Here is a 54,414-nt window from a genome sequence, read left to right as displayed (position 1 = left end):
GAGAACTACCTGGCCATGCCGGTGATCCGGGGGCGCAAGACCGATAGGGAGAAGTTCAACGGCGCTGAGGAGACCTACACCGTGGAGTGCATGATGCACGACCACAAGGCCCTCCAGGCCGGCACCAGCCACTACTTCGGCGACGGCTTCGCCAAGGCCTTCGACATCACCTTCACCGGAAAGGACAACCAGCTCCACCATCCCCACCAGACCAGCTGGGGCGTCTCCACCCGGATGATCGGCGGTATCATCATGACCCATGGCGACGACAACGGCCTGGTCCTGCCGCCTCGGGTGGCCCCCATTCAGGCGGTGGTGATCCCCGTGGCCCAGCATAAGCCCGGTGTGCTGGAGGCCGCCGACGCCCTGCGGGACCGGCTCAAGGCCGCGGGCGTGCGGACCAAGATGGACGACTCCGACAACTCCCCCGGCTGGAAGTACGCCGAGTATGAGATGAAGGGCGTGCCCCTGCGGGTGGAGATCGGCCCCAAGGACATGGAGAAGGAGCAGTGCGTCATCGCCCGCCGGGATACCGGCGAGAAGGTCTTCGTGCCCCTGAGCGAGCTGGAGGAGACCGTCAAGCGCCTGCTGGACGCCGTCCACGACAATATGTTCGCCATGGCGCTGAAAAACCGGGAGGAGAACACCTTCGACATCTCCACCCCTGAGGAGGCCAAGGCCATCGCCGAGGGCAAAGGCGGGTTCCTCCGGTCCAAGTGGTGCGGCTCTCTGGAGTGCGAGCTGGCCATGAAGGAGCGGGCGGGCGTCAGCTCCCGCTGCATGCCCCTGGCCCAGTCCGGCACCGAGGGCGTGTGCCCCGTGTGCGGCAAGAAGTGTACCACCGACATCTGCTGGGGCGTGGCCTACTGATCGATCCGAAATACCGCAAGCCGGCGCGGGGACTCTCTCCCGCGCCGGTTTTTTCCCTCTCCGGCTTCCGAAAAACGGAAAAAATGGGGGGAAGTTCCGCTCCGGCAGACCTGCCGAAAAAAACTTGAAAATTTCATGAAAAACAGAGAAAATCCTCTTGACATCGCGGACCGTTTCTTATATTATAAGTAAGTCCGCGACGGGAGGGTCATGCCCTGCGCCGCGCACCTGCGATGAACCGGGAGATTGCTCCGCAAGGAGGTAACTTCCGGGGAGTATGTCCGATAATCGGGCGGCTGAGAAGGAATCTGTACGTCGCGTAGATCGCTGCGCCATGTCTGGATACCGGCCGTTTCTTGCGCCGGTATTTTTCATGAGCCGGAATGATACGCACGGTTAAGCGTATAGAAAAATTCTCTCGCCGTAGGTCGTCGAGACTTCGTGAAACAACCTACGAAATCAGGAGGAAACAACCATGGCACAGAAAGAAATGATCCGCATTCGTCTGAAGGCCTATGACCATCAGGTCATCGACCAGAGCGCAGAGAAGATCGTCGAGACCGCCAAGCGCACCGGCGCCGAGGTCTCCGGCCCCATTCCTCTGCCCACCAAGAAGGAAGTCGTCACCATCCTGCGCGCGACTCACAAGTACAAGGACAGCCGCGAGCAGTTCGAGCGCCGCACCCACAAGCGCCTGATCGACATCACCAAGTCCTCCCCCAAGACCGTGGAGGCCCTGATGGCTCTGGAGCTGCCCGCCGGTGTGGAGATCGAGATCAAGCTGTAAAGCTGCGACACCTTATTTTATTAAATTGTTTGCTGTCCCAAGTCCATCGTCTTGCGAGATGGACGGGTCATGTCGGCAGAGCAATGCCTCCGGGACCCAACCCGGACGTATCTAAGCCGACCAATAACCTTTAAGGAGGAATATACATGAAAGCGATCATCGGCAAAAAAGTGGGCATGTCCCAGATTTTTGACGAGAACGGCCATGTGATCCCCGTCACCGTGATCGAGGCGGGTCCCTGCGTGGTCGTGCAGAAGAAGACTTCCGAAAAGGAAGGCTATGAGGCTGTCCAGCTGGGCTTCGAGGATGTCCCCGAGCGCAAGCTGAGCAAGCCCGAGATGGGCCACCTGAACAAGGCCGGCGCTGCCCCCAAGAAGCACCTGCGTGAGTTCAACCTGGACAACGCCGCCGAGCTGAACGTCGGCGACATCGTCAAGGCCGACACCTTCAAGGCCGGCGACTTCGTGGATATCACCGGCATCTCCAAGGGCCACGGCTACGCCGGCGTCATCAAGCGCCACGGCGCCCACCGCCTGAAGGAGACCCACGGCAGCGGCCCCGTCGGCCGTCACTCCGGCTCCATGGGCGCCAACAGCGACCCCTCCAAGGTCTTCAAGGGCAAGATCGGCGCCGGCCAGATGGGCGTTGACCAGGTCACCGTCCAGAACCTGAGCGTCGTGAAGGTCGACCCCGAGCTGAACATGCTGGTTGTCTGTGGCGCGGTCCCCGGCCCCAAGGGCGGCCTGGTGACCATCAAGTCCACTGTCAAGGTCCACAAGGTCAAGCAGGCTGGCGCCGACATCAGCAAGAACCCGCAGAAGGCTTCCGGCCGCAACCCGCAGAAGGCTTCCGCCAGAAACAAGTAAGAAAGGGGTGCTAGATAATGTCTTCCGTGAAAGTTATGAACATGGCCGGCGCTGAGGTCGGCATGGTTGAGCTCAGCGACGCCATCTTCGGCATCGAGCCCAACGAAGCGGTGGTCCACGAGGTCGTCAAGAACCACCTGGCCAACTGCCGGCAGGGCACCCAGAGCGCCCTCACCCGCGCTGAGGTTTCCGGCGGCGGCCGCAAGCCCTGGCGTCAGAAGGGCACCGGCCACGCCCGTCAGGGCTCTACCCGGGCTCCCCAGTGGACCCACGGCGGCGTGGTGTTCGCTCCCAAGCCCCGCGATTACAGCTACGTGCTGAACAAGAAGGTCAAGCGCCTGGCCCTGAAGTCTGTCCTCTCCGCCAAGGTGGCCGAGGGCAAGCTGGTGGTCATCGACGCCATCAAGATGGACGCCATCAAGACTGCCGATTTCCGTAAGTTCCTGGACGCCGTGAAGGTGGACGGCAAGGCCGTGGTGGTCACTCCCGCCGTGGACCAGACCGTCGTCAAGAGCGCCCGGAACATCCCCGGCGTGCTGACCACTCCCGCTGTGCAGCTGAATGTCTACGACATCATCAACGCCCAGTACCTGGTCGTGGATCAGGCCGCCCTCGCAAAAATCGAGGAGGTGTACGCGTAATGGCTACCGCTTATGATATCATCATCCGGCCCATCATCACCGAGCGCGCCATGTCCGGTGCCGCCGACAAGAAGTACGTCTTCGAGGTGGCCAAGGACGCCGGCAAGATCGAGATCAAGAAGGCCGTCGAGGAGATCTTCGGCGTGAAGGTCGCCTCCGTCAATACCCTGACGGTGCCCGGCAAGGAAAAGCGCATGGGCGCCGGCCGTCCCGGCATGACCAAGACCTGGAAGAAGGCCTATGTCCAGCTGGCGGCTGATTCCAAGACCATCGAGTTCTTCGAAGGCATGGTCTGATCAACGGAAGGAGAGTAAAGCGATATGTCTATCAAAACTTTTAAGCCGACGACTCCCTCCAGACGTCAGATGACGGTCTCTGGTTTCGACGGCATCGACAAGAAGGCCAAGCCCGAGCCCAGCCTGACCACTTCCCTGAAGAAGTCCTCCGGCCGCAACAGCTATGGCCGCATCACCGTCCGCCATCGCGGCGGCGGCAACAAGCGCAAGTACCGCATCATCGACTTCAAGCGCGACAAGGTCGGCACCGCCACCGTGCTGCGTCTGGAGTACGATCCCAACCGCTCCGCCAATATCGCCCTCGTGGAGTATGAGGACGGCGAGCGCCGCTACATTCTGGCTCCCGTGGGCCTGAACGCCGGCGACAAGGTGGAGTCCGGTCCCCAGGCCGATATCAAGGTCGGCAACGCTCTGCCCATCGCCAACATCCCCGTTGGTACCGTGATCCACAACGTGGAGCTGCATCCCGGCAACGGCGCCCAGCTGGTGCGCTCCGCCGGCACCGCCGCTCAGCTGATGGCCAAGGAGGGCGGCGACGCCCAGATCCGGATGCCCTCCGGTGAGGTCCGCATCGTGCGCACCAACTGCATGGCCACCATCGGCCAGGTGGGCAACATCGAGCACGAGAACATCAACATCGGCAAGGCCGGCCGCAAGCGCCACATGGGTTGGCGTCCCACGGTCCGCGGCTCTGTCATGAACCCCAACGACCACCCCCACGGCGGCGGCGAGGGCCGCGCTCCTGTCGGCCGTCCCGGCCCTGTGACTCCTTGGGGCAAGCCGGCCCTGGGCTACAAGACCCGCAAGGGCAAGAACCCCACCAATAAGTTCATCGTCAAGCGCCGCAACGAGAAGTAAGGAGGCAAGTCAATATGAGCAGATCCATCAAAAAAGGCCCGTATGTTGCCCCTGAGCTTCTGAAGCGGGTCGAGGAAATGAACGCGAAGAACGAGAAGAAGGTCCTGAAGACCTGGAGCCGCAGCTCCACCATCTTCCCCGCCTTCGTCGGCCACACCATCGCCGTCCACGACGGCCGCAAGCACGTGCCCGTCTATGTCCAGGAGGACATGGTCGGCCACAAGCTGGGTGAGTTCGCGCCCACCCGCACCTTCCGCGGTCACGCGAAGGATAAATAAGTAAAGGAGGATGCAGAACATGGAAGAGAAAAAGATTGCTAAAGCGTATCTGCGCTATGTCCGCATCGCTCCCCGCAAGGTCCAGATCGTCTGCGATCTGATCCGCGGCAAGGACGCCGGCACCGCCATGGCGATCCTGATGCAGACCCCCAAGGCCGCCTCTGAGCCTCTGATGAAGCTCCTCAAGAGCGCCTGCGCCAACGCCGAGAACAATTTCCAGATGGACCCCAGCAAGCTGGTGGTCTCTGAGGTGTTCGCCACTCCCGGCCCCATCCTCAAACGGATGATGCCCCGGGCTCAGGGCCGCGCCTATCGTATCAACAAGCGCACTTCTCACGTCACCCTGGCCGTGACGGAAAAGGCATAAGAGGGAGGAGAACAGTTTATGGGACAGAAAGTGAATCCCCACGGCCTGCGCGTGGGCGTCATCAAAGACTGGGATTCCCGTTGGTATGCCAGTGATGAGAAGGTCGGCGATCTGATCGTCGAGGATCAGAAGATCCGCAAGTACCTGAAGAAGACCCTGTACGGCGCCGGCGTTCCCAAGATCGAGATCGAGCGCAGCAGCGACGTGGTCACCATTTTCCTGCACTGCGCCCGGCCCGGCATGGTCATCGGCAAGGGCGGCGAGCAGATCGAGCAGTATCGCCTGGCCGTTGAGAAGCTCATCGGCAAGAAGGTGAAGCTGAACATCGTCGAGGTCAAGAACCCCGACATGAACGCCCAGCTGGTGGCTGAGAACATCGCCCAGCAGCTGGAGAAGCGCATCTCCCACCGCCGCGCCATGAAGAACGCCATGGCCCGCGCCATGCGCGCCGGCGCCAAGGGCATCAAGACCTGCTGCTCCGGCCGTCTCGGCGGCCGCGAGATCGCCGGCGTGGAGCACTATCACGAGGGCACCATCCCCCTGCAGACCATCCGCGCCGACATCGAGTACGGCTTCGCGGAGGCTGCCACCACCTTCGGCCGCATCGGCGTGAAGGTGTGGATCTACAAGGGCGAGGTCCTCTCTCAGACCCTGCGCACTACTCCCCGCACCATGGACACCTCCAAGCCCTATCAGGAGCGCCGTGAGCGCCGGCCCCGTCGTGACGGCGACCGCCGCGGCGGCTTCAACCGGGATCGCCAGGGCGGCGGCTTCAACCGCGGCCAGGGTGGTTTCAACCGGGCTGGCCAGGGCCGTCCCCAGGGCGGGTTCAACCGCACCAACAACACCAGCCGCCCCGCTGCTCCCGCGGCCCCCGCGGCACCTAAGGAAGGAGGAGCCCAGTAATGCTTCTGCCGAAGAGAGTCAAGTATCGCCGCGTGCACCGCGGCCGTATGACCGGCAAGGCCACCCGCGGCAGCACCATCGCCTACGGTGAGTATGGCCTGCAGGCCACCGAGCCCGGCTGGATCACCAGCAATCAGATCGAGGCTGCCCGTATCGCCATGACCCGCTACACCAAGCGTGGCGGCCAGGTCTGGATCAAGATTTTCCCCGATAAGCCCGTGACCAAGAAGCCCGCTGAGACCCGCATGGGTTCCGGTAAGGGTTCTCCCGAGTTCTGGGTCGCCGTTGTGAAGCCCGGCCGTATCATGTTCGAGATCGCCGGCGTGTCCGAAGAAGTTGCCCGCGAGGCGCTGCGTCTGGCCAGCCACAAGCTGCCCATCAAGACGAAGATCGTCGCCCGCACCGAGGAAGCAGGTGAGTGAAGATGAAGGCAAGTGAAATCCGTAAGATGACCCCCGAGCAGCTCAACGAGAAGCTGGCGGGCCTGAAGAAGGATCTGTTCTATCTGCGCATGCAGCACGCCACCAACCAGCTGGACAATCCCGTCAAGATCCGGGAGACCAAGCACGACATTGCCCGAGTCAAGACCGTGCTGGCGGAGCTCGCCGCCGCTGACCAGAAGCAGTGAGAAGGAGGTAAGGTAAGATGAACGAAGAGAAGAGAACTTCCTCCCGTAAGACCCGGGTCGGCAAGGTGGTCTCCGACAAGATGGACAAGACCGTCGTGGTCGCTATCGAGGACCGCGTGGCCCATCCCCTGTACAAGAAGATCGTCGGCCGCACTTACAAGCTGAAGGCTCATGATGAGCAGAACGCCTGCGGTGTCGGCGACAAGGTCAAGGTCATGGAGACCCGCCCCCTGTCCAAGGACAAGCGCTGGCGCGTGGTCGAGATCATTGAGAAAGCGAAGTAAGGAGGTGCCGCAGTATGATTCAGCAGGAAACGTTTCTGAAGGTTGCCGATAATACCGGCGCCAAGGAGATCAAGTGCATCCGTGTCCTGGGCGGCTCCAAGCGGAAGTTCGGCAACATCGGCGATGTGATCGTTGCCTCCGTCCGCAAGTCCACCCCCGGCGGCACTGTGAAGAAGGGCGAGGTCGTCAAGGCCGTCATCGTCCGCAGCGCCAAGGGCGTCCGTCGTGCCGACGGCACCTACGTCCGCTTCGATGACAATGCCGCCGTCCTGATCAAGGACGACAAGAACCCCAGAGGTACCCGTATCTTTGGGCCGGTGGCTCGCGAGCTGCGTGACAAGGATTACATGAAGATCCTGTCCCTCGCCCCCGAAGTGATTTGAGGAGGGCAGCGAAATGGCTATGAATATCAAGAAGGGCGATACCGTTGTCGTCCTGTCCGGCAAGGACAAGGGTAAGAAGGGCAAGGTGCTGGGCACCGTTCCCGGCTCCCTGAAGGTGGTTGTGGAGGGCATCAACATGGTGACCTGCCACGTCAAGCCCCGCAAGCAGGGCGAAGAGGGCGGCATCGTCAAGCGCGAGGCTGCCATCGCCTCCTGCAAGGTGCAGGTCGTCTGCCCCAAGTGCGGCAAGGCCACCCGCGTCGCTCACAAGATCGAGGGCGACAAGAAGGCCCGCGTGTGCAAGCACTGCGGCGCTGAGCTGTAAGAAAGGAGCGAATGACTACCATGGCTAGACTGAAAGAAAAGTACAACGCCGAAGTGGCTCCCGCTCTGATGAAGCAGTTCGGCTACAAGAGCGTCATGCAGATCCCCAAGATCGACAAGGTCGTCGTGAACGTGGGCTGCGGTGAGGCTCGTGAGAATTCCAAGGTTCTGGAGAACGTGGTGGGCGACCTGGCCCAGATCACCGGCCAGAAGCCCATTATCACCCGCGCCCGCAAGTCCATCGCCAACTTCAAGCTGCGCGAGGATATGCCCATCGGCGCCAAGGTCACCCTGCGGGGTGAGAAGATGTGGGAGTTCCTGGACCGTCTGTTCAACGTGGCTCTGCCCCGCGTGCGTGACTTCCAGGGCATCAACCCCAACTCCTTCGATGGCCGCGGCAACTATGCCCTGGGCATCCGGGAGCAGCTGATCTTCCCCGAGATCGAGTACGACAAGATCGACAAGATCCGCGGCATGGATGTGGTCATCTGCACCACCGCGCACACCGATGAAGAGGCCCGTGCCCTGCTCCAGCAGGTCGGCGCTCCCTTCGCCCGCTAAGGAGGAAGAGGCAAATGGCTAAGAAATCTATGATTCTCAAGCAGCAGGCTCCCGCCAAGTTCTCCTCCCGGAGATACAATCGCTGCAAGCTCTGCGGCCGCCCCCACGCTTATCTGCGTGACTACGGCGTGTGCCGTATCTGCTTCCGGGAACTGGCCTACAAGGGCGAGATCCCCGGTGTGCGGAAGGCCTCTTTCTAAGACGGCCGCCGCACCGGAGGGCCCCGGACCGGGCGCCCTCCCCGGAGAGCTCCGGCTCTCCGCCCCAACTTTTGTAACCGTGAGTTTTTGATATGGAACTCTGGTGATTCGGATGGCGAAAGGTCATGACCAATTGGGCACCACGCGCGAGCGGACTGCTCCATTGGCCATGATACCTCGCTGCCGCAGCGGTCCCAAAGGGTCCGCAACTCTAAAATAGGAGGATTTATTATGCATATCACCGATCCGGTTGCGGATATGCTGACCCGCATCCGCAACGCCAACAGCGCCAAGCACGACACCGTTGATGTCCCCGCCTCCAACATGAAGAAGAGCATCGCTCAGATCCTGCTGGACGAAGGGTATATCAAGAACTTCCAGGTGGTGGACGACGGCCTCCAGGGCATGATCCACATTACCCTGAAGTACAACGCGGGCAAGGAGAAGGTCATCACCGGCCTGCGCCGCGTTTCCAAGCCGGGCCTCCGGGTCTATGTGGGTGCCGATGAGCTGCCCCGCGTGCTCCGCGGCCTGGGTATCGCTATCATCTCTACGTCCAAGGGCGTCATGACCGACAAGAAGGCCCGCGAGCTCCATGTCGGCGGCGAGGTCCTGGCATTCGTCTGGTAAGGAGGGTATTTGAACAATGTCTAGAATTGGCAGAATGCCCATTACCGTTCCCGCCGGCGTGACCGTCAGTGTCGCCGAGGGTAATGTGGTTACCGTCAAGGGACCCAAGGGTGAGCTCAGCCGTGCGCTGCGCCCCGAGATGATCATTAAGCAGGAAGGCAACACGATCACCGTGGAGCGTCCTTCCGACGACAAGCTGCACCGGAGCCTCCATGGCCTGACCCGCACCCTGCTGAACAACATGGTCGTCGGCGTGACCGACGGCTACAGCAAGGAGCTGGAGGTCAACGGCGTTGGCTACCGTGTGGCCAAGGAGGGCAAGAACCTGGTCATGAACCTGGGCTTCTCTCATCAGGTGATCGTTTCCGAGATCGAGGGCATCACCATCGATGTCCCCGCTCCCAATAAAATCATCATCCGCGGATGCGACAAGCAGGCCGTCGGTCAGTTCGCTGCCGAGGTCCGCGAGAAGCGTCCTCCCGAGCCTTATAAGGGCAAGGGCATCAAGTACGCCGATGAGGTCATCCGCCGCAAGGTCGGTAAGACCGGCGCCAAGAAGTAAGGAGGTGTGCCGATATGATTAAAAGACCGAATACCAATGCCCAGCGCATCAAGCGCCACAAGAGAGTGCGGGCCAAGATCTCCGGCACTCCCACTGCTCCCCGTCTGAACGTGTTCCGCAGCGAGGCCAACATCTACGCCCAGATCATCGACGATGTCAACGGCGTGACCCTGGCTTCCGCTTCTTCCCTGGACAAGGCCATCGAAGGTTACGGCGGCAACGTGGCCGCTGCCACCGCCGTTGGCAAGCTGCTGGCCGAGCGCGCCAAGGCCAAGGGTATCGAGACCGTGGTGTTTGACCGCGGCGGCTACCTGTATCACGGCCGCGTGAAGGCTCTGGCCGAGGGTGCCCGCGAGGGCGGCCTGCAATTCTAAGGGAGGAGGAACGACAACAATGCCTAGATTTGAAAGAGAGCAGAGCGAGTATATCGAGAAGGTCGTTTCCCTGAACCGCGTCTCCAAGACCGTCAAGGGCGGCCGTGTCATGAAGTTCTCCGCCCTGGTCGTCGTGGGTGACGGCAAGGGCAAGGTCGGCTACGGCCTGGGCAAGGCCGCCGAGGTTCCCGAGGCCATCCGCAAGGGCATCGAGGCCGCCAAGAAGAACATGATCACCGTGACCCTCTCCGGGACCACCGTTCCCCACGAGACCATCGGTGAGGCCGGCGCCGGCCGCGTGCTGATGAAGCCCGCTGCCCCCGGTACCGGCGTGATCGCCGGCGGCGCCGTGCGTGCCGTCGTGGAAGCCGCGGGCATCAAGGACATCCGTACCAAGTGCCTGCGCTCCAACAATCCCAACAACGTGGTCGCCGCCGCCTTCCAGGGCCTGAAGAACATGCGTGGTCCTGAAGAGGTCGCCCGCATCCGCGGCAAGAGCGTCGAAGAGATCGTGGGTTAAGGAGGCGCTGAACATGGCAAACTTAAACATTAAGCTCGTCAAGAGCCTGAACGGCCGCCTGGAAAAGCAGGTCGCCACCGCGAATTCCCTGGGCCTGCGCAAGATTGGTGACGTCACCGTGCAGCCCGACAACGACCAGACCCGCGGCAAGATCGCCAAGATCGGCTACCTGCTGCAGGTCACCGAAGTGAAGTAAGGAGGCACGAAAGATGAAACTGAGCGAACTGTCTCCCGCCGAGGGTTCCGTCCGGTCCGCATACCGCAAGGGCCGGGGCGCCGGCAGCGGCAACGGCAAGACCGGCGGCCGCGGCCACAAGGGCCAGAAGGCCCGCAGCGGCGGCAAGATCCGCGTTGGCTTCGAAGGCGGTCAGATGCCTCTGGCCCGCCGCATCCCCAAGCGCGGCTTCAACAACATCTTCGCCAAGCCCCTGGAGATCATCAACCTCAGCGCCCTGAACGCTTTCGAGGACGGCGAGACCGTCACTGCCGAGGCTCTGCTGAGCAAGGGGATCCTCTCCAAGTGCGAGTACGGCTACAAAGTCCTGGGTAACGGCAAGGTTACCAAGAAAGTCACTGTCAAGGCTTCTGCTTTCTCCGCGTCTGCCAAGGAGGCCATCGAGGCAGCTGGCGGAAAGGCAGAGGTGATCTAACGTGATCCAAACGATTCGCAAGGCCTGGGGTATCTCCGAGCTGCGGAAGAAAATGGTGTTCACGCTGCTGATCCTGCTGATCTTCCGTATCGGCAACGCCATCACGGTCCCGTATGTGAATGTGGCGATGCTGGAGACCTATCTGGATCAGATGGGCGGCACCATCCTGGGCCTGTACAACGTCATGAGCGGCGGTGCCTTTGCCCAGGCAACGGTTTTCGCCCTGAGCATTCAGCCCTATATCAACAGCTCCATTATCATCCAGCTGCTGACCGTGGCCATTCCGGCCCTGGAGCGGCTGGCTAAGGACGGCGGTGAGGAAGGCCGGAAGAAGATCCAGTCCATCACCCGCTACACCACGGTGGCCATTGCCATTCTGCAGGCCTTCGGCTACTATATCATGATGAAGAACTACAACCTGCTGACCGCCAACGGCGAGGGCATCTGGCCCGCTCTGGTGATCATCGTCAGCTTCATTGCCGGCTCCTCCTTCGTTATGTGGATGGGCGAGCAGGTGACGGAGTTCGGCGTGGGCAACGGTATCTCCATCATCCTGTTCGCGGGCATCCTGTCCCGCGTGCCCACCATGGTGTCCTCCGGGATCGCCTTTGGCTCCCAGGCGGCCATCAACTGGCTGTGGGTGCTGCTGCTGATCGTGGGCATGCTGGCCCTGATCATCTTCATCGTGTTCATCAACGACGCCGAGCGCCGGATCCCCGTCCAGTACGCCAAGCGCCAGGTGGGCCGGAAGATGTATGGCGGTCAGTCCACCCATCTGCCCATGAAGGTGAATATGTCCGGCGTTCTGCCCATCATCTTCGCCCAGAGCATCGCGTCCCTGCCCGTCACCGTGTGGACCTTCATCGGCACTCCCGCCGAGGGCACCGTGTCCCGGGCCATCTACGACGCCATTGATACCAAGTCCGTGATCTATATGGTGGTCTACTTCATCATGATCATTGGCTTCAGCTATTTCTACTCCAGCATCCAGTTCAATCCGGTGGAGATCGCCAACAACCTGAAAAAGCAGGGCGGCTTCATTCCGGGCTTCCGTCCCGGCAAGCCCACGGTGGACTTCATCCGGAAGGTGCTGAACAAGATCACCCTGTTCGGCGCCATCTATCTGGGTATCGTAGCCATCTGCCCCCTGATCATCGGCAAGTTCGTCTCCAGCGCGTCTCTGGCCATCGGCGGCACCTCCGTCATCATCGTTGTGGGTGTTGCCCTTGAGACTGTCAAGGCCCTGGAGTCCCAGATGCTGATGCGTCAGTACAAGGGCTTCCTGGAATAAGAAAGAGGCGTTTCGCTTATGAAGCTGATTTTGTTGGGCGCCCCCGGCGCCGGCAAAGGCACCCAGGCCGAAAGGCTGTGCAAAGAGCTGAACATTCCCACCATCTCCACCGGCAACATCCTCCGTGCCGCCATCAAGAACGGCACCCCCACCGGCATGAAGGCCAAGTCCTTCATGGACGCGGGCCAGCTGGTCCCCGATGAGGTCATCATCGGCATCATCACTGAGCGGCTGGCGGAGAGTGACTGCGCGAATGGCTATATCCTGGACGGGGTGCCCCGCACCATCGCCCAGGCCGAGGCCATGGAGAAGGCCGGAATCGTCTTCGATGCCGTCATTTCCATCGAAATTTCTGACGAGACCATTATGGAACGCATGAGCGGACGCCGAGTCTGCGAATCCTGCGGGGCCAGCTACCACCTGGTGGCTGTGCCCCCCAAGCAGGAGGGCGTGTGCGACAGCTGCGGCGGCAAGCTGGTGCAGCGCAAAGATGATGCCCCCGAGACCGTGAAGGCGCGCCTCGAGGTCTATCATAGGGAGACCGAGCCTCTGAAGGACTTTTACGCCCAGCGCGGCCTCCTGAAGCCCGTGGAGAACCAGCCCTCTGTGGAAGAGACTTCCCGGGCCATCCTCCGCGCACTGGGGAGATGAAGCGATGATCACGCTGAAATCCCCCCATGAGATCGAACTGATGCGCCGGGCCGGAAAAATTACCGCGGCTGCCCGTGCTTTGGCAGGGGAAATGGTAAAGCCCGGCGTAACAACCCAGGAGATCGACCGCGCGGTGGAGCACTTTATCCGCAAGCAAGGCGCAGTTCCCTCGTTCCTGCACTACAACGGCTATCCGGCCAGCGCCTGCATCAGCGTCAACGACGAGGTCATCCACGGCATCCCCGGCAAGCGGGTGCTGCAGGAGGGCGACATCGTCAGCGTGGATGTGGGAGCGTACATTGGCGGGTTCCACGGCGACTGCGCGGCCACCTTCCCCTGCGGCGTGATCTCTCCCGAGGCCCAGGACCTGATCGATGTGACCAGGCAGAGCTTTTTCGAGGGGATCCGCTTCGCGAGAGAGGGGCAGCGGCTGTTCGATATCTCGGCAGCCATCCAGCAGTATGTGGAAAGCCACGGCTATTCCATCGTCCGGGAGTATGTTGGCCACGGCGTCGGCGCGCAGATGCACGAGTCGCCGGAGATCCCCAACTACGGACATCCCGGCCGGGGACCGCGGCTGCTCCGCGGCATGACCCTTGCGATCGAACCCATGGTGAACGCCGGTTCTCCTGCTATCCGTGTCCTCAGCGACGGTTGGACCGTCAGGACGCTGGACGGCAAGTGGGCGGCCCACTATGAGAATACGGTCCTGATCACTGACGGTGAGCCGGAGATTTTGACGGCGCCCGCCATCTGACGAGGAAGCGTATGGAAATTGCAAGATCAAATATCGTAAGATCCGCCGCCGGCAGGGATAAGGGCAAGCTTTTCGTGGTGTTGGCCACGGAGGGGGAGTACCTGCTGCTGGCCGACGGAAAGGGACGGAAGGTCGAGTCTCCCAAGCGCAAAAAGCGGCGGCATGTGCTGTTCGTGGCTGCGGATGACACCCGGCTTTCCGAAAAGATCAAACGCGAAGAGAAGATCAGCAACATCGAACTTCGCAGGACCCTCGCGGCCTATCGCGGGGAAGCTCATCCGGAGCAGGAGGGATAACGTTTGGCAAAATCCGACATGATTGAGGTGGAGGGCGTAGTGGTCGAGGCCCTGCCCAACACGACGTTCCAGGTGGACATTGGAAATGGACACACGATCCTGGCACATATTTCCGGAAAACTCAGAATGAATTTCATCAGGATTCTGCCCGGCGACAAGGTGACGGTGGAGATGTCCCCGTACGATCTGACCCGCGGCCGGATCACCTGGCGCAGCAAGTGAGCCGCCAGGCGAGCAGTCAATGACATGAAACCGCTGAAAGGAATGGTTTAGAGCTATGAAAGTAAGACCGTCCGTGAAGCCCATGTGTGAAAAGTGCAAGGTCATTCGCCGCAAAGGCCGTGTCATGGTCATTTGCGAGAACCCCAAGCATAAGCAGAGACAGGGCTAAGATTTAATTGGAGGTGCTTTAAGAGTATGGCACGTATTGCCGGTATTGACCTGCCGAAGGATAAGCGTATCGAAATCGGCCTCACCTATATCTACGGCATTGGCAGAAAGAGCGCCAAGGACATCCTGGCGCAGACGGGCATCAACCCCGACACCCGCGTGAAGGATCTGACCGACGCCGAGGAGCAGAAGCTCCGTGACGCCATCGACGCCTATACCGTCGAAGGCGACCTGCGCCGCCAGACCGCCCTGGACATCAAGCGCCTGAGCGAGATCGGCTGCTATCGCGGCATCCGGCACCGCAAGGGTCTGCCTGTCCGTGGCCAGCGCAGCAAGACCAACGCCCGGACCCGCAAAGGTCCCAAGAAGACCATCGCTAATAAGAAGAAGTAAGGAGGGAGATCAGAGATGGCAACTGCTAAGGCTTCCGGCGGCAAGAAGGTCATTCGCCGCCGCCGTGAAAAGAAGAATGTGGAGCGTGGTCAGGTCCACATCCGTTCTTCCTTCAATAACACCATGGTGACCGTTACCGATTCTCAGGGCAACGCCCTGTCCTGGGCTTCCTCCGGCGGACTGGGTTTCCGCGGCAGCAAGAAGTCCACTCCCTTCGCGGCCCAGACCGCGGCTGAGACCGCTGCCCGCGCCGCTATGGAGCATGGCCTGAAGACCGTCGAGGTCTTCGTCAAGGGCCCCGGCCAGGGCCGTGAGGCCGCGATCCGCGCTCTGCAGGCCGTTGGCCTGGAAGTGACCATGATCAAGGACGTCACTCCCATCCCCCACAACGGCTGCCGTCCGCCCAAGCGCCGCCGCGTGTAATCGAAAGAGGAGGTAACAAGCACTATGGCTAGAAATATGCAGCCGATCGCCAAGCGCTGCAAGGCTCTGGGGATCTCTCCCGCCGTCATGGGCTACGCCAAGAAAGAGACCAACCGGAATCCCGGCGGCCAGATGAGACGGAAGAAGAGCGAATACGGCATCCAGCTCAACGAGAAGCAGAAGGTCAAGTTCATCTACGGCATTCTGGAGAAGCAGTTCCACGACTACTATGAGGCTGCCGCCGCCGCCCCCGGCAAGACCGGCGACAACCTGCTGATCCTGGTGGAGCGCCGTCTGGACAATGTTGTGTACCGCATGGGCTTCGCCATGACCCGCCGTCAGGCCCGTCAGCTGGTGAGCCACGCCCACTTCACCGTCAACGGCAAGAAGGTCAACATCCCCTCTTATCTGGTCAAGGCCGGCGACGTGATCGAAGTGGCCGAGTCCAGCCGTTCTTCCGAGGTGTTCAAGCGCCTGGTGGGCCAGGACGCCCCCATGTTCCTGCTGCCTCCCTGGATGGAGCGGGAGAAGAACACGCTGAAGGGTACTGTGACCCGCCTGCCCGCCCGCGAGGACATCGACGTCCCCGTGGAGGAGCATCTGATCGTCGAGTTGTACTCCAAGTAATCGGAGGACACCCTTTAGGATGATATGGATGTTCGGCGGCCGGCGCCTGTGCGCCGCCGCTATGAGATGATGAAGGAGGGCAACTGCATGATCGAAATTGAAAAGCCCCAGATCGAGTGTATCGAGACCCCGGGCGACGCCACCTACGGCAAGTATGTGGTGGAGCCGCTGGAGCGCGGATACGGCACGACCCTGGGCAACGCGCTCCGTCGGATTATGCTTTCCTCTCTGCCTGGCACCGCGCCGACCACCATCAAGATCGCCGGCGTCCAGCATGAGTTCTCCACCATTCCCGGTGTGAAGGAAGACGTGACGGAGATCGTTCTGAATGTGAAAGGCCTCCTGACCAAGCTGCACAGCGAGACTGTGAAAACGGTCTATATCGAAGCGGTGGGCCCCTGCGAGGTCACTGCCGGCGACATCAAGGCCGACGGTGAGGTGGAGGTGCTGAACCCGGAGATGCACATTGCCACTCTGGACAACGGCGCCACGCTCAATATGGAGATCACCCTCTCCCACGGCCGGGGCTATGTGCCCGCCGACCGCAACAAGCCCCAGCAGAACATCATCGGCACCATCGCCGTGGACTCTATTTACACCCCTGTGTATAAGGTGAACTACACCGTGGAGCCCACCCGCGTGGGCGCTTCCAGCGACTTCGACAAGCTGACGCTGGAGGTCTGGACCGACGGCACCATCTCCGCCCGGGACGCCGTGTCCCTGGGCGCCAAGATCCTGTGCGACCACTTCACCCTCTTCACCGACCTCAGCGAGAACGTGGGCAGCAAGCCCACCGTGGTGGAGAAGGCCGAGGCCCAGCGGGACAAGGTGCTGGAGCTGACCATCGAGGAGCTGGACCTCTCCGTCCGCAGCTTCAACTGCCTCAAGCGCGCCAACATCAACACCGTCGAGGACTTGATCTCCAAGACCGAGGACGAGATGATGAAGGTCCGCAACCTGGGCCGCAAGTCCCTGGAAGAGGTCATCAACAAGCTGGCCATGATGGGGCTCCACCTGGCCGACGAAGAAAACAACTGATTTTAAACGCCGCGGGGCGGCAGCCCCCGGCTCACCAAAATCCCTTTGAAGGAGGAAGACCGAAATGCCCGGAACTCGTAAGCTCGGCAAGACCTCTGAGCAGCGCATGGCGATGCTGCGTCAGCAGGTCACGGATTTCCTGGACCACGGCAAGATGGAGACCACCGTCACCCGTGCCAAGGAGATCAAGCCCCTGGCTGAGAAGATGATCACCCTCGGCAAGAAGAGCGACCTGGCCGCCTATCGGCAGGCCATGAGCTTCATCACCCGTGAGGATGTCTGCAAGAAGCTGTTCAAGGAGATCGCTCCCAGCTATGCAGAGCGCAACGGCGGCTACACCCGCATCGTGCGCACCGGCATCCGCCGCGGCGACGCTGCTGAGACCGCCATCATCGAACTGGTGAAATAAATTTCATATTCAAGGCGAGAAAAGCCCTTTGCAATGCGGACCTAGGCGCATTGCAAAGGGCTTTTTGCCGTATTGCGGCAGGGGGGAAGAGGATTTGCTTTTCCTGGGCCCCTGTGATAAGATAAAGGCAAACAGAGGAGGTGCGGGAAATGCGGAGAGTGCGGTGCTATGACTGCGGAAAGTCCTACAACTATGACGAGGACTGCTTCTGTCCCAACTGCGGGGCCTTCAATCAGCCCCAGCGGAGCCTGCGGATCGGCGCGGACGGCTCCGTGGTCCGGGTGGACGGCATTAACGAGGCCAACCACGCGGGTTCCTTCGTCCACCAGGAGCTCCACGAGGAAAAGCGGGAGCGCCGCCGGATCGGCCTGGATAAGAGTGTCCAGCGCATCCAGCGCACCGTGTCCCGCCCCACGGCATCCAGACCGGCCCCGACGGCCGGCATCCAGAGCCGGGACCGTAGACAGAGCCGGCAGCAGGGAAAGAATCCCGTCGGAATCCTTGTGTGGATCCTCATTCTCATCATGCTCTTCAATCTGCTGCCTCGGATCCTGTTTTTCCTTTGAGCCCCCGGCTCGCATCTGTACTCGCTCAAAAGCGGCCCAAAGGGCCGCTTTTTTTGCGCAGTTTTTGACAGCAGTATTTTTCTTCCCTCTGCGCAAACTAACCGGGACAATGACGGAGGAATGGATGCGGATGGGAAAACAACGTTTTTTGTGCCTCCTGGCCGCGTTGGCCATGGCGGCGGCCCTGTGCGGGACTTGCCCGGGGGAGGATAGCGCACAGCCGGCAGCCGGCGGCGCTCAGCTTCCGGCAGGGGAGAAGTATGTGGCCTTGACCTTTGATGATGGTCCCAAGGCCGGCACGACTGACGTGCTGCTGGACGGTCTCCTGGAGCGGAGAGCCAGCGCCACCTTTTTTCTCATCGGCCGCCAGATTGAGGCCAACCAGGCTCTGGTGGAGAGAATGGCCGCAGAGGGACATCAGGTGGGCAATCACACCTGGAACCACACCCGGCTGGAAGGGGCTGACGCCGCCCTTATCAGCCAGGAGGTGGGGCAGACGGATCGGCTGCTGCGGGAGCTCCTGGGACCGGGGGAGTACTGGGTGCGCCCGCCCTACGGTGGTGTGGACGAGACGGTACGAGGAACGGTGACTGTACCCATGGTGAAGTGGTCCGTGGATCCCCGGGACTGGGAAAGCCTGAACGCGGATCAGGTGGTCCAGGCGGTGATGGAGGCGGTGGAGCCCAACTCCATCATCCTGCTCCACGACATCTATCCCTCCTCTGTGGAGGCGGCACTGCGGCTGGTGGACCGACTGCGCCAGGAGGGATATGAGCTGGTGACGGTCCGGGAGCTGTTGGCCCTCAACGGCATCGAACCGGAAAACGGGGTGCTGTATTGCTCCGGTGACCACTGAGAAACAAAAAAAGAACGCCCTCTGGGCGTTCTTTTTTGCTACTTACATCAAGATCAGCAGCGCCAGGGTCAGCACCAGGAACAGGGCGCCGACCCACTTGGTGGCCCGGGCCAGCTTGGCGTCCAGAGTGCGGGCCTTGTTCTTGGCCAGGAAGGAATCGGCTACGCCGCCGATGGCGCCGGACAGGCCGGCGCTCTTGCCGGACTGGAACAGCACAATCAGAATAATGGCCAGGCCGCAGAGCAGCTGCAGAATCGTGATAACGAGAACCAAAGCGTCCATAGGGGTCAACCTCCAGCATTTTCAGCCATGCAATGTGCATGAGCAGTGATTTCACAGATATATATGATAGCATAGTTTTTTCCCTATTTCAAGGGGATTTTTCAAAAAGCGATGCGGGAAGAGCAGCTGAGTTTCCCAAAAACAAAAAAAGTCGGAAGAAAATGGAACAAATGTTTGCATCTCGCCGAAGGATGTGTTACAATCAAGATGCAACAATGACGGACCCAGCGGGAACAGGAGGTCGCCATGGCGGAGCTATCCAAAATGCAGCAGCAGATCTATGATTTTTTGGTATCCTATATTCGGAGCCGGGGGTATCCGCCCTCCGTGCGGGAGATCGGGGAGGCGGTGGGGCTGAAGTCCCCCTCCACGGTCCACTTCCATCTGAAGCACCTGGAGGAGGCCGGCGTCATCGAAAAGGGCGCCGGGAAGGGCCGCACTATCACTCTGACGGCTCCGCCGCTGCCGGAGGACAAGGTGCCCATTGTGGGCAATGTAGCCGCCGGCAGCCCCATTCTGGCCCAGGAGTGCATCGAGGACTATCTGACCTTCGACACCGGCGGCCGCAGCGGGGAGTTCTTTGCCCTGCGTGTCCGGGGCGAGTCCATGCTGGGCGCCGGTATCCTGCCCGGGGATTTGGTGGTGGTGCGACGCCAGGAGACGGCCAACAACGGCGAGATCGTGGTGGCCATGATCGAGGACGAGGCCACGGTCAAGCGCCTGTCCCGGAAGAACGGCCGTACCTGGCTGATGCCGGAAAACGACGCCTACTCTCCCATTGACGGGACCTATGCCCAGATCTTGGGGAAGGTGGCGGCGGTGATCCGCCGATACTGAAATACGACAAAATCCGAATACAGAGGGGACAGCAGCGTCACTGCTGTCCCCTCTGTATTCTTAAACTGGTGGAAATCCTTAGGGCCGGTGGTGCCGGGGCGCCGGAGCTTCCTGCAGCTGCGCGCGCAGCTTCTCCAGCGCCCGCTTCTCGATGCGGGATACATAGCTGCGGCTGATGCCGAAGGAGGTGGCGATCTCCCGCTGGGTCAGGGGCACTGTGCCGCCCAGTCCGTAGCGCAGGCGGACGATCTCCGCCTCCCGGGGTGTCAGGTTCTCCCGGATCAGACGCCGCAGCTGCAGGGCGCTGTCCCGGTCGTGGATGTCGTCCAGCATGGTGTCGTCTACACCCACGATGTCCATCAGCTGCAGGGCGTTGCCCTCCTTGTCGGTCTCGATGGACTCTGACAGGGACACCTCACCCTGGAGCTTGCGCTGGCTGCGGAAATACATGAGGATCTCGTTTTCGATGCACCGGGCGGCGTAGGTGGCCAGCCTTGCCCCCTTGTCCGGGTTGAAGCTGGTGATGCCCTTGATCAATCCGATGGTTCCAATTGAGATCAGGTCCTCCTGGTCGGCGCTCTGGGTGTAGTATTTTTTGATGATATGGGCCACCAATCGCAGGTTTCGCTCAATCAGCACGTCCCGGGCGGCGCGGTCCCCCTTGGCGTATCTCTCCAGATACTCCCGTTCTTCCGCAGCGGACAGCGGCTTGGGGAACGAGCCGCTTCCGGACAGGCGCAGGGAGAACAGCAGTGTATTGGCAAACAGCAGCAGTGCAGCAGACAGCATAAAATCCCTCCCGCCCATTTCTATGCGGTCCGGGGCAGTCCCCATGCCCGCAAAAAGCCTTTGCCCGGCGGCAGCTGCGGTGGTATACTGGGGAAAACACCTGCGCCAGGGAAGGGAGGTGCGCCGTGGCCTGCTTTGTCTATATGCTCCGCTGCGCCGACGGCTCTTTATATACCGGCTCCACCACGGATCTGGACCGGAGGCTGGCTGCCCACCAGAGCGGCCGGGGCGCCAAATACACCCGCAGCCGCCTGCCGGTGGAGCTGGTCTACCGGGAGGAAGCGTCGGACTGGTCCGCCGCCCTGCGCCGGGAGGCGGCCATCAAGCATCTGTCCCGGGCGCAGAAGCTGGAGCTGATCGCCGCATCGTCCGGAGTGACGAACTGAGTCAAAAAGAGATCCCCCGGCACGGGTTTATCCGTGCTGGGGGACGTTTGTTTGGCACTCAGCCCTCCCGCAGGTGGATGACACAGGAGGACAGCTCGTAAAAGGGATTGGTCATGGTAGGTGTCAGCCCCTCCACCACGCCGGCCTGAACCAGCACGGAGGTAGACTTGAAGCACACGGGGATCAGGGGCGCCTGCTGCTGCAGATGGCGGCACAGGGCTTCCATGGCGGTGCTCCGGTCCGTGGCGGAGGCGTAGGCTGCCAGAAGGCTGTTGGTGGTTTCGCTGGCCCAGCCGCCGTAGTTCAGGGAGCCCCCGATGGCCAGCAGCGGGCGCAGATCCCAGTCAGCGGTGAGCTTGACCTCACCGTAGTACAGATCAAAATTCCCCGCGGTCAGGGCGGCGGTATACTCCGCCCAGGGCAGGGCCTTGACCTCGATAGTCACGCCGGAGGCGGAGAGGGTCTGGGCCAGGTATTTCGCGGCGGAGACCTTGAAGCTGTTTTCCTCATTTACCAGCAGAGTCAGGGTCCAGGTGCGGCTGTTCACCGCCTCGCCCAGCGCCTGGGCAAAATCGTCATAGACGTACGTCTGCTCCAGCTCCTCCGGATACAGGGGTGACACCGGGGAGACCGGGAACTGGGCCGGCAGGGCGTGGCCGGAGAGGAAGGCGCTGGTCAGGGCGGCACGGTTGACTCCCTGGCTGAACGCGCGCCGCACGGCGGCATTGTTGAAGGGCTCCCGGGTGGTGTTGAGCCCCAGATATTGGAAAATGGTGGTGTCGGCGTCCTGGAAGCTGACATTGCCGGTAGCGCTGATGGGGTCGCTGCCGGTGAGATCGGCTGTGAGCAGCTGGACGTCATGGGAGGTGAACTGATAGAGCATGGACTCCCGGTCCACTGCGGAGGACAGACCAATCCGTTCCACCGGCTGCTCGGTGCCCCGCCACCAGCTGCTGTTGGCCAGCAGGCAGGGACCGGCATCATCCTGAGCGTAATAATAGGCGCCGGTTCCCACCGGGACCAGTTCTCCCTCCGTGCCGGACTTGACGATAGGGATGTCCAGCAGGGAGGGGAAGCCGGTGTTGGCACCGGCCAGGATCACGGTGACCGTGCCTTCCCCGGCAGCGGCAGAGGTCATCTGAGCCAGACGGGCACCGTAGCGCTGGGAGCTTTTGGCTCGCCACAGGGCCTTCGTGACATCGGCGGCGGTCAGGGCGGAGCCGTCGGAGAACTGCACGCCGGAGCGAAGGGTAAAGACATAGGTAAAGGTCTCCGGATCATAGGTGTAGCGCTCGCACAGGCAGGGCTGTGGCTCCAGCTGGGTGTCCAGCTCAAAAAGCCCCTCGTACAGAAGGGAGCCGACCACCTGCTGCATCCCGTCGGCGCAGGTGATGGGGTCCAGGGTCTTGCCGGCGTCGTAGGGCAGGGAGAAGGACAGGGGAAGCAGGACTTCTGCCTCTTCTTCCTGGGCTGTCTCATCCTCCAGCTCTCCGGGGATCAGAGAGGTGCTCATATCCGCCGGGTCCTCCTCCCAGCAGCCTGTCAGAGACAGCAGGAGCAATCCGGCCAAAAGCAGGGATAGGATACGCATTTTCATCGGCTCTCCGCCTTTCCTGAACAGATTCGCTCCCTCACAGGATGATGACCGCCACCTGAGCGCCCCGGGCCTGGCCCATTTTCCGATGGGACCAGAACCAGTCCCGGCGGCAGGCGGTGCACAGGCCGCACAGGTCGATGTGCTCCGGCGCCAGGCCCGCCCGCAGCAGCCACAGGCGGTTGAGCCCCGTCAGATCCACGTGCCACTTGGGGCCCCGGCGCTCCAGATAAGGCGCCGCGGCGTCCCCCAGGGCCGCCGTCATGGCCTCCGGCACGTCGCCGTCCGTCTCGAAGCAGCACTGGCCGATGCAGGGGCCCACGGCGGCCAGCAGGTTTTCCGGTTTTGCGCCAAAGACCCGGCACAGTTCTCTTGCGGTTTTTTCCACGATCCCGGCGGCGCAGCCCCGCCACCCGGCATGGACTGCACCGGCGCAGCCGGTGACCGGGTCGTGAAGCAGCAAAATGCCGCAGTCGGCGGAAAAGACCACCAGAGGCAGATCCCGTTCATTGGTGATCAGGGCGTCGGCCTCGTAGTCCCGGGGCCGGACCAGACCCTTGCCGGCGTCGGCGGCGGTGACGGTGCGGACAGTGGCCTCGTGGACCTGCTTGCTCAGCACCGCCCGGTGCTCGTCCGCCCCCAGGCAGGCGAAGAAGCGGCGGTAGTTCTCCGCCACGTTCTCCGGCGCATCGCCTCGGCCGGGTCCCAGGTTCAGGGAGTCCCAGGGCGCGGGGGAGACGCCGCCCGGCCGGGTGGAGAAGGCGTGGCGCACGCCGCCCAGCAGGGAGGAGGTCAGAAGGACAAGACCGTTTTCTTCATGAGTGGAAAAAGGCATAGAAAGCTCCTTTGCGTCAGTGTGGAGAGCGGCCGGACCGGCCGTCAGGAGGGGGTCTGGGGATCGTTCACCGGATCGGCCAGCCGCCGGGAGCCGAACCACCAGATGGCACCGATCAGGAACACAACGGGTGCCGCGTACAGCAGCACCACGATCACGGCAGCAAGGCTGCCCTGCCCGGAAAAGACCCCGCCGAACAGGGCGGCGAAAAAGCACAGCCCCAGGGAAAACACCATGAGCCCGATGCCGAATACCATGTTCTGGATGCTGCGCAGCAGTTTGGCAGATTCGTTGTCTTTGTGCATTTGACGGCGCTCCTCTCATAGAAACCGCCCCCTGCCCTCCGGCAGTTGGAGAACAGGGGGCGCTGAAACGTACGCTGGCTTCTGCGTTCAGCGGAAGCAAAAAAACGGGACCATATTCGTCAGGGCACCCCTGCCGGACATTCCCCGACCCGCGCGGCCGGGGGACGCGCACACCGGCGACACGGCGCCGCCGGCGGCGGGGGAGGCGAGGGGAAAAGCAGCGGAGCCTGCCTGCGGCAAGGTTTTGCCGCCGTGCCTCAAAACGCTTGGACGCGCCTGACGGCGCGGTTCGCGTCCGCTCGCATCGGCCCCGGCACCGGGTCAATCAGGATGGTAGTCCTTGCAGGTGCACTTCTTCCACTTGAGACCGCTGCCGCAGGGGCAGGGGTCGTTGCGGCCGATCTTGGTGACCTTCACAGGCTGCTTCTTGGGCGCGGTACCGTCGCCGCCCACGTTTTCCACCATGCCCTTGGCCACCCGCTCCCGCTTGACCTCCTCGTTGGTCTTGAGACGGACGGAGAACATCCGGCGGACGGTCTCGGCCTGGATGGCCGCCACCATCTCCTCGAACATGGTGAGAGACTCCTGCTTGTAGGCGATGACGGGGTCGGTGTTGGCGTAGGCCCGCAGGCGGATGCCCTGTTTGAGGTCATCCATGGCGTCAATGTGGTCCATCCAGTACTCGTCCACGACCCGCAGCAGGATGACCCGCTCCAGCTCCCGCATGATGGGTGCGGTGATCTCCGTCTCCTTGGCCTCGTAGGTCTTTTCCGCGGCGGCGCAGAACAGGTCGGTGAAGTCCTGCTCGGTCTTATCCGCCAGGTCCGCCTCGGTGAAGTGGAAGGTGCCCTTGGGGAAATACAGGCCGTCCAGGCCCCGCAGCATCTCCCGGACGCCGGCGGCGTCCAGAGCCTGGTTTTCACCGAAGGCCATGGCCACGTGGTCGGAGATGGTGGAGCGCAGCATGGAGAGAATGGTCTCCTTGATGTCCTTGCCGTCCAGCACCTGGCGGCGCTGATCGTAGATGATCTCGCGCTGCTTGTTCATGACGTCGTCGTACTCCAGCACGGACTTACGGGACTGGAAGTTCCGGGACTCCACAGTGGTCTGGGCGTTTTCAATGGCCTTCGTCAGCATCTTGTTCTCGATGGGGGTGTCCTCATCCAGATCGAACCGCTCCATCATGTTCTGGATGCGGTCGCCGCCGAACAGGCGCATCAGGTCGTCCTCCAGGGACAGGTAGAACCGGGTCTCGCCGGGGTCGCCCTGACGGCCGGCGCGGCCGCGGAGCTGGTTGTCGATGCGGCGGGACTCGTGGCGCTCGGTGCCGATGATGAACAGGCCGCCGGCGGCACGGACCTTTTCCGCCTCGTCGGCGATGCGGGCCTTGTGCTGGGCCATCTTCTCGGCGAAGAGCTTCCGGGCGGCCAGGATCTCCTCGTTGTCGGTGTCGGCGAAGCCGGTGGCGTCGGTGATGACCTCCTCGGCATAGCCGGCCTTGCGCAGATCGGCGGTGGCCAGATACTCGGCGTTGCCGCCCAGCATGATGTCGGTGCCGCGGCCGGCCATGTTGGTGGCCACGGTGACGGCGCCCAGCTTGCCGGCCTGGGCCACGATCTCGGCTTCCTTCTCGTGGTTCTTGGCGTTGAGCAGGCTGTGGGCGATGCCCTCCCGGGCCAGGAGCTTGCTCAAAAGCTCGTTCTTCTCGATGGACACGGTGCCGACCAATACCGGCTGGCCCTTCTCGTGGCAGGCCTTGATCCGCTCTATCACCGCCCGGTACTTGCCCGCCTCGGTCTTGTAGACCACGTCGTGGTGGTCGTGGCGCTGGTTGGGGCGGTTGGTGGGGATCTCCACGATGTCCAGGTTGTAGATGGTGCCGAACTCCTCCGCCTCGGTCATGGCGGTACCGGTCATACCGGAGAGCTTGTCGTACAGGCGGAAGTAGTTCTGGAAGGTGATGGTGGCCAGGGTCTTGTTCTCGCTGGCCACGGTCACGTGCTCCTTGGCCTCGATGGCCTGGTGCAATCCGTTGGAGTACCGGCGGCCGAACATGAGGCGGCCGGTGTACTCGTCCACGATGATGACCTCGCCGTCCTTGACCACGTAGTCGATGTCCTTCTTCATGACGCCGTGGGCCTTGATGGCCTGGTTGATGTGGTGGGAGAGGGTGGTGTTCTCCGGGTCGGACAGGTTCTCCACGTGGAAGAACTCCTCCGCCTTGGCAATGCCCCGGGCGGTCAGCATGGCGGTCTTGGCCTTCTCGTCGACGATGTAGTCGGCGTCGGTATCGGTGTCCTCTTCCTCCTTGTTGTCCACCTGGACCACCACCTGCTTTTTCAGGCGGGAGACGAACATCTCCGCCATGTCGTACAGCTGGGTGGACTTGTCCCCCTGGCCGGAGATGATGAGGGGGGTCCGGGCCTCGTCGATCAGGATGGAGTCCACCTCGTCCACGATGGCGAAGGCGTGGCCCCGCTGGACCAGCTCGGTGGAGTAGATGCACATATTGTCGCGGAGATAGTCGAAGCCCATCTCGTTGTTGGTGCCGTAAGTGATGTCGGCGGCGTAGGCCTTCTGCCGTTCGGGGGTGGTGAGGCCGTGGACGATCAGACCCACCTTCAGCCCCAGGAAGCGGTGGACCTTGCCCATCCACTCGCTGTCGCGCTTGGCCAGATAGTCGTTGACGGTGACGATGTGGACGCCCCGGCCCGTCAGGGCGTTGAGGTAGGCGGGGAGGGTGGCCACCAGGGTCTTGCCCTCACCGGTCTTCATCTCGGCGATGCGGCCCTGGTGCAGCACGATGCCGCCCACCAGCTGGACCCGGTAGGGCCGCAGGCCCAGCACCCGGTCCGCGGCCTCCCGCACGGTGGCGAAGGCCTCCGGCAGGATATCGTCCAGCGTCTCGCCGTTTGCCAGGCGCTCCTTGAACTCGGCGGTCTTGGCCTGGAGCTGGGCGTCGGTCAAGGCCTTGTACTCGTCGGCCATGGACTCGATCTTGTCCACCACCGGATAAATGGATTTCAGCTCCCGGGAGCTGTAATCTCCGAAGAGAGTTTTCATCAGACCCATGTTTCTGACTTCCTTTCCGCTTTTGGGCGCCGCGGTCAGGCGGCGCCGGAATGAAACCGCCGGAGAGGCGGTAATGACAGAGAAAATGGGCGGGCAGACATAAATAGAATAAGTAAGTGCCCGCTCAAAAGCAAAAGTAGCATACCACACTTGCCCGAGGATTGCAAAGAAAAAACGGCTTTTCCGAAAAAAGTTCACAAATCCACCGGGAAAACCACCAAAACCGCCGACCCGGACCGGCCTTTTCCGCCGGTTTTCTATCAAAAAGGACAAAGGCCGGGCCGTTCCAAAGGAACGGCCCGGCGGGATCCGTCTCCGGAGCGGGCGGGGAAGCGCGCCTAGATCTCCGTGTCCAGCAGCATCCGCACCCGGCTGGCCACGGTGCCCTCGCCGGTGGAGGGGTCGAAATCCACGCCCACGATCAGGCTCCCCGGGAGCTTGCGCTGGAGGGCGGCGTACTGGCCCCGGGCGCAGATGTGGCCCGGCAGGCACCCGAAGGACTGGCAGCACAGCACTCTGCGGTATCCGCACCGGACCCATCCGGCCATCTCCGCCGCCATGAGCCATCCGGCCCCAAGCGCGCAGGACATGGGGGCCAGGCCCCTGGCCTGCTCCTTGAGCTGCCGGTAGGGCGGCAGGGCGGAAAAGCCCGCGTCCTGCAGGATCTCCAGCATCCGCCGCTGGGTGCGGCCCAGCCAGGCCCCCAGAGCCCGGCCTCCCAGCCGCACGGGCAGGGGCCACACGTCCAGGTGGGTGTCGAGGTAGTACAGGGCATACCAGCTGATGCCGTTCAGGCCCACCTCGCAGCCGTGGGCTTCCAGATAGGCCACCATGTCCCGGTTGCCCAGGCGGCAGTTTTTCGTGTAGATGTCTCCGGCCAGCCCCACCTTCCGGAGGGGCCGGTCCGTCACCGGCACCGCCCGGAAGTCGGCGGCCATCTCCCGGCACCGGCGCAGGATGCCGCCGTCCGACAGGTTCTGCCCCCGGCGCAGGTCCTCTCCCAGAACCGCCAGCCACCGCTGCCGCAGGTCCTCCGTCCGGCCCGGAACGGTCTCCCGGGGCCGCCGCTGGGCGGCCATGGCGGACAACGCGTCCCCCCAGAACAGCGCGGCCCTGGCCCGGAGCAGCATCCCCGGCCCCACCGGCAGGGCGGCGCTCCGCTCGAGCCTGCGGACATTGAGGCTCAGCAGGGCCACCTGGGAAAAGCCCGCCTTGTCCAGAATGGGCCGCAGCAGCCGGATCAGGCAGGAGCCCCGGCAGGCGTCCCCCGCCTGGGCCACCAGCACGCCGGTCCGCTCCGGGTCGTATTTCCCGGACCGCAGGGCGTGGAGGACCTGCCCGGTGATGAGGACGAAGGGCGTGCACAGGTCGTTGTGGACGTACCGCCGGCCCAGGTGCTCCAGCTCCCGCCAGTCCCCCTCCAGCAGAACCACGTCCCACTGCCGGGAGGCAAAGGCCCACCGCAGCAGGGGGTAGTGGGCATCCAGCAGGGAGGGGATCAGCAGCGTCCGCTCAGCCATGGGGATCCTCCAGCCGCTCATCCAGCAGCATCCGGATCCGGCTCTGGACCGTGCCGGGGCCGGTGCTGGCGTCGTAGTCCACGCTCACCAGCCGGGCTTGGGGCAGCTTGCGCTGGAGTGCGGCGTACTGACCCTTGCCGAAGATGTGGCCGGGAAGGCAGGCGAAGGGCTGGATGCACAGCACTTTCCGGTAGCCCAGCCGGGCCCAGCCGTTGATCTCCGCGGCGATCAGCCACCCGTCCGCCACGGCGACCCGCAGGGGGGCGTAGCCCTCCGCCTGGCGCTTGAGCTCCGGCAGGGGCGGCAGGGCGGTGTAGCCCGCCTCACGCAAAATGGCGATCATCTCCCGCTGGATGCCGGACAGGTACCGGAACAGCAGCCGGTAGACCCGCCGCAGCGGCGCGGAGCCCTTGAGCATATGGGTGTCCATGTAGTACAGGGCGTACCAGGTGATGCCGCCCACGGCGATCTCGCAGGGCTCCGCCGCCAGATACCGCTCCAGATTCCAGTTGCCCAGGCGGCAGTACTTCGTATAGATCTCACCCACGACGGCCACCTTCTGCGCCGGCCGCGGGACCGTCTCTACTGCCCGGAAGGACGCCGCCATCTCCCGGCAGCGGACCAGGAGCTCCCGGCGGAACAGGTTCCGGTCCTGGGCCAGATCCTGCCCCAGGGTGTCCATCCACTGACGCCACAGGGCCTCCGCAGTGCCGGGCACGGCCTCGTAGGGCCGGGTCTGGTTGCGCAGCAGGGCCAGCGTGTCTCCCCACACGGCGGCGGCCAGGGCCCGCCGGACCATGGAGGGGGTGATGGGCAGGCCGGTGTCCCGGTCGATGCCCCGGACGTTGAGGCTCAGCAGAGCCACCTGCTCATAGCCCAGGCCGTCCAGCACCCTGCGCATCAGCCGGATGCCGCAGGAGCCCCGGCACTCGTCCCCGGCCTGGCCGAAGAGGACGCCGGTGCGGGCGGGATCGTAGTTCCCGGACCGCAGGGCGGAGAGCACCTGCCCCGCCACCAGGAACACCGGGTAGCAAAGCTCGTTGTGGAAGTGCCGCAGGCCCAGCTCCGCCAGCTGCGGGTCGTCCTCCGTCAGCAGCACCGGCTCCCACTGCTCCGACGCGAAGGCGTATTGCAGCAGGGGGAACCAGTCGTCCAGCAGGGACGGGATCAGCAGTGTCCGTTTTTCCGCCATGGGCCCACCTCCTTTTTCCCCAGCATACCGGAAACGGAGCGGCGATACAAGGCGGAAACGGTTACAAATTACCCGCCTGTGGCCCTTGCTAGCGGCGCGGGTTTGTGCTAAACTGACAAAAAGACCCGGGCCCGGTTGGCCGGGACGGAAATTTGAAGGAGGACCTCCCATGAAGCTGAGCTTTTTCGGCGCCGATCAGTGCGTGACCGGCAGCTGTCACTGTCTGGAAGTCAATGGCAAGCGGATCCTGGTGGACTGCGGACTGCAGCAGGGCCGGGACGAGGTCTCCAACGAGGAGTTCCCCTTCGCGGCCAATACCATCGACGCCGTGCTGGTGACCCACGCCCACATCGACCACTCCGGCCGCATCCCCATGCTCATCAAGCAGGGGTTCCAGGGCCGCATCCTCACCACCCGGCTCACCGCCGACCTGCTGGAGATCATGCTGCTGGACTCCGCCCACATCCAGGAGTCCGACGCCGAGTGGAAAAACCGCAAGGGCGAGCGCTCCGGCGCGCCCCACGTGGACCCCCTGTACACCATTGAGGACGCCCAGCGGGTGAACGAGTTCATGACCACCTGCGAGTACGGCGAGACGGTGGATCTCTGCGAGGGCGTGAAGGTGGAGTTCGTGGACGCCGGCCACCTGCTGGGCTCCGCCTCCATCATCGTGGACGCCACGGAGGGCGGCGTCACCAAGCGGCTGGTGTTCTCCGGCGACATCGGCAACGTCAACCAGCCCATCATCCGGGACCCCACCCTCCTGACCGGGGCGGACTATGTGGTCATGGAGTCCACCTACGGCGACCGCAACCACACGGAGGTGTGGAGCTATACCGACGATCTGGCGAAAATTATCGACGAGACCATCGCCAGAGGCGGCAACGTCATCATCCCCTCCTTCGCCGTGGGCCGCACCCAGGAGCTTTTGTACTTCATCCGGGAGATCAAGGACGCCAGAATGGTCAAGAGCAACCCGGACTTCCCGGTGTACATCGACTCGCCGCTTGCCAAGAAGGCCACCACCATTTTCACCGGCGACCTCCACGGCTACCTGGACGAGGAGGCCCTGGAGCTGGTGCAGGACGGCACCCATATGTTCAACTTCACCAACCTGCGCATGACGGAGACCAGCGAGGAGTCCAAGGCATTGAACATGGACCCCACCCCCAAGGTCATCATCTCCGCCTCCGGCATGTGCGACGCGGGCCGCATCCGCCACCACCTCAAGCACAACCTCTGGCGTGAGGAGTGCACCGTGGTGTTCGTGGGCTTCCAAGGGGAGGGCACCCTGGGGCGGAGCCTCCTGGAGGGCACCAAGAGCGTCCGGCTCTTCGGCGAGGAGATCGCCGTCCACGCTCAGATCGTCAACTTCCAGGGCCTCTCCTCCCACGCCGACCGGGACCATCTGCTCTCCTGGATCCAGTCCTTCCGTTCCCCCAAGCCCCAGCACGTGTTCGTGGTCCACGGCGACCGGGAGGTGGCACCCTACTTTGCCAAGAGCGTGGAGGCCCTGGGCTTCACCACCCACGCCCCCCAGTACACGGAGGTCTACGACCTGATCGCCGACGCCGTCGTGGACCGGGGCTACCTGCCCGAGCGCAAGGCCAAGACCGCGGCGGGCACCCGTGCCAGCGCCGCCTACGAGCGGCTGGTGGCCGTGGGCAACCTGCTCATGGAATCCATCAAGCGCTCCAAGGGACGGGACAACAAGTCCCTGGCCCGCTTTGCCGACCAGCTGCGCCAGCTGCTGGAGAAGTGGGAGGCGTAAGCAGAGAAAGGAGCCGTTATGGACAGCAACAGGAGGCAACGCACACTTGTTATTTTGCTGGCGGTTCTGCTGCTGGCCGCCGGCGCGGTGTATACCGCTCCCCGCATGAAACTCTCCGGCCCCGCCGGGTATACGGCGGAAGGCGCGGCGAACTTCAATGCGGACTGTCAGGCGGGGGAGCCCTGCCTGCTGGGATCGGTCAACATCCGGTGGCATAACCGGGGCCCCCTGGACTGGACGCTGCCCTATACCATTGAGAACATCACGCTCTGCGACGGGGACGGCCATCCTCTGGCAGAGCAGCCGGAGAGCCTGGCGTACGATCTGGCGACCACAAATGTTTGGCCCGGCGCCGGGATCTACGAGGACCGGCAGGCGCTGCTGGCGGAGTATGCCCAGGCGGACCTGAAAGAGCTGCCGGCGTCGTTTGCGGCGGGCAGCCGGGAGCTTGGCGCCCTGGTGCTGGTGGAGCAGCCTTTGACGGAGGACGCCGGGGCATGGCGGGTGAAGGTGGAGTACCGCCTGCTGGGTCTGATCCCCCAGTCGGCGGAGACTGCGCTCTTTGCCGGCATCGGAGGGGAAGCGTGACAGGCGGCCCCAATAGCGTTGATCGCGGCCCGGCCCAGCGCCGGGCCGCAGCAGTCAGTGGAGGAGAGTGTCCTATGGAACTGCGGATCCTCAGCAGGGAAAAAAGCCGGAAGCCATGGCCCTTTGCTGGCGGGTGTTCCTGCAATTCGAGGCGCCGGACTACCCGCCGGAGGGCGTGGCGGCCTTCCGGTCCTATATCGAAGATGCGCAGACAGTGGACGCCCTGACGGTGCTGGGCGCCTTTGACAACGGAGTGCTGACGGGCGTCCTCGGTGCGGAGGGGAACCATGTGGCGCTGTTTTTCGTGGATCCGGCCTATCACCGCCGGGGGGTGGGCCGGGCCCTGATGGCGCGGCTTCTGGAGGACCGCCGAACGGAGGCGCTGACGGTCAATGCCGCCCCCTACGCCGTGGAGATCTACCGCCGTCTGGGATTTCGCCCCACGGACCGGGAGCGGCTGGCTCCCGACGGCATCCGCTACCGCCCCATGGAGCGGCTCCCGGAATCAGACTGTTCAACATCAACGCGCCCGTAAAGGCGGACGAAGGATCTGCCTGTGAGCGGTACGCGGCCCCGGCAGCTGATACAGGTTCCCCATCGAGGGGAACAGGAGCGGATGACCGCGGGCTTCCCGCAGCCCCGCCGCTCCCGCCGGACAGCGAAAAGAATCCCCGCCCCTCCGGGGCGAGAAACAAGAGGTTTCCCAATGGAAAAACTGCAAGAAAATCACATTTATACCGGCACCGTGGAGGGCTACTCCAGCGACGGCTACGGCATCGTCCGCCTGGACGGGGCCGTGGTGTTCGTCCCCGGCGCCGTCCGGGGCGAGACGGTGGATCTGAGGATCACCAAGGTCATGAAGACTGCCGCCGCCGGGAAGATCGTGAAGATCCACGCCCCCTCCCCGGAGCGGGCGGAGCCGGAGTGCCCCTATTACGGCCGCTGCGGCGGCTGCGACTTCCAGCACCTGACTTATCCGGAGGAGCTGCGGGCCAAGCGCCAGCGGGTCCAGGACGCCGTCACCCGCCTGGGCGGGTCCGCCGTGGAGGTGGAGGAGATCCTGGGGGCCAAGGACCCCACCCACTACCGCAATAAGAGCCAGTACCCGGTGGGCGCCGACGGCGCCATCGGCTTTTTCCGGGAGCGGAGCCACCAAGTGGTGGCGGTGGAGCGGTGTCTGATCCAGCGGCCGGAGGCGGACCGGACCGCAGAGGCGGTCCGCGCCTGGATGCGCCGCTACAAAATCTCCGCTTACGACGAGACAACCGGCAAGGGCCTGGTGCGCCACGTCTACGTCCGGGTCAACCGGGCGGGGGAGAGCCTTTGCTGCCTGGTGGTCAACGGCCGGGGCGTGCCCCGGGAGCCGGAGCTGGCGGCCCTGGTCCGGGCGGCGGCGCCGGGTACCGTGGGCGTGCTCATCAACTCCAACACCCGCAAGGGCAACGTGGTCCTGGGGGAGCGGTACCGCACCGTCTGGGGCCAGGACTATTTGATGGACACCCTGCGGGGACTGACCTTCAAGCTGTCGGTGCCGTCGTTCTATCAGGTGAACCCGGCCCAGACGGAGGTCCTCTACGGCAAGGCCCTGGAATTTGCCGCCCTGACGGGAACGGAGACGGTGCTGGACCTGTACTGCGGCATCGGCACCATCACATTGTGCATGGCGGGCTCCGCCAGGCGGGTCATCGGCGCGGAGATCGTGCCGGAGGCCATTCAGGACGCGGAGGAGAACGCGGCGCGCAACGGCATTGAAAACGCGGACTTCTTCTGCGGCGACGCCGCCGATGTGGCAGCCCGGCTGGAGGGGGAGGGCCTGCGGCCGGACGTGGTCACTGTGGACCCGCCCCGGAAGGGCCTGGCGCCGCAGGTCATCGCCTCCATCGCGGCCATGGGGCCGGACCGGGTGGTGTACGTCTCCTGCGACCCGGCCACCCTGGGCCGGGACGTGAAGCTGTTTGCCCAGGCCGGATATGCGCTCACCCGGGCCTGCGCTGTGGACATGTTCCCTGGCACCCGCCATGTGGAGACCGTGGCGCTGCTGGCGCGGCAGGCCGCTGCGGGCGCCGCCCGGAGCTGAGGGGGCGGAGAGCTCCCGGCATCTCATTCCTTTTGGGAAAGGCGACAGAAGTGTCTCTACCAATCTCCCGCAGATCCGTGTATCATACGGAGCATAAGGAGGGAGAACCTATGGATTCGTTCGGTAAGAAAGTGAGAGAACTGCGCACGGCGGCCGGATTGAGCCAGGAGAAGCTGGCGGAGCAGCTGGAGGTCGCCGAAAAGACGGTGCAGCGGTATGAGAAGGGCCTGCGGCCGGACACCTATGGTCTGGCAAAATTGGCCTCCTTTTTCAACGTCTCCGCAGATTACCTGCTGGGCTTGAAAGGGTATGAGCAGCAGCTGCTGGAGCGGGAGAGCAGACTCAAAGGCGCGAAGGGATACAACAGGCTGTACGCCCATTACCTCAAATGCCTGAACGATTACGAGATCTCGGAGGACAAAGACTATTACTGGATCGAGCTGGGGGATGACTTCATGGGCGGGCAGACCCAGTGGGTCGGCTGGGCGGATAAGGAACACCGCCTGGAGCTTCGGGCACTGCGGCCGGTGAAGCCCAGAGAGGCCGTGGCCCTGTGCACAAAGGTGTCGGGTAAGCCTATGGTCCTCAACAGCCAGCTGGACGCAGAGGTCTTTCGCATTTACGGCGGACAGGCCATCGTGCGGGAGGATATCTGCAAGGCCTGGCTGCCGGAGTTTCTGGAGGTGACTGCTGCGGAAAATCCGGAGCTGGCCGCCCTGCGCAGATATGACAGACTGCTTGGGCGGACCTGAGGCTCAGGAGTCCCGGAGGAGCGGAGAAACTGCAGTTCCGGGGCAAAACCCGCGGAAAAATCCTTTCCGGCGGCTTTTCTTTTCCGGCGGGCTGTGGTACAATGACCTCAACTTGGACCGGCCCGGGGCGATGCCCGGCGGGACCGGATACGGAACGGGAGGCGGAGACGATGATGAACGGCTTATTCACCGCGGCGGAGCGGTATCTGCGGCGCTGCAAGTGGTGGGATATCGCGCTGTTGAAGATGTGCCTTTGCGCCATGGGCGTGCTGATCGGCCTGGCGGTGCCGGCACGGCGGAAACGGACGGCGGCCTGGACAGCCTCGGCAGTGTTCGTGGTCACCTATATCCCCCTGATGGCCCGCTTTTTGCAGGATCTCCTGGGTCTGCGGACCCCTATCGAGGACATCTACCCCCCGGATGTGGACCTGACGGAGGATATTCCCACCGCCGCGCCCTGAGGGGAGTTGTAAAACGCCGGAAAACGGTGTATGATAAAGGCACCATCGAAATTTGAAGGAGAACATCCGGAACAGGAGGAGCCCCCCTATGAGCAAAACTGCACGCATGGTCATGAAGATCATCGGCGCCAGCCTGGCCCTGGCGGCTTTCGTCTGCCTGCTGATCGGCGGGTGGCATGACCTGACCGTCGGCTGCTGCGGCATGAGGAAACGGCTGAGCCAGAAATTCAGCTCGGAGTACGACGACTACGCCGACGAGGATCTGTACGACTGAGAAAACAGGTGAAAAACCGCCGGGTCCGCTTTTGCGGACCCGGCGGTTTTTTGCGGATGCGGAGTCTCTCCGGCGGCGCGGCGGAAACCGGCCGGTTTTGCATGCTTGCGGCAGTTTTATACAAAAAACAGCCGGGAAAAACATCCCGGCTGTGCATGCTGCCTCCTTGACAGGAGAGAAATTCCATGGTAAAATAAATCGCTTATGTAGTGATGGCGGCTAGTACGCCATTCTTCATTACCTGCGTTTACCATAGCACATTTCCCACTCCATTGCAAGAGCAGGTAACAATATTTTTAACAACAGCACCGTGCGTATCAAATGCGCCGCGGGGCCTGCGCCCCTCCGAAAAAACCATGCGTCTCCGCCGGACAGGGCGGCGGCGCGGCAGAAAGGTGAATGAGAAGATGGCCAAAGACAAGCTTTACGGAAAGACCCTTCGTAAGAACTTTGCCCGGCACGAGGAAGCCATGCCCATGCCGAACCTTCTGGAGATCCAGAAGACGTCTTACCAGTGGTTTTTGGACACCGGCCTGCGGGAGGTGTTCGCCGACGTTGCGGCGATTACCGACTACCAGGGCAATCTGGAGCTGACCTTCATCGACTACAAGATGGACGAGGCCCCCAAGTACGACGTGGAGGAGTGCAAGGCCCGGGACGCCACGTATGCCGCCCCCCTGAAGGTGAAGGTCCGCCTGCGCAACAAGGAGACCGAGGAGATCAAGGAGCAGGAGATCTTCATGGGCGATTTCCCGCTCATGACCCACTCCGGCACCTTCGTCATCAACGGCGCCGAGCGCGTGGTGGTCTCCCAGATCGTCCGCTCCCCCGGCGTGTACTACGGCAAGGAAGTGGACCTCAAGACCGACCTGCCCATTCTGACCTCCACCGTGATCCCCTACCGGGGCGCCTGGCTGGAGTATGAGACCGACGCCAACGAGGTCTTCTGGGTCCGCATCGACAAAAACCGCAAGATCCCCATTACCTGCCTGATCCGGGCCCTGGGCCTCAAGACCGATCAGGAGATCCTGGATACCTTCGGCGACGATCCCCGGATCGTGGTGACGCTGGAGAAGGATCCCTGCAAGAACTACGAGGACGCCATGCTGGAGATCTACCGCAAGCTGCGTCCCGGCGAGCCCCCCACGGTGGAGGCTGCCGAAACCCTGATCCACAATCTGTTCTTCGATCCCCGGCGGTACGATCTGTCCATCGTGGGCCGGTACAAGTTCAACAAGAAGCTGTCCCTGTGGCACCGTGCCGCCGGCTACAAGCTGGTCTATCCCGTGGCCGACCCCGCCACCGGCGAGATCCTCTTTGACGAGGGCCACCTCCTCAGCAAGGAGGACGCCCGGGAGCTGGACGCCGTGGGCGTGGGCGAGGTCACCATCGACGTGGAGGGCCAGAGCCTGCGGGTCATGTCCAACAAGATGTGCGATATGAGCCGGTACGTGGACTTCGACCCCCTGGCCGAGTGCGGCATCAAGGAGCGGGTCCGCTTCGCCGTGCTCCAGGAGCTGCTGAGCCAGTACAGCGGCGAGGAGCTCAAGGACCAGATCCGCCTGCACAAGGACGATCTGGTGCCCAAGCACATCATCGTGGATGACATCCTCACCTCCATCAACTATATGAACGGCCTGGCCCGGGGCATCTCCGTCAAGGACGACATCGACCACCTGGGCAACCGCCGCCTGCGCTGCGTGGGCGAGCTGCTGCAGAACCAGTTCCGCATCGGCTTTTCCCGGATGGAGCGGGTCATCCGCGAGCGCATGACCATCCAGGATCTGGATGTGGTCACCCCCCAGAGCCTCATCAACATCCGCCCCGTCACCGCCGCCATCAAGGAGTTCTTCGGCTCCAGCCCCCTGAGCCAGTTCATGGACCAGACCAACCCCCTGGCCGAACTGACCCACAAGCGGCGCCTTTCCGCCCTGGGCCCCGGCGGCCTGAGCCGTGAGCGCGCCAACATGGAGGTCCGCGACGTCCATTACAGCCACTACGGCCGCATGTGCCCCATTGAGACCCCCGAAGGTCCCAACATCGGCCTGATCTCCTACCTTGCCACCTACGCCCGGATCAACGAGTACGGCTTCATCGAGGCCCCCTACCGGGCCGTGGACAAGGCCACCGGCAAGGTCGCCATGGACGTGACCTACATGACCGCCGACGAGGAGGACAACTACATTGTCGGCCAGGCCGCCGAGCCCCTGGACGAGAACGGCTGCCTCATCAACGCCCGTATCACCGCCCGGCACCGGGACGAGATCGTGGAAGTGGACCGGGAGCGCGTGGACTATATCGACGTCTCTCCCCGCATGATGGTCTCCATCGCCACCGCCATGATCCCCTTCCTGCCCAACGACGACGCCAACCGTGCTCTGATGGGCGCCAACATGCAGCGCCAGGCCGTGCCTCTGCTCAAGCCCCACGCCCCCATCGTCGGCACCGGCATGGAGCACAAGATCTGCATCGACTCTGAGATCGCCGTCCTGGCTGAGGGCGACGGCGAGGTGGTCTCCGTGGACGCCCGCCACATCACCGTCCGCTATGACGACGGCCATGTGAAGGACTACAAGCTGACCAAGTTCCTCCGGTCCAACCACGGCACCTGCATCAACCAGCGGCCCATCGTGTCCGTGGGCGAACGGGTCCACGGCTGGGGCACCAACCCCGACGGCTCCATCCAGGATCCCACCGTCCTGGCCGACGGCCCCGCCACCGAGCAGGGCGAGATCGCCCTGGGCCAGAACATCCTGGTCGGCTTCATGACCTGGGAGGGCTACAACTACGAGGACGCCGTGCTGCTCAACGAGCGGCTGGTCCGGGAGGATCTGTACACCTCCATCCACATCGAGGAGTACGAGATCGACGCCCGTGACACCAAGCTGGGGCCCGAGGAGATCACCCGGGACATCCCCAACGTTGGCGAGGACGCCCTGAAGGACCTGGACGAGAACGGCATCATCCGCATCGGCGCCGAGGTCCGCTCCGGCGACATCCTGGTAGGCAAGGTCACCCCCAAGGGCGAGACCGACCTCACCGCAGAGGAGCGGCTGCTGCGGGCCATCTTCGGTGAGAAGGCCCGGGAAGTCCGGGACACCTCTTTGAAAGTTCCCCACGGCGAGAGCGGCATCATCGTGGACGCCAAGGTCTTTACCCGGGAAGCCGGCGACGAGCTGGGTCCCGGCGTGAACATGGTGGTCCGGGTGTATATCGCTCAGCGCCGCAAGATCCAGGTGGGCGACAAGATGGCCGGCCGCCACGGCAACAAGGGCGTCGTCTCCCGGGTTCTGCCCCAGGAGGATATGCCCTTCCTGCCTGACGGCACCCCGCTGGACATCGTGCTGAACCCCCTGGGCGTGCCCTCCCGTATGAACATCGGCCAGGTGCTGGAGGTCCATCTGGGCTACGCCGCCCACGCCCTGGGCTGCAAGGTGGCCACCCCCATCTTCGACGGCGCCCGGGAAGAGGACATCACCGCCATGCTCAACGAGGCGGGCCTGGATCCCGAGGGCAAGAGTGTCCTGTACGACGGCCGCACCGGCGAGCCCTTTGACAACAGGGTCACCGTGGGCTACGTCTACTTCCTGAAGCTGCACCACCTGGTGGACGATAAGATCCACGCCCGCTCCACTGGCCCGTACTCCCTGGTCACCCAGCAGCCTCTGGGCGGCAAGGCCCAGTTCGGCGGCCAGCGCTTCGGCGAGATGGAGGTGTGGGCCCTGGAGGCCTACGGCGCCGCCTACACCCTGCAGGAGATCCTGACCGTCAAGTCCGACGATGTCACCGGCCGTGTCCGCACCTACGAGGCCATCGTCAAGGGCCACAATGTGCCCCAGCCCGGCGTGCCCGAGTCCTTCAAGGTCCTGGTCAAGGAGCTCCAGTCCCTGTGCCTGGACATCCAGGTGCTGGACAAGGACGGCAACGCCATCGAGCTGAAAGAGGACGAGGACGCCATGGACACCTTCAACCTGGCCCGGATGGACGCGGACGACGACCGTCATCGCGCCTTTGCTGAGGAGGCCGAGTTCCAGGAGTCCGGCTTTGAATTCGAGGACGCGCCGGAGGACGCCGGCGCCGACATCGACGTGGGCTTTGACGAAGAATGATCCAGAACTGGTTCTGTTCGTCTGACAAATCCATTCTGAATCATTTTTAAGGAGGAAATCGCGACATGATCGATAACAATACCGGCAACAACATCGCCTTTGATGCCATCAAGATCGGCATGGCCTCCCCGGAGCAGATCCGCGAGTGGTCCTACGGCGAGGTGAAAAAGCCCGAGACCATCAACTACCGCACTCTCAAGCCCGAGCGGGACGGCCTGTTCTGCGAGCGCATCTTCGGACCCACCAAGGACTGGGAGTGCCACTGCGGCAAGTACAAGAAGATCCGCTACAAGGGCAAGATCTGCGACCGCTGCGGCGTGGAGGTCACCCGGGCCAAGGTGCGCCGTGAGCGCATGGGCCACATCGAGCTGGCCACTCCCGTCAGCCACATCTGGTATTTCAAGGGCATCCCCTCCCGGATGGGCCTGCTGCTGGACATCAGCCCCCGGATCCTGGAGAAGGTGCTGTACTTCGCCAACTATATCGTCACCGACCCCGGCGAGACCCCGCTGACCAAGAATCAGATCCTCTCCGAAAAGGAGTACCGGGACTACCGGGAGAAGTATGAGGACGACTTCCAGGCCGGCATGGGCGCCGAGGCCGTGAAGAAGCTGCTCCAGGACGTGGATCTGGAACAGCTCTCCGCCCAGCTCCACGCCGAGCTGAAGGAGTCCTCCGGCCAGAAGAAGGCCCGGATCGTCAAGCGGCTGGAGGTGGTGGACGCCTTCCGCCTCTCCGGCAACAAGCCCGAGTGGATGGTCATCGACGTGCTGCCCGTGATCCCGCCGGAGCTGCGGCCCATGGTCCAGCTGGACGGCGGACGGTTCGCAACGTCCGACCTCAACGACCTGTACCGCCGGGTCATCAACCGCAACAACCGCCTCAAGCGGCTCATCCAGCTCAACGCCCCGGACATCATCGTCCGCAATGAGAAGCGGATGCTCCAGGAGGCCGTGGACGCCCTGATCGACAACGGCCGCCGCGGCCGGGCCGTCACCGGCGCCAACAACCGCGCCCTCAAGTCCCTGAGCGACCTGCTCAAGGGCAAGCAGGGCCGCTTCCGCCAGAACCTGCTGGGCAAGCGCGTGGACTACTCCGGCCGCTCCGTTATCGTGGTCGGCCCCGAGCTGAAGATCTACCAGTGCGGCGTGCCCAAGGAGATGGCCGTGGAGCTGTTCCGTCCCTTTATCATGAAGAAGCTGGTGGAGGACGGCACCGCCAACAACATCAAGTCCGCCAAGAAGATGGTGGATAAGGGCGTCACCGAGGTGTGGGACGCTCTGGACGTCATCATCAAGGACCACCCCGTCATGCTCAACCGCGCCCCGACGCTGCACCGCCTGGGCATCCAGGCCTTCGAGCCGGTGCTGGTGGACGGCCGCGCATTGAAGCTGCACCCCCTGAACTGCACCGCCTTCAACGCCGACTTCGACGGCGACCAGATGGCCATTCACGTGCCCCTGTCCGCCGAGGCCCAGGCCGAGGCCCGCATCCTGATGCTCTCCGCCAACAACCTGCTGCGTCCCCAGGACGGCGGCCCCGTCACCGTCCCCACCCAGGACATGGTGCTGGGCTCCTACTACCTGACCATGGACCGCATGGGCAAGGCGGAAAAGGGCGCCGAGACCATCTGGTGCGAGGATGCCGGCGACACGGACCTCACCGCCCAGTCCGAGGTGGACGCCGACGCCTTCCAGGCCGCCAACGCGGCCCTGGCCAAGGACCAGAAGAAGGCCACCTACCGGCCGGTGCGGATCTACGCCAGCGAGGAAGAGGCCCTGATGGCCTACAACGAGCACGTCATCGGGCCCCACTGCCCCATCCTGGTGCGCCGGACCCTGACCGTGGACGGCGTGGAGCACACCGCCGTGGTGGAGGCCACCCCCGGCCGCATCATCTTCAACCAGAACATCCCCCAGGACCTGGGCTTCGTGGACCGCACGGACCCGGCCCACGTGTGCGACTACGAGATCACCTTCACCTGCGGCAAGAAGCAGCTGGGCCAGATCGTGGACCGTACCATCAACAAGCACGGCTTCACCATGGCCGCCGAGGTGCTGGACGCCATCAAGGCCACCGGCTACCACAACTCCACCCTGGCCGCCATCACCGTCTCCATCGCCGACATGACCATCCCGCCCAAGAAGTACGAGATGGTGGCCGCCTCCGAGCAGGCGGTGCTGGACATTGAAAACCAGTACAAGATGGGCTTCATGACCGACCACGAGCGCTACAAGCAGGTGGTGCAGGTCTGGGAAAAGACCACCAACGACGTCTCCGACGCCCTGCAGAAGAACCTGGACCGCTACAACCCCATCTTCATGATGGCGGACTCCGGCGCCCGCGGCTCCATGAAGCAGATCCGCCAGCTGGCCGGTATGCGCGGCCTGATCGCCAACACCGCCGGCCGCACCATCGAGATCCCCATCAAGGCAAACTACCGCGAAGGTCTGACCGCCCTGGAGTACTTCATCTCCAGCCGGGGCGCCCGCAAGGGCCTGGCCGACACGGCTCTGCGTACCGCCGACTCCGGTTACCTGACCCGCCGCATGGTGGACGTCTCCCAAGATGTCATCATCCGCGAGGAGGACTGCCATGTGACCCACGGCATCAAGGTGGCGGAGATCAGCGAGAACGGCCAGGTGATCGAGAAGTTCTCCGACCGTCTGCGCGGCCGCTTCCTGGTGGGCGACGTGGTGGACACCGCCACCGGTGAGGTGCTGGTGCCCAACACCAAGATGATGGACGAGAGCGACGCCAAGCTCCTGGAGACCCACGCCTGGGTCCAGGAGAACTACCGCGAGGGCGACCGCTGCGCCTTTGATCCCGCCGTTGACGAGCATCCCACCGTCATGATCCGCACGGTCCTGACCTGCAAGGCCCACAGCGGCGTGTGTGCCAAGTGCTACGGCATGAACCTGGCCACCCAGCAGCCCGTGGGCCCCGGCGAGGCCGTCGGCATCATCGCCGCCCAGTCCATCGGCGAGCCCGGCACCCAGCTGACCATGCGTACCTTCCACACCGGCGGCCTGGCCGGCGGCGACATCACCCAGGGCCTTCCCCGTGTTGAGGAGCTGTTCGAGGCCCGCCGTCCCAAGCGGATGGCCACCCTGGCAGAGATCGGCGGCAAGGTCAAGTTTGAGGAGGCCGCCAAGGGCAGCCTCCTGAACATCATCGTCACCGCCGAGGACGGCGACACCCGTACCTACGCCGTGCCCCACACGGGACTGCAGGTGAAGGACGGCGATACCATCGAGGCCGGCGCCCAGCTGACCTACGGCGCCCTGAACCCCCACGATGTGCTCCGCATCCGCGGCTCCGACGCCGTGTACAACTACCTGATCCAGGAGGTCCTGCGGGTGTACCGCCAGCAGGGCGTGGATATCAACGATAAGCACATCGAGGTCATCGTCCGTCAGATGATGCGCAGGGTCCGCCTGGAGGACGCCGGCGACACCAAGCTGCTGGACGGCTCCATGGTGGACGTCCTGGAGCTGGACGACGCCAACGAGGAGATCGACCGCCGCAATGCCGCGGGCGAGCGCCAGGAAAACGGCGAGCCTTTGCGCCACGCCGTGGGGACCCAGCTGCTCATGGGCATCACCAAGGCGTCTCTCGCCACGGACTCCTTCCTCTCCGCCGCCTCCTTCCAGGAGACCACCAAGGTCCTGACCGAGGCCGCCATCAAGGGCAAGGCCGACCACCTGGTGGGCCTGAAGGAGAACGTCATCATCGGCAAGCTGATCCCCGCCGGCACGGGCCTGACGGCCTACCACACCTTTGCGGAGGAGCTGGTGCCCGAGACCGCTTCCCCGGAGGCGGAGACCGAGCCCGAGCTGCCCGTGTTCGAGGGCTGAGCTCCGATCGTTCCCTGCATTTTCCCCGAAGCGGGGCTGCGGATGATTCCGCAGCCCCGCTTTTTGCCACGCAGAGGCCAAAAAACGCCGGAAAGTCCCCGCCTTTTTTGAAATTTGCCTTGACGGATGAATTTTCCCATGATATAATCCTTATCTGCGCGGAATAGAAATTCTGCGAATTTTGCCATGCATTTTCAGGAGGAATTCCCGTGATCACGGAACTTGCTTCCCAGGAGAAGGTCGTCGGCGTGAAGCAGTCCCGCAAGGCGATCCGGGAGGGCCGGGCCAGGCGGGTGTATCTGGCCTGCGACGCGGACCCGGCCATCACTGACCCCATCGCCGCCTCCTGTGCCCAGGCGGGTATCCCGGTGGAGACGGACTACACCCTGACCCAGCTGGGTCAGGCCTGCCGCATCACCGTGGGCGCTGCCGTGGTGGCGGTCCTCGCCCTGTGAGGAAAATTTGGTTTTTTCGGAATAGCCGCAAGGCGTTCCGCAAAAAATAAAGGCTGTCGCCTGCGGCGGCGGCCGGAAAATATGGAAAGAAAGGAGAACACTAATGCCTACTTTTAACCAGCTGGTCCGGAAAGGAAGAGAACAGGCTTCCTACAAGTCCACTTCTCCCGCGCTGCAGTTCGGTCTGAACACCCTGAAGACCAAGACCACCAACCTGCCTTCTCCCCAGAAGAGAGGCGTGTGCACCGCCGTGAGAACCGCGACCCCCAAGAAGCCCAACTCCGCTCTGCGTAAGATCGCCCGTGTGCGTCTGACCAACGGCTACGAGGTCACCGCCTATATTCCCGGCGTGGGCCACTCCCTGCAGGAGCACTCCGTGGTCATGATCCGCGGCGGCCGTGTCAAGGACCTCCCCGGCGTCCGTTACCACATCATCCGCGGTACTCTGGACACCCAGGGCGTCTCCGGCCGTATGCAGTCCCGTTCCAAGTACGGTGCCAAGCGCCCCAAGCAGAAGTAAGATCTGCGAAACACTGAAAGCTTTGCCGAATAGGTTTATATATATGTGCGAACATGTTACCGCTTCGGCAGGCATACACGGAAGGCTGCAACATGCCTTTTGAGTACCTATGAGATCATAGAATTATTATGAAGGAGGGAAGCATAGTGCCCAGAAGAGGTAATGTTCCCAAGAGAGAGATCCTGCCGGATCCCGTTTACGGCTCCGTCCTGGTCACCCGGCTGATCAACAACGTCATGCTGGACGGCAAGAAGGGCGTGGCCCAGAAGGTGGTCTACGCTGCTTTCGACCAGATCAAGGAAAAGACCGAGAAGGACCCCGTTGAAGTGTTCACCCAGGCCATGGAGAATATCATGCCCAGCCTGGAAGTCAAGGCCCGCCGCGTGGGCGGCGCCACCTATCAGGTGCCCATGGAGGTCCGTCCCGCCCGCCGCACGACCCTGGGTCTGCGGTGGCTCACGACCTACGCCCGCGCCCGCAGCGAGCGCACCATGGCCGAGCGTCTGGCCGGCGAGCTGATGGACGCCGCCAACAACACCGGCTCTGCCGTGAAGAAGCGCGAGGAGGTCCACAAGGCCGCCGAGGCCAACAAGGCCTTCGCCCATTTCCGCTGGTAAGTTAGGAGAGACAGTATGCCGAGAAAAACATCTCTGGAAAATACCCGTAATATCGGCATTATGGCTCACATCGATGCGGGCAAGACGACGACGACCGAGCGTATCTTGTTCTACACCGGCGTGAACTATAAGATCGGTGAGACCCATGACGGCACTGCCACCATGGACTGGATGGCGCAGGAGCAGGAGCGCGGCATCACCATTACGTCCGCCGCCACCACCTGCTACTGGTCTGGTTCCAAGAACCAGTTCAAGCCCACCCGGATCAACATCATCGACACTCCGGGCCACGTGGACTTCACCGTTGAGGTGCAGCGTTCCCTGCGCGTGCTGGACGGCTCTGTGACCGTGCTGTGCGCCAAGGGCGGCGTGGAGCCCCAGTCCGAAACCGTGTGGCGCCAGGCCGATAACTACAAGGTCCCCCGCATGATTTACGTCAATAAGATGGACATCATGGGCGCGGACTTCTACAACGTGCTGCACATGATCGACGAGCGTCTCAAGTGCAACGCCGTTCCCATCCAGCTGCCCATCGGCTCCGAGGATACCTTCAAGGGCATCATCGATCTGGTGGAGATGGATGCCGACATCTACTATGATGACCTGGGAAAGGACATGCGCGTGGAGCCCATCCCCGCCGACATGGTGGACCTTGCCAACGAGTACCGCGAGAAGCTGATGGACGCTGTCTCCATGTTCGATGATGAGATCATGGAGATGTATCTGGGCGGTGAGGAAGTTCCTCAGGCCAAGATCCGTGCCGCCATCCGCAAGGCCACCATTGCCAATGAGATGGTGCCCGTGGTCTGCGGCACGTCCTATAAGAACAAGGGTGTTCAGAAGATGCTGGACGCCATTGTGGACTACCTGCCCTCTCCTCTGGATGTGCCTCCCATCAAGGGCGTCAATCCCAAGACCGACGAGGAGGAGGAGCGTCCCTCTGACGACAACGCCCCCTTCTCCGCCCTGGCCTTTAAGATCATGACCGACCCCTATGTGGGCCGTCTGAGCTTCTTCCGCGTCTATTCCGGCCACCTGACCACCGGTTCTTCTGTGCTCAACAGCACCAAGAACGTCAAGGAGCGCATCGGCCGGATTCTGCAGATGCACGCCAATCACCGCGAGGATATCGAGGAGGTCTTCTCCGGCGATATCGAGGCCGCCGTGGGTCTGAAGAATACCACCACCGGCGACACCCTGTGCGATGAGAAGCACCCCGTCATCCTGGAGTCCATGGAGTTCCCCGAGCCCGTGATCCGCGTGGCCATCGAGCCCAAGACCAAGGCCGGTCAGGAGAAGATGACCATGGCCCTGATCAAGCTGGCCGAGGAGGACCCCACCTTCAAGACCTACACCGACGAGGAGACCGGTCAGACCATCATCGCCGGCATGGGCGAGCTGCACCTGGAGATCATCGTCGACCGTCTGCTGCGTGAGTTCAAGGTGGAAGCCAACGTGGGCGCCCCCCAGGTGGCCTACAAGGAGACCATCAAGAAGTCCGTGGATCAGGACACCAAGTACAAGCGCCAGAGCGGCGGTTCCGGCCAGTACGGCCACGTCAAGATCAAGCTGGATCCCAACGAGTCCGGCAAGGGTTACGAGTTCATCAACGCCGTTGTGGGCGGCTCCATTCCCAAGGAGTTTATCCCCGCTGTCGACGCCGGTATCCGCGGCGCCCTGCAGGCCGGTGTTGTGGCTGGTTTCCCCGTTGTGGACGTGAAGGTCACTCTGTACGACGGCTCCTATCACGAGGTGGACTCCTCCGAAATGGCGTTCAAGATCGCCGGCTCCATGGCCTTCAAGGAGGCTATGCGCAAGGCGGATCCCGTCCTGCTGGAGCCCATCATGAAGGTCTCCGTCATTGCCCCCGACGACTACCTGGGCACCGTGATCGGCGACCTGACCGCCCGCCGCGGCCAGATCCTGGGCCAGGAGGCCCGTCCCGGCGCGCAGCAGGTGGACGCTCTGGTGCCTCTGTCCAACATGTTCGGTTACGCCACCGACCTGCGTTCTTCCACCCAGGGCCGCGGCCAGTACACCATGGAGCCCCACAGCTACGCGGAACTGCCCAAGAGCCTGCGTGACAAGATCGTCAGCGAGCGCACCAAGCCCCAGGACTGACACCCGCTGGAAAAAGTTATTGCTTTTCCCGGCAAGATAGGGTAAAATAAGCAATGTTGATTATTTCACGTTGCAACAAACACAGATTTTGAAAATTGACAGGAGGATTTTCAAATGGCTAAGCAGAAATTTGAAAGAACCAAGCCCCATGTTAACATCGGCACCATTGGTCACGTCGACCATGGTAAGACCACTCTGACCGCCGCCATCACCAAGTGGCTGTCCTACCAGGGCAAGGCTCAGTTCGAGGCTTATGACGCCATCGATAAGGCTCCCGAGGAGAAGGAGCGCGGCATCACCATCAACACCGCTCACGTGGAGTATGAGACCGAGAAGCGTCACTATGCCCACGTGGACTGCCCGGGCCACGCCGACTATATCAAGAACATGATCACCGGCGCTGCTCAGATGGACGGCGCCATCCTGGTCATCGCTGCTTCCGACGGCCCCATGGCTCAGACCCGTGAGCACATCCTGCTGGCCCGTCAGGTGGGCGTGCCCGCCATCGTCGTGTTCCTGAACAAGTGCGATCAGGTCGACGATCCCGAGCTGCTGGAGCTGGTGGAGATGGAGGTCCGCGAGCTGCTCTCCAAGTACGAGTTCCCCGGCGACGACATCCCCATCATCAAGGGTTCCGCTCTGAACGCTCTGGTGTCCGAGTCCACCGATCCCAACGCTCCCGAGTATGCCTGCATCAAGGAGCTGATGGACGCTGTTGACGACTATATCCCCACTCCCGACCGCAAGGAGGATATGCCCTTCCTGATGCCCGTCGAGGACGTGTTCACCATCTCCGGCCGCGGCACCGTGGCCACCGGCCGTGTGGAGCGCGGCATCCTGAAGCTGAGCGAGGAAGTCGAGATCGTTGGCCTGACCGACGAGAAGAAGAAGACCGTCGTCACTGGCATCGAGATGTTCCACAAGCTGCTGGACTACGCTGAGGCCGGCGACAACATCGGCGCCCTGCTGCGCGGCGTGGACCGCAACGGCATCGAGCGCGGCCAGGTTCTGGCTAAGCCCGGTTCCATTCATCCCCACACCAAGTTCAAGGGCCAGGTCTACGTCCTGTCCAAGGACGAGGGCGGCCGTCACACCCCCTTCTTCAACAACTATCGTCCCCAGTTCTATTTCCGCACCACCGACGTTACCGGCGTGATCACCCTGCCCGAGGGCGTCGAGATGTGCATGCCCGGCGATAACGTGGAGATGAGCGTTGAGCTGATCACCCCCATCGCCATTGAGAAGGGCCTCCGCTTCGCTATCCGTGAGGGCGGCCGTACCGTTGGTTCCGGCGCTGTCACCGAGGTGGGCGAGTAATCTCCCTCTCATCCAGCGTATAAAAAGAACTGCCGCGTATGCGGCAGTTCTTTTTTTGCCTCACGGCGTTTCCGGAAAGGCCAGGGTGTCCTGAAAGCCGTCGGCTCCGGCGCAGAGGATGTCCCCGGCCACCGGTGCCTCCTCGCAGACGTAGAGGTTCACCTGAACGCCCTCGGCCCGGCCAGGGTAATTGGTGACGGTGTAGGTGTAGCGGGAGACCTGCTTGCCGCAGCAGGCGGACAGGTCGAAGCCCTGCTCCGCCTGGAGCTCGTTGTAGGTCACGTAGGGTTCCGTCAGCTCCTCCGGCAGCAGGAACTGCAAGGTTTCCACCGGCTCCGGCTCTACCTCCCAGCCCAGGGACTGAAGATAGGCCACCCGGTCTTCGTTGGCAGCCAGAGTGATGGCTGGCGCCGGTTCGCCGCCGCCCCGGCCCAGCAGCAGGAATACGACTGCCGCCGTCAGGGCCAGGACGATCAGCAGCAGAACAGCTTTCGCTTTTTTGGAAAATCGCGCGGTCCAAATCACCATGTGCATCCCTCCTGCATCTTCCTATTCATTTTTCGCCGGGATTATGATACCATGTGAAAAAAGAAAAGCAGCCGCCTAAAGGCGGATACCTGAGAGGAGCGCGCATATATATGGAATCACAGCGCCTGGACAAGATCATCGCCTCCACCGGCCGTTTTTCCCGGCGGGAGGTAAAGCTCCTGGCCCGACAGGGCCGGATCCTGCTAGACGGACGAGCCGTCCGGGACACGGCTGAGAAGGCAGACCCGGAGTCGGCGGAGATCCTGGTGGACGGCGAGCCCCTGTGCTACCGCCGCTGTACCTGGGTCATGCTCCACAAGCCTGCGGGCTATCTCTCCGCCACAGAGGACGGCCGGGGCCCCACGGTGCTGGACCTGCTGCCGGCGGAGCTGCGGCGCCAGGGTCTGTTTCCGGTGGGGCGGCTGGACAAGGACACCGAGGGGCTGCTCCTCCTGACCAACGACGGACAGCTGGCCCACGATCTGCTCTCCCCCCGGCATCATGTGGATAAGGTCTACTATGTCCGCACCGCCGGGCGTCTGACAGAGGCGGACTGTGCCGCCTTTGAAGCGGGCATGACCCTGGCCGACGGCCTGCGGTGCCTGCCGGCCGGACTGGAGATCCTGACGGCGGGGGAGGAGAGTGAGGCGCTCGTGACGCTGCGGGAGGGAAAATTCCACCAGATCAAGCGGATGCTTGGCCAGCTGGGCAAGCCGGTACTCTATCTCAAACGATTACGAATGGGCAATTTGACCTTGGATCCGGCTTTGGAGAAGGGTAAGTATCGTTTTTTGACAGATAAAGAGCAGGACCAGTTGAAAAATTTTTGAGGTAGGCAGAATAAAATTCAAATCTTCGACAAAAAGGTGACAGCTTTTTTGTTGAAAAAAGAAAAAACGTCTTGCAATTTGCCAAAATTACCGATATAATATTATCATTGACAAAATGCACAAGATGACCGTGTGAGTTAAGGTGAGGAGGACGACCATGTCTGGAAGAATTTTTCAAAATGTGGTGCTGCAGCTAAAGGAGAACACTGATCGCACGGTGGGCGTCATTGACGCCGAGGGGATCGTCATTGCCTGCAGTGAACTGTCCATGATCGGCCAGCGCTGGGCAGAGCATGTGCCTGTGATCAACGGCGCCGGCGGCTCCATGATCTCCTCGGAGGGAAAGACCTTCAAGGCGCTCAACGGCTGGGGCAACCAGTTTGATTATGCCGCCTTTGCCTTCGGCGACAATGAGGTCAGCCGCACCGTCTGCGCCATGGCTACCGTGGCGCTTAATGCAGCCAAGTCCTATTACGAGGAGAAGCACGACCGGGGGTCCTTCATCAAGGACATCATTTCCGACAACATCATGCTGGGCGACATCTATATGCGGGCCAAGGAACTTCGGGTCACGGCAGACGTGCCCCGGGGCGTGTTTGTGGTTCGCTCCTTACGCAAGGGGGAGTCCGTGCCCACCGATGTGGTCCAGTCCCTGTTCCCGGACCGGCAGAACGACTTTGTCCTCAGCATCGGCGAGGGCGACGTGGTGCTGATCCGCCAGATGCCCGACGGCACCGGATTGAAGGATCTGAACAAGATCGCCTCTGCAATCGAAGAGACCCTCCGCTCCGGCAGCGAACCCACTGTGGTGGTGGGCATCGGCACTGTGGCTACCCACCTGCGGGATCTGGCCAAGAGCTACAAGGAGGCCCAGATCGCCATTGAGGTGGGCAAGGTCTTTGACACGGAGAAATATGTCATCAACTACGAGAACCTGGGCATCGGCCGTTTGATTTACCAGCTGCCCACCACTCTGTGCGAGATGTTCCTCCAGGAGGTCTTCAAGAAGAATCCCATCGACGCCCTGGACAAGGAGACGCTGTTCACCATCCACAAGTTCTTCGAGAACAACCTCAATGTCTCCGAGACCGCCCGGAAGCTCTTTGTCCACCGCAACACCCTGGTATATCGGCTGGAGAAGATCAAGAAACTCACCGGCCTGGATCTGCGGGAGTTTGACGACGCCATCACCTTCAAGGTGGCCCTGATGGTCAAGAAGTACCTGACCAGCCGGGGCATCGACTCCTGATCCGGCATACATCCGTATCTGCAAAACTCCGCGGCGGCAGCCGCGGAGTTTTTTTCGGGCGCCGGGAAAAGACTGTCATTTTTGTTACTTTTTTTACGGGGCCAGGGCAAGTTGTTGTTGCGCGCGGGGGAAAAACCGTATATAATGTGCCTGTATGAAGAATTATGTCGACCTGCTGCCGAACCGGCGGCAGGTGTTTCGGCAAGTAAACGCGCGAGGTGGCTCATGATACGCTTGAAAGATGTGGAAATGGAATATGAGAACGGGACCAAGGCTATCCAGGGTATCAGTCTGACCATTGAGGACGGAGAGTTCGTCTTTTTGGTGGGCCCCTCCGGCTCCGGCAAGTCCACCATCATCAAGCTGCTGACCGGGGAAGTGGAACCCTGCGCCGGCCGCATCATGATCAACGGCTTCTCGGTCAGCAACATCTCAGAGCGTCAGGTTCCGCTGATGCGCCGGACTCTGGGCGTCATTTTCCAGGACTTCCGTCTGATCGAGAAAAAGACCGTCTATGAGAACCTGGAGTTCGTCATGCGGGCGGTGGGATCCCCCCTGAAAGAGATCCGCAAGCGCATCCCCTATGTGCTGCGGCTGGTAGGGCTGGAGGAGAAGGCCAACAGCTATCCCACAGAGCTCTCCGGCGGCGAGCAGCAGCGGGTGGCCATCGCCCGAGCCCTGGTCAACAATCCCGATACCATCATTGCCGACGAGCCCACCGGCAATCTGGACCCGGAGCGGTCCCTGGAGCTGATGAGCCTGTTGGTGAAGATCAACCAGCTGGGCACCACCGTGGTGGTGGTGACCCATGAGAAGGATCTGGTGGACCGCTTCGGCAAGCGGGTCGTCACGATTGAATCCGGCCATGTCACCAGCGATGGCGTGGGCGGCTATGTGGGAGGACACATCCATGGCTAAGCACAATTTCGGCTATTTTTTTCATGAGGGCATCAGCAACATGTTCAGCCATGGCTTCATGTCCTTTGCCGCCATCGGCATCACGGTGGCTTGCCTTTTGATTATGGGGACCTTCACCTTGGTAGCGGTGAACGCCAACGCCCTGCTGCTGGACCTGGAGCAGGAAAATGAGATCCTGGCCTATGTGGACGACAGCTACTCCACCGCTCAGGCAAAGGCCCTGCAAAAGGAACTGGAGGCCATCCCCAATGTGGTCTCCGCCACCTTTATCTCCAAGGAACAGGCTACGGAGGACTTCGCCGCCGACTACCCTGACGAGGAGCTGTTCCAGAATCTGGACCCGGCGATCTTCCAGGACCGCTACGCCATCAAGGTGGAGGACCTGTCCCAGCAGTCCCAGACCTGCAGCCGGGTGGAAGAAGTGGATGGTATCACCGATGTCAACGCCCACGAGGAGATTGCCGGCGGATTCTTGACGGTCCGGAACGTGGCAACGGTGGTGTGCGTGGCCCTGATCGCCATTTTGTTCATCGTGTCGGTGTTCATCATCTCCAACACCATCAAGCTCACCACCTTTGACCGGCGGGATGAAATCGCCATCATGCGCATGGTGGGTGCTACCAACGGCTTTATCCGCTGGCCCTTCGTGTACGAGGGCCTGATGATCGGTATTCTGGGCGCCGTGATCGCCTTCGGGCTCCAGTGGGCGCTGTATGCAGCGGTGGCGCAGGGGGTGGATACCAACGACACCATGCAGCTGATCGAGATTATCCCCTTTAACCGGCTGTGGCTGCCGGTAGCTGCCACCTTCGCCGGTGCCGGCGTATTGGTGGGTGTGGGAGGCAGCCTCTCCGCCATTCGGAAATTCCTGCAAGTGTGAGGTGCGGCTTATGAAGAAACAGACCAAAGGACGCCGCTTTTTCCGGGCCTTGCTGGCTTTGACCATGGCGCTGCTGCTGTCCGCCGCAGAACTGACGCCGGCCCTGGCGGTGACCCAGGCGGACATCGACGCACTGAAAAACGAGTCCAACGACCTCAGCGCCGAGAAGAAGGAGCTCCAGGCCAAGCTGGAGTCCCTTGCTGCGGACAAAAGCACCGCCATGGAGCGCAAGACCCTGCTGGACCAGCAGATCGCCAATACCTCCGCCCAGATCTCCAACGTGGAGGAGCAGATCCAGCAGTATGCTGCCCTGATCTCCCAGAAGGAAGAGGAACTGATCCAGGCCCAGGAGGACGAGGCGGCCCAGTACGACCTGTTCTGCGACCGGGTCCGGGCCATGGAAAAGCGGGGCGAGGTCAGTTACTGGTCCGTGCTGTTCCGGGCGGACAGCTTCACGGACCTGCTCAGCCGTCTGGACATGATCAATGAGATCATGGCTGCCGACCAACGGGTGATCGACCAGCTGAAAGACCTGCAGGCCCAGATCGAGACCGCCAAGACAGAGCTGGAGACCAACAAGGCCGAGGAAGAAGCGGCCAAGAGCGAGCTGGAGGCCCGCAAGAGTGAGCTGAATACCCAGCGCAGCGAGGCCAACGCCCTGATCCAGCAGCTGGCCGCCAACGAAAGCGAGACGGAGGCTGCCCTGGATGAGCTGGAGGCGGAGCAGGATGCCATTCGGGCGGAGATCCAGCGGCTCAATGAGCAGTTGATCGCCCAGCAGGCTGCCAATGGAAACTCCGTTCAGTCCAATCCCGGCGGCTACATCTGGCCGGTGGACAGCCGCTATATCACCTCCACCGTGGGCGGCCGTGCCTCTCCCGGCGGCATCGGCTCCACCAACCACAAGGGCACCGACATCGGCCGGGTGGGCTACACCAGTCCGATTTATGCCTCCAAGGCCGGAACCGTCATCGTCTCCCAGTACTCCAGTTCCTATGGAAACTACGTGGCTATCTCCCACGGTCCCGGCAACACCACCCTGTATGCTCATATGTCCAGCCGGAAGGCATCTGTGGGACAGTACGTCAACCAAGGCGATGTCATCGGTATTACCGGCTCTACCGGAAACTCCACGGGACCCCACCTGCACTTCGAGGTGACGGAGAACGGCGTCCGGGTCAACCCTCTCAGCCACGGGGCAGAGCCGCGGATGGGCTATCTCACAGGCTATACGCTGTCCGGTTCGGCCTGATCCTGCGCCTCCTTCTGAAAAGACACATAAACTGCCCTCCCGCTCCGTAGGTATGGAGCGGGAGGCGGTTTTTTTATGTTTGGACTGTGGATCTGGGTCCCGCCGGAGCGGGGACAACGGGCTGTAAAAACAGCGGAACGGATGGTGCTCCATACGCATCTTTACAGCGTTCAGGTGGCGCGGGGACCGCGGACTCCGGCGGCGGTGATCCGGCGTCGGGCGGCTGCCGCAGCCCGAAAGCTGGAAAAGGCCGGGGTACGGCGGGTGGTGCTTCCGGATGACTTTGCGTATGGGGATGTATTGGAAAAGCGGGGGATCGGAGCGGTGGACACCCTGGCACTGCG

67 protein-coding genes (2 of these 67 running past the window's edge) are annotated in these 54,414 nt (G+C 62.6%); 58 read left to right on the top strand and 9 right to left on the bottom strand.

The genetic code is table 11. The features are described 5' to 3' along the window. The 35 genes from proS to KFE19_05840 form a co-directional block, all read left to right on the top strand. Nucleotides 1-870, top strand: the 3' portion of a protein-coding gene (proS, locus tag KFE19_06010) for a proline--tRNA ligase (protein QUO39061.1). 570 nt of this gene lie to the left of the window's left edge; 870 of the gene's 1,440 nt are visible here — the last part of the coding sequence; its start codon lies off the left edge, out of view; its stop codon occupies nt 868-870. 475 nt (nt 871-1,345) lie between these two features. After that, on the top strand, nt 1,346-1,657 hold the full coding sequence (gene rpsJ / locus KFE19_06005) for a 30S ribosomal protein S10 (protein ID QUO39060.1): 312 nt from the start codon (nt 1,346-1,348) through the stop codon (nt 1,655-1,657). 146 nt (nt 1,658-1,803) lie between these two features. Next, nucleotides 1,804-2,523, top strand: coding sequence for a 50S ribosomal protein L3 (gene rplC / locus KFE19_06000; protein ID QUO39059.1), 720 nt, complete (start codon nt 1,804-1,806; stop codon nt 2,521-2,523). Nucleotides 2,524-2,540: 17 nt separating this feature from the next. Next, nucleotides 2,541-3,164, top strand: coding sequence for a 50S ribosomal protein L4 (rplD, locus tag KFE19_05995; protein ID QUO39058.1), 624 nt, complete (start codon nt 2,541-2,543; stop codon nt 3,162-3,164). Next, nucleotides 3,164-3,460: a 50S ribosomal protein L23 gene (gene rplW, locus KFE19_05990; GenBank protein QUO39057.1), complete on the top strand. Its 297-nt coding sequence runs from the start codon at nt 3,164-3,166 to the stop codon at nt 3,458-3,460. The genes rplD and rplW overlap by 1 nt, the downstream gene beginning before the upstream one ends. 24 nt (nt 3,461-3,484) lie before the next feature. Then, entirely contained in the window at nt 3,485-4,318 is an 834-nt protein-coding gene (gene rplB, locus KFE19_05985) for a 50S ribosomal protein L2 (protein QUO39056.1), read from the top strand. Nucleotides 4,319-4,332: 14 nt separating this feature from the next. Continuing rightward, nucleotides 4,333-4,596 (top strand): 30S ribosomal protein S19, encoded by a 264-nt coding sequence (rpsS, locus tag KFE19_05980; protein QUO39055.1) that lies wholly within the window; start codon nt 4,333-4,335, stop codon nt 4,594-4,596. A 19-nt stretch (nt 4,597-4,615) separates the two neighbouring features. Further along, complete coding sequence (gene rplV / locus KFE19_05975; GenBank protein QUO39054.1) at nt 4,616-4,963, top strand: 50S ribosomal protein L22; 348 nt, start codon at nt 4,616-4,618, stop codon at nt 4,961-4,963. 18 nt (nt 4,964-4,981) lie between these two features. After that, nucleotides 4,982-5,869 carry a 30S ribosomal protein S3 gene (rpsC, locus tag KFE19_05970; protein ID QUO39053.1) on the top strand — a complete coding sequence of 296 codons (888 nt, stop codon included), beginning with the start codon at nt 4,982-4,984 and terminating at the stop codon, nt 5,867-5,869. Next, nucleotides 5,869-6,291, top strand: coding sequence for a 50S ribosomal protein L16 (gene rplP, locus KFE19_05965; protein ID QUO39052.1), 423 nt, complete (start codon nt 5,869-5,871; stop codon nt 6,289-6,291). The genes rpsC and rplP overlap by 1 nt, the downstream gene beginning before the upstream one ends. Nucleotides 6,292-6,293: 2 nt before the next feature. Next, the gene (gene rpmC / locus KFE19_05960; GenBank protein ID QUO39051.1) at nt 6,294-6,497 is read left to right on the top strand and encodes a 50S ribosomal protein L29; all 204 of its coding nucleotides are present in this window, start codon (nt 6,294-6,296) and stop codon (nt 6,495-6,497) included. A gap of 17 nt (nt 6,498-6,514) precedes the next feature. Then, nucleotides 6,515-6,781, top strand: coding sequence for a 30S ribosomal protein S17 (rpsQ, locus tag KFE19_05955; GenBank protein ID QUO39050.1), 267 nt, complete (start codon nt 6,515-6,517; stop codon nt 6,779-6,781). Nucleotides 6,782-6,795: 14 nt separating this feature from the next. Further along, entirely contained in the window at nt 6,796-7,164 is a 369-nt protein-coding gene (gene rplN / locus KFE19_05950; protein ID QUO39049.1) for a 50S ribosomal protein L14, read from the top strand. 13 nt (nt 7,165-7,177) lie between these two features. Next, complete coding sequence (rplX, locus tag KFE19_05945; GenBank protein QUO39048.1) at nt 7,178-7,489, top strand: 50S ribosomal protein L24; 312 nt, start codon at nt 7,178-7,180, stop codon at nt 7,487-7,489. A gap of 20 nt (nt 7,490-7,509) precedes the next feature. Then, nucleotides 7,510-8,049, top strand: coding sequence for a 50S ribosomal protein L5 (gene rplE, locus KFE19_05940; protein QUO39047.1), 540 nt, complete (start codon nt 7,510-7,512; stop codon nt 8,047-8,049). Nucleotides 8,050-8,063: 14 nt separating this feature from the next. Further along, on the top strand, nt 8,064-8,249 hold the full coding sequence (locus tag KFE19_05935) for a type Z 30S ribosomal protein S14 (protein ID QUO39046.1): 186 nt from the start codon (nt 8,064-8,066) through the stop codon (nt 8,247-8,249). A 231-nt stretch (nt 8,250-8,480) separates the two neighbouring features. Further along, on the top strand, nt 8,481-8,879 hold the full coding sequence (rpsH, locus tag KFE19_05930) for a 30S ribosomal protein S8 (GenBank protein QUO39045.1): 399 nt from the start codon (nt 8,481-8,483) through the stop codon (nt 8,877-8,879). A gap of 16 nt (nt 8,880-8,895) precedes the next feature. Continuing rightward, nucleotides 8,896-9,441, top strand: coding sequence for a 50S ribosomal protein L6 (gene rplF, locus KFE19_05925; protein QUO39044.1), 546 nt, complete (start codon nt 8,896-8,898; stop codon nt 9,439-9,441). 14 nt (nt 9,442-9,455) lie between these two features. Next, nucleotides 9,456-9,815, top strand: a complete 360-nt coding sequence (rplR, locus tag KFE19_05920) for a 50S ribosomal protein L18 (GenBank protein ID QUO39043.1) — start codon at nt 9,456-9,458, stop codon at nt 9,813-9,815. A 19-nt stretch (nt 9,816-9,834) separates the two neighbouring features. Further along, nucleotides 9,835-10,335: a 30S ribosomal protein S5 gene (gene rpsE, locus KFE19_05915; protein ID QUO39042.1), complete on the top strand. Its 501-nt coding sequence runs from the start codon at nt 9,835-9,837 to the stop codon at nt 10,333-10,335. 13 nt (nt 10,336-10,348) lie between these two features. Then, nucleotides 10,349-10,531: a 50S ribosomal protein L30 gene (rpmD, locus tag KFE19_05910; protein QUO39041.1), complete on the top strand. Its 183-nt coding sequence runs from the start codon at nt 10,349-10,351 to the stop codon at nt 10,529-10,531. A gap of 13 nt (nt 10,532-10,544) precedes the next feature. Beyond that, the gene (gene rplO, locus KFE19_05905) at nt 10,545-10,985 is read left to right on the top strand and encodes a 50S ribosomal protein L15 (GenBank protein ID QUO39040.1); all 441 of its coding nucleotides are present in this window, start codon (nt 10,545-10,547) and stop codon (nt 10,983-10,985) included. A gap of 1 nt (nt 10,986) precedes the next feature. After that, a complete protein-coding gene (gene secY, locus KFE19_05900; protein QUO39039.1) occupies nt 10,987-12,276 on the top strand; it encodes a preprotein translocase subunit SecY in 1,290 nt (429 codons plus the stop codon). Between the two features lie 18 nt (nt 12,277-12,294). Further along, nucleotides 12,295-12,927, top strand: a complete 633-nt coding sequence (locus KFE19_05895; GenBank protein ID QUO39038.1) for an adenylate kinase — start codon at nt 12,295-12,297, stop codon at nt 12,925-12,927. A 4-nt stretch (nt 12,928-12,931) separates the two neighbouring features. Beyond that, nucleotides 12,932-13,684, top strand: coding sequence for a type I methionyl aminopeptidase (gene map, locus KFE19_05890; GenBank protein QUO39037.1), 753 nt, complete (start codon nt 12,932-12,934; stop codon nt 13,682-13,684). Nucleotides 13,685-13,695: 11 nt separating this feature from the next. After that, complete coding sequence (locus KFE19_05885) at nt 13,696-13,980, top strand: KOW domain-containing RNA-binding protein (GenBank protein ID QUO39036.1); 285 nt, start codon at nt 13,696-13,698, stop codon at nt 13,978-13,980. A 3-nt stretch (nt 13,981-13,983) separates the two neighbouring features. Further along, nucleotides 13,984-14,202 (top strand): translation initiation factor IF-1, encoded by a 219-nt coding sequence (gene infA / locus KFE19_05880; GenBank protein QUO39035.1) that lies wholly within the window; start codon nt 13,984-13,986, stop codon nt 14,200-14,202. Between the two features lie 55 nt (nt 14,203-14,257). Continuing rightward, nucleotides 14,258-14,371 (top strand): 50S ribosomal protein L36, encoded by a 114-nt coding sequence (rpmJ, locus tag KFE19_05875; GenBank protein QUO39034.1) that lies wholly within the window; start codon nt 14,258-14,260, stop codon nt 14,369-14,371. 26 nt (nt 14,372-14,397) lie between these two features. After that, on the top strand, nt 14,398-14,763 hold the full coding sequence (gene rpsM / locus KFE19_05870; GenBank protein ID QUO39033.1) for a 30S ribosomal protein S13: 366 nt from the start codon (nt 14,398-14,400) through the stop codon (nt 14,761-14,763). A gap of 15 nt (nt 14,764-14,778) precedes the next feature. Further along, a complete protein-coding gene (gene rpsK, locus KFE19_05865; GenBank protein ID QUO39032.1) occupies nt 14,779-15,186 on the top strand; it encodes a 30S ribosomal protein S11 in 408 nt (135 codons plus the stop codon). A gap of 24 nt (nt 15,187-15,210) precedes the next feature. Continuing rightward, a complete protein-coding gene (rpsD, locus tag KFE19_05860; GenBank protein ID QUO39031.1) occupies nt 15,211-15,813 on the top strand; it encodes a 30S ribosomal protein S4 in 603 nt (200 codons plus the stop codon). An 87-nt stretch (nt 15,814-15,900) separates the two neighbouring features. Continuing rightward, nucleotides 15,901-16,851 (top strand): DNA-directed RNA polymerase subunit alpha, encoded by a 951-nt coding sequence (locus KFE19_05855; protein ID QUO39030.1) that lies wholly within the window; start codon nt 15,901-15,903, stop codon nt 16,849-16,851. Between the two features lie 64 nt (nt 16,852-16,915). Continuing rightward, nucleotides 16,916-17,260, top strand: coding sequence for a 50S ribosomal protein L17 (gene rplQ / locus KFE19_05850; GenBank protein ID QUO39029.1), 345 nt, complete (start codon nt 16,916-16,918; stop codon nt 17,258-17,260). A 149-nt stretch (nt 17,261-17,409) separates the two neighbouring features. Further along, a complete protein-coding gene (locus tag KFE19_05845; protein ID QUO39028.1) occupies nt 17,410-17,826 on the top strand; it encodes a hypothetical protein in 417 nt (138 codons plus the stop codon). Between the two features lie 130 nt (nt 17,827-17,956). Next, on the top strand, nt 17,957-18,682 hold the full coding sequence (locus KFE19_05840) for a polysaccharide deacetylase family protein (GenBank protein QUO39027.1): 726 nt from the start codon (nt 17,957-17,959) through the stop codon (nt 18,680-18,682). A 42-nt stretch (nt 18,683-18,724) separates the two neighbouring features. Here the strand turns inward: KFE19_05840 and secG are convergent, their stop codons facing one another. After that, complete coding sequence (gene secG / locus KFE19_05835) at nt 18,725-18,964, bottom strand: preprotein translocase subunit SecG (GenBank protein QUO39026.1); 240 nt, start codon at nt 18,962-18,964, stop codon at nt 18,725-18,727. Between the two features lie 38 nt (nt 18,965-19,002). On the opposite strand from secG, the gene KFE19_05830 reads away from it, so the two are divergent. Then, nucleotides 19,003-19,248 (top strand): hypothetical protein, encoded by a 246-nt coding sequence (locus tag KFE19_05830; protein QUO39025.1) that lies wholly within the window; start codon nt 19,003-19,005, stop codon nt 19,246-19,248. Then, on the top strand, nt 19,211-19,801 hold the full coding sequence (gene lexA / locus KFE19_05825; protein QUO39024.1) for a transcriptional repressor LexA: 591 nt from the start codon (nt 19,211-19,213) through the stop codon (nt 19,799-19,801). Before KFE19_05830 ends, lexA begins: the two co-directional genes overlap by 38 nt. A 78-nt stretch (nt 19,802-19,879) precedes the next feature. On the opposite strand, the gene sigK is transcribed toward lexA, so the two are convergent. Further along, nucleotides 19,880-20,590: an RNA polymerase sporulation sigma factor SigK gene (gene sigK / locus KFE19_05820; protein QUO39023.1), complete on the bottom strand. Its 711-nt coding sequence runs from the start codon at nt 20,588-20,590 to the stop codon at nt 19,880-19,882. A gap of 143 nt (nt 20,591-20,733) precedes the next feature. On the opposite strand from sigK, the gene KFE19_05815 reads away from it, so the two are divergent. Next, nucleotides 20,734-20,976, top strand: a complete 243-nt coding sequence (locus tag KFE19_05815; protein QUO39534.1) for a GIY-YIG nuclease family protein — start codon at nt 20,734-20,736, stop codon at nt 20,974-20,976. A 58-nt stretch (nt 20,977-21,034) separates the two neighbouring features. Here KFE19_05815 and KFE19_05810 read toward each other — a convergent pair whose 3' ends face one another. The 6 genes from KFE19_05810 to KFE19_05785 all read right to left on the bottom strand — a co-directional run bounded on the left by KFE19_05810 (nt 21,035) and on the right by KFE19_05785 (nt 29,494). Then, on the bottom strand, nt 21,035-22,573 hold the full coding sequence (locus tag KFE19_05810; protein QUO39022.1) for an ABC transporter substrate-binding protein: 1,539 nt from the start codon (nt 22,571-22,573) through the stop codon (nt 21,035-21,037). 34 nt (nt 22,574-22,607) lie between these two features. Beyond that, nucleotides 22,608-23,405 carry a peptidoglycan editing factor PgeF gene (gene pgeF, locus KFE19_05805; GenBank protein ID QUO39021.1) on the bottom strand — a complete coding sequence of 266 codons (798 nt, stop codon included), beginning with the start codon at nt 23,403-23,405 and terminating at the stop codon, nt 22,608-22,610. Nucleotides 23,406-23,449: 44 nt separating this feature from the next. After that, the gene (locus KFE19_05800; GenBank protein QUO39020.1) at nt 23,450-23,710 is read right to left on the bottom strand and encodes a hypothetical protein; all 261 of its coding nucleotides are present in this window, start codon (nt 23,708-23,710) and stop codon (nt 23,450-23,452) included. A gap of 321 nt (nt 23,711-24,031) precedes the next feature. Beyond that, nucleotides 24,032-26,782: a preprotein translocase subunit SecA gene (secA, locus tag KFE19_05795; protein QUO39019.1), complete on the bottom strand. Its 2,751-nt coding sequence runs from the start codon at nt 26,780-26,782 to the stop codon at nt 24,032-24,034. A gap of 338 nt (nt 26,783-27,120) precedes the next feature. Beyond that, nucleotides 27,121-28,302 carry a hypothetical protein gene (locus KFE19_05790; protein QUO39018.1) on the bottom strand — a complete coding sequence of 394 codons (1,182 nt, stop codon included), beginning with the start codon at nt 28,300-28,302 and terminating at the stop codon, nt 27,121-27,123. Then, nucleotides 28,295-29,494 (bottom strand): hypothetical protein, encoded by a 1,200-nt coding sequence (locus KFE19_05785; GenBank protein QUO39017.1) that lies wholly within the window; start codon nt 29,492-29,494, stop codon nt 28,295-28,297. Before KFE19_05785 ends, KFE19_05790 begins: the two co-directional genes overlap by 8 nt. Before the next feature lie 169 nt (nt 29,495-29,663). Between KFE19_05785 and KFE19_05780 the strand changes: the two genes are divergently transcribed. From KFE19_05780 to tuf, 14 genes are all read left to right on the top strand, one after another. Then, entirely contained in the window at nt 29,664-31,265 is a 1,602-nt protein-coding gene (locus tag KFE19_05780; protein QUO39016.1) for an MBL fold metallo-hydrolase, read from the top strand. 54 nt (nt 31,266-31,319) lie between these two features. Beyond that, on the top strand, nt 31,320-31,853 hold the full coding sequence (locus tag KFE19_05775) for a hypothetical protein (GenBank protein ID QUO39015.1): 534 nt from the start codon (nt 31,320-31,322) through the stop codon (nt 31,851-31,853). Nucleotides 31,854-31,968: 115 nt separating this feature from the next. Beyond that, complete coding sequence (locus tag KFE19_05770) at nt 31,969-32,388, top strand: GNAT family N-acetyltransferase (protein ID QUO39014.1); 420 nt, start codon at nt 31,969-31,971, stop codon at nt 32,386-32,388. 171 nt (nt 32,389-32,559) lie between these two features. Further along, the gene (gene rlmD, locus KFE19_05765; protein QUO39013.1) at nt 32,560-33,930 is read left to right on the top strand and encodes a 23S rRNA (uracil(1939)-C(5))-methyltransferase RlmD; all 1,371 of its coding nucleotides are present in this window, start codon (nt 32,560-32,562) and stop codon (nt 33,928-33,930) included. A 110-nt stretch (nt 33,931-34,040) separates the two neighbouring features. Continuing rightward, the gene (locus KFE19_05760; protein QUO39012.1) at nt 34,041-34,682 is read left to right on the top strand and encodes a helix-turn-helix transcriptional regulator; all 642 of its coding nucleotides are present in this window, start codon (nt 34,041-34,043) and stop codon (nt 34,680-34,682) included. A 170-nt stretch (nt 34,683-34,852) separates the two neighbouring features. Further along, nucleotides 34,853-35,143, top strand: coding sequence for a permease of phosphate ABC transporter (locus tag KFE19_05755; protein ID QUO39011.1), 291 nt, complete (start codon nt 34,853-34,855; stop codon nt 35,141-35,143). Between the two features lie 88 nt (nt 35,144-35,231). Continuing rightward, complete coding sequence (locus tag KFE19_05750) at nt 35,232-35,417, top strand: hypothetical protein (GenBank protein QUO39010.1); 186 nt, start codon at nt 35,232-35,234, stop codon at nt 35,415-35,417. A 407-nt stretch (nt 35,418-35,824) separates the two neighbouring features. After that, a complete protein-coding gene (gene rpoB / locus KFE19_05745) occupies nt 35,825-39,526 on the top strand; it encodes a DNA-directed RNA polymerase subunit beta (GenBank protein ID QUO39009.1) in 3,702 nt (1,233 codons plus the stop codon). Nucleotides 39,527-39,591: 65 nt separating this feature from the next. Continuing rightward, nucleotides 39,592-43,383 carry a DNA-directed RNA polymerase subunit beta' gene (rpoC, locus tag KFE19_05740; protein QUO39008.1) on the top strand — a complete coding sequence of 1,264 codons (3,792 nt, stop codon included), beginning with the start codon at nt 39,592-39,594 and terminating at the stop codon, nt 43,381-43,383. Nucleotides 43,384-43,592: 209 nt separating this feature from the next. Next, a complete protein-coding gene (locus KFE19_05735; GenBank protein ID QUO39007.1) occupies nt 43,593-43,838 on the top strand; it encodes a ribosomal L7Ae/L30e/S12e/Gadd45 family protein in 246 nt (81 codons plus the stop codon). A gap of 103 nt (nt 43,839-43,941) precedes the next feature. Beyond that, entirely contained in the window at nt 43,942-44,358 is a 417-nt protein-coding gene (gene rpsL / locus KFE19_05730; GenBank protein QUO39006.1) for a 30S ribosomal protein S12, read from the top strand. Nucleotides 44,359-44,504: 146 nt separating this feature from the next. Then, the gene (gene rpsG, locus KFE19_05725; GenBank protein ID QUO39005.1) at nt 44,505-44,975 is read left to right on the top strand and encodes a 30S ribosomal protein S7; all 471 of its coding nucleotides are present in this window, start codon (nt 44,505-44,507) and stop codon (nt 44,973-44,975) included. A gap of 15 nt (nt 44,976-44,990) precedes the next feature. Continuing rightward, entirely contained in the window at nt 44,991-47,096 is a 2,106-nt protein-coding gene (fusA, locus tag KFE19_05720; protein ID QUO39004.1) for an elongation factor G, read from the top strand. A gap of 114 nt (nt 47,097-47,210) precedes the next feature. Beyond that, nucleotides 47,211-48,413, top strand: coding sequence for an elongation factor Tu (gene tuf, locus KFE19_05715; protein ID QUO39003.1), 1,203 nt, complete (start codon nt 47,211-47,213; stop codon nt 48,411-48,413). Between the two features lie 60 nt (nt 48,414-48,473). On the opposite strand, the gene KFE19_05710 is transcribed toward tuf, so the two are convergent. After that, on the bottom strand, nt 48,474-48,941 hold the full coding sequence (locus KFE19_05710) for a DUF4830 domain-containing protein (protein QUO39002.1): 468 nt from the start codon (nt 48,939-48,941) through the stop codon (nt 48,474-48,476). A gap of 110 nt (nt 48,942-49,051) precedes the next feature. On the opposite strand from KFE19_05710, the gene KFE19_05705 reads away from it, so the two are divergent. The 6 genes from KFE19_05705 to KFE19_05680 form a co-directional block, all read left to right on the top strand. After that, complete coding sequence (locus KFE19_05705; protein ID QUO39001.1) at nt 49,052-49,771, top strand: rRNA pseudouridine synthase; 720 nt, start codon at nt 49,052-49,054, stop codon at nt 49,769-49,771. Nucleotides 49,772-49,928: 157 nt separating this feature from the next. Further along, nucleotides 49,929-51,020, top strand: a complete 1,092-nt coding sequence (locus tag KFE19_05700) for a helix-turn-helix domain-containing protein (protein ID QUO39000.1) — start codon at nt 49,929-49,931, stop codon at nt 51,018-51,020. A gap of 225 nt (nt 51,021-51,245) precedes the next feature. Beyond that, on the top strand, nt 51,246-51,938 hold the full coding sequence (ftsE, locus tag KFE19_05695; protein QUO38999.1) for a cell division ATP-binding protein FtsE: 693 nt from the start codon (nt 51,246-51,248) through the stop codon (nt 51,936-51,938). Next, nucleotides 51,931-52,818: a permease-like cell division protein FtsX gene (gene ftsX / locus KFE19_05690; protein QUO38998.1), complete on the top strand. Its 888-nt coding sequence runs from the start codon at nt 51,931-51,933 to the stop codon at nt 52,816-52,818. The genes ftsE and ftsX overlap by 8 nt, the downstream gene beginning before the upstream one ends. 10 nt (nt 52,819-52,828) lie before the next feature. Next, a complete protein-coding gene (locus KFE19_05685) occupies nt 52,829-54,070 on the top strand; it encodes a peptidoglycan DD-metalloendopeptidase family protein (GenBank protein QUO38997.1) in 1,242 nt (413 codons plus the stop codon). Between the two features lie 75 nt (nt 54,071-54,145). Next, a protein-coding gene (locus KFE19_05680) for a hypothetical protein (protein QUO38996.1) crosses the window boundary here: on the top strand, nt 54,146-54,414 show its 5' end (the start). It continues 493 nt past the right edge of the window; 269 of the gene's 762 nt are visible here — the first part of the coding sequence; the start codon lies at nt 54,146-54,148; its stop codon lies off the right edge, out of view.

Origin of the sequence: Dysosmobacter sp. Marseille-Q4140, from assembly GCA_018228705.1 — a bacterium.
In the GTDB taxonomy this organism is placed as follows: Bacteria; Bacillota; Clostridia; order Oscillospirales; family Oscillospiraceae; genus Oscillibacter.
Note: the sequence above shows the minus strand (reverse complement) of the source record. Positions and strands in the feature narration are given on the sequence as shown.

Coding starts and splice junctions, on each gene's coding strand:
- rplQ (QUO39029.1), top strand. CDS start 16,916: ATGCCCGGAACTCGTAAGCTCGGCAAGACCTCTGAGCAGCGCATGGCG.
- KFE19_05685 (QUO38997.1), top strand. CDS start 52,829: ATGAAGAAACAGACCAAAGGACGCCGCTTTTTCCGGGCCTTGCTGGCT.
- KFE19_05935 (QUO39046.1), top strand. CDS start 8,064: ATGGCTAAGAAATCTATGATTCTCAAGCAGCAGGCTCCCGCCAAGTTC.
- KFE19_05750 (QUO39010.1), top strand. CDS start 35,232: ATGAGCAAAACTGCACGCATGGTCATGAAGATCATCGGCGCCAGCCTG.
- rplX (QUO39048.1), top strand. CDS start 7,178: ATGGCTATGAATATCAAGAAGGGCGATACCGTTGTCGTCCTGTCCGGC.
- KFE19_05815 (QUO39534.1), top strand. CDS start 20,734: ATGCTCCGCTGCGCCGACGGCTCTTTATATACCGGCTCCACCACGGAT.
- KFE19_05700 (QUO39000.1), top strand. CDS start 49,929: ATGTCTGGAAGAATTTTTCAAAATGTGGTGCTGCAGCTAAAGGAGAAC.
- rplW (QUO39057.1), top strand. CDS start 3,164: ATGGCTACCGCTTATGATATCATCATCCGGCCCATCATCACCGAGCGC.
- KFE19_05770 (QUO39014.1), top strand. CDS start 31,969: ATGGCCCTTTGCTGGCGGGTGTTCCTGCAATTCGAGGCGCCGGACTAC.
- rpmD (QUO39041.1), top strand. CDS start 10,349: ATGGCAAACTTAAACATTAAGCTCGTCAAGAGCCTGAACGGCCGCCTG.
- KFE19_05710 (QUO39002.1), bottom strand. CDS start 48,941: ATGGTGATTTGGACCGCGCGATTTTCCAAAAAAGCGAAAGCTGTTCTG.
- rlmD (QUO39013.1), top strand. CDS start 32,560: ATGGAAAAACTGCAAGAAAATCACATTTATACCGGCACCGTGGAGGGC.
- KFE19_05840 (QUO39027.1), top strand. CDS start 17,957: ATGGGAAAACAACGTTTTTTGTGCCTCCTGGCCGCGTTGGCCATGGCG.
- KFE19_05755 (QUO39011.1), top strand. CDS start 34,853: ATGATGAACGGCTTATTCACCGCGGCGGAGCGGTATCTGCGGCGCTGC.
- KFE19_05790 (QUO39018.1), bottom strand. CDS start 28,302: ATGGCTGAGCGGACGCTGCTGATCCCCTCCCTGCTGGATGCCCACTAC.
- rplV (QUO39054.1), top strand. CDS start 4,616: ATGGAAGAGAAAAAGATTGCTAAAGCGTATCTGCGCTATGTCCGCATC.
- rplC (QUO39059.1), top strand. CDS start 1,804: ATGAAAGCGATCATCGGCAAAAAAGTGGGCATGTCCCAGATTTTTGAC.
- KFE19_05885 (QUO39036.1), top strand. CDS start 13,696: ATGGAAATTGCAAGATCAAATATCGTAAGATCCGCCGCCGGCAGGGAT.
- rplP (QUO39052.1), top strand. CDS start 5,869: ATGCTTCTGCCGAAGAGAGTCAAGTATCGCCGCGTGCACCGCGGCCGT.
- rpsE (QUO39042.1), top strand. CDS start 9,835: ATGCCTAGATTTGAAAGAGAGCAGAGCGAGTATATCGAGAAGGTCGTT.
- rpmJ (QUO39034.1), top strand. CDS start 14,258: ATGAAAGTAAGACCGTCCGTGAAGCCCATGTGTGAAAAGTGCAAGGTC.
- rpoB (QUO39009.1), top strand. CDS start 35,825: ATGGCCAAAGACAAGCTTTACGGAAAGACCCTTCGTAAGAACTTTGCC.
- rplD (QUO39058.1), top strand. CDS start 2,541: ATGTCTTCCGTGAAAGTTATGAACATGGCCGGCGCTGAGGTCGGCATG.
- rplN (QUO39049.1), top strand. CDS start 6,796: ATGATTCAGCAGGAAACGTTTCTGAAGGTTGCCGATAATACCGGCGCC.
- rpsC (QUO39053.1), top strand. CDS start 4,982: ATGGGACAGAAAGTGAATCCCCACGGCCTGCGCGTGGGCGTCATCAAA.
- map (QUO39037.1), top strand. CDS start 12,932: ATGATCACGCTGAAATCCCCCCATGAGATCGAACTGATGCGCCGGGCC.
- rplB (QUO39056.1), top strand. CDS start 3,485: ATGTCTATCAAAACTTTTAAGCCGACGACTCCCTCCAGACGTCAGATG.
- lexA (QUO39024.1), top strand. CDS start 19,211: ATGGCGGAGCTATCCAAAATGCAGCAGCAGATCTATGATTTTTTGGTA.
- tuf (QUO39003.1), top strand. CDS start 47,211: ATGGCTAAGCAGAAATTTGAAAGAACCAAGCCCCATGTTAACATCGGC.
- rpmC (QUO39051.1), top strand. CDS start 6,294: ATGAAGGCAAGTGAAATCCGTAAGATGACCCCCGAGCAGCTCAACGAG.
- rplE (QUO39047.1), top strand. CDS start 7,510: ATGGCTAGACTGAAAGAAAAGTACAACGCCGAAGTGGCTCCCGCTCTG.
- rpsD (QUO39031.1), top strand. CDS start 15,211: ATGGCTAGAAATATGCAGCCGATCGCCAAGCGCTGCAAGGCTCTGGGG.
- secG (QUO39026.1), bottom strand. CDS start 18,964: ATGGACGCTTTGGTTCTCGTTATCACGATTCTGCAGCTGCTCTGCGGC.
- fusA (QUO39004.1), top strand. CDS start 44,991: ATGCCGAGAAAAACATCTCTGGAAAATACCCGTAATATCGGCATTATG.
- KFE19_05785 (QUO39017.1), bottom strand. CDS start 29,494: ATGGCGGAAAAACGGACACTGCTGATCCCGTCCCTGCTGGACGACTGG.
- pgeF (QUO39021.1), bottom strand. CDS start 23,405: ATGCCTTTTTCCACTCATGAAGAAAACGGTCTTGTCCTTCTGACCTCC.
- KFE19_05810 (QUO39022.1), bottom strand. CDS start 22,573: ATGAAAATGCGTATCCTATCCCTGCTTTTGGCCGGATTGCTCCTGCTG.
- rpsL (QUO39006.1), top strand. CDS start 43,942: ATGCCTACTTTTAACCAGCTGGTCCGGAAAGGAAGAGAACAGGCTTCC.
- secA (QUO39019.1), bottom strand. CDS start 26,782: ATGGGTCTGATGAAAACTCTCTTCGGAGATTACAGCTCCCGGGAGCTG.
- rplR (QUO39043.1), top strand. CDS start 9,456: ATGATTAAAAGACCGAATACCAATGCCCAGCGCATCAAGCGCCACAAG.
- rpsM (QUO39033.1), top strand. CDS start 14,398: ATGGCACGTATTGCCGGTATTGACCTGCCGAAGGATAAGCGTATCGAA.
- KFE19_05855 (QUO39030.1), top strand. CDS start 15,901: ATGATCGAAATTGAAAAGCCCCAGATCGAGTGTATCGAGACCCCGGGC.
- rpsH (QUO39045.1), top strand. CDS start 8,481: ATGCATATCACCGATCCGGTTGCGGATATGCTGACCCGCATCCGCAAC.
- KFE19_05705 (QUO39001.1), top strand. CDS start 49,052: ATGGAATCACAGCGCCTGGACAAGATCATCGCCTCCACCGGCCGTTTT.
- KFE19_05800 (QUO39020.1), bottom strand. CDS start 23,710: ATGCACAAAGACAACGAATCTGCCAAACTGCTGCGCAGCATCCAGAAC.
- rplO (QUO39040.1), top strand. CDS start 10,545: ATGAAACTGAGCGAACTGTCTCCCGCCGAGGGTTCCGTCCGGTCCGCA.
- rpsQ (QUO39050.1), top strand. CDS start 6,515: ATGAACGAAGAGAAGAGAACTTCCTCCCGTAAGACCCGGGTCGGCAAG.
- KFE19_05895 (QUO39038.1), top strand. CDS start 12,295: ATGAAGCTGATTTTGTTGGGCGCCCCCGGCGCCGGCAAAGGCACCCAG.
- ftsE (QUO38999.1), top strand. CDS start 51,246: ATGATACGCTTGAAAGATGTGGAAATGGAATATGAGAACGGGACCAAG.
- rpsS (QUO39055.1), top strand. CDS start 4,333: ATGAGCAGATCCATCAAAAAAGGCCCGTATGTTGCCCCTGAGCTTCTG.
- rpsJ (QUO39060.1), top strand. CDS start 1,346: ATGGCACAGAAAGAAATGATCCGCATTCGTCTGAAGGCCTATGACCAT.
- KFE19_05780 (QUO39016.1), top strand. CDS start 29,664: ATGAAGCTGAGCTTTTTCGGCGCCGATCAGTGCGTGACCGGCAGCTGT.
- rpsK (QUO39032.1), top strand. CDS start 14,779: ATGGCAACTGCTAAGGCTTCCGGCGGCAAGAAGGTCATTCGCCGCCGC.
- ftsX (QUO38998.1), top strand. CDS start 51,931: ATGGCTAAGCACAATTTCGGCTATTTTTTTCATGAGGGCATCAGCAAC.
- KFE19_05845 (QUO39028.1), top strand. CDS start 17,410: ATGCGGAGAGTGCGGTGCTATGACTGCGGAAAGTCCTACAACTATGAC.
- rplF (QUO39044.1), top strand. CDS start 8,896: ATGTCTAGAATTGGCAGAATGCCCATTACCGTTCCCGCCGGCGTGACC.
- rpoC (QUO39008.1), top strand. CDS start 39,592: ATGATCGATAACAATACCGGCAACAACATCGCCTTTGATGCCATCAAG.
- sigK (QUO39023.1), bottom strand. CDS start 20,590: ATGCTGTCTGCTGCACTGCTGCTGTTTGCCAATACACTGCTGTTCTCC.
- KFE19_05760 (QUO39012.1), top strand. CDS start 34,041: ATGGATTCGTTCGGTAAGAAAGTGAGAGAACTGCGCACGGCGGCCGGA.
- KFE19_05830 (QUO39025.1), top strand. CDS start 19,003: ATGAGCAGTGATTTCACAGATATATATGATAGCATAGTTTTTTCCCTA.